The organism is Paraburkholderia sp. BCC1886 (assembly GCF_900996245.1).
GTDB lineage: Bacteria > Pseudomonadota > Gammaproteobacteria > Burkholderiales > Burkholderiaceae > Paraburkholderia.
Map to the genome: position 1 here is coordinate 111,384 of NZ_CAAJGK010000036.1, position 57,671 is coordinate 169,054.

A 57,671-nucleotide genomic window follows, 5' to 3' on the forward strand; every position below is an offset into this window, starting at 1 on the left:
TGGAAAAAATACCGTCTGCCGTTTCACTACGAGACCGATCGCGACGAGCGTTATCTGCCGCTGCTGCTCGCATTGGCGGGCGTGGCCGACGACGACACGCGCACCAGTCTGCAAAGCGGTAAGGGCGCGCTGTTCGACGAGGCGATTGCCGGCTATGCGCTGGCTGCGCGGCATCGGCCGGTGTCGGCGGCGTACTTGCAGCGCACGTTGTCGGAGTACTTCAAGGTCAAGGTGCGCGTCGAGCAGTTCGTCGGCAAATGGTACGACGTGCCGCGCGATCAACTGACGATGCTCGGCGGCGTCAACGCGACGTTGGGGGCCACCGCGCTCGCGGGCGAACGGGTATGGCAGCGCGACCTGCGCGCGCGACTCGTGATCGGACCGCTTGACAAAGCCGATTACGAGTCGTTTCTGCCGGGCGCCGATCACGCCGTGGCGCTCGAACGCATGCTCACGCTGCTGGCGGGCGTCACGCTCGAATACGAGGTCGCGCTGGTGCTGCGTCGCGAGGCAGTGGGGGCGAGCGTGCTCGGCAATGGCGCGCGCCTCGGCTGGGACGCGTTCCTGTGCACACGCGAGGCCACTGGCGATCGCGCCGATGCGCGCTATGAACTGCACGTGATTCATTAACCCAGACCACAGAACAACGAACCGGACCGCACGACATGAGTACGTCGCTCAACACCCTGATCGCGAAACTGAATCCGACCTGCCGGCAGGCGGCCTTGCTGGCGGCGAACAACTGTCTCGCCCGCGGTCACTACGAGGTCGACCTCGAACATCTGCTGCTCGCCTTGCTCGACGAGCGCGCGAGCGACGTTTCGCTGGCGCTTCGCGCGAGTCGCATCGACGTGCATGCGTTACGCGCCGATCTCGAACGCGAACTGCAACGGCTGAAAACCGGCAACACGCGCACGCCCGTGTTCTCGAAGCATCTGATCGAACTGCTCGAACAGGCGTGGCTGATTGCATCGCTCGATTCGCAGATCGGCCAGATCCGCTCCGGGCATCTGTTGCTGGCGTTGCTCACCGCGCCGGATCTCGCGCAGTTTGCCGAGCGCATGTCGCCGTTGCTGCGCGACGTGCGGGTTACCGACCTGAAACACAAGTTCGACGAACTGACCGAGGGATCGCAGGAAGTCGAGCGCAATCCGGATGCACAGAGCGGCGCGGCGGCGGCGAACCCGTCCCGCCCGGAGACGGACGCCATCGCCGGCGCGCCGTCGAAAACCCCGGCGCTCGACACGTACACCAGCAATCTCACGCAGCGCGCTCGCGACGGCAAGATCGACCCGGTGATCGGCCGCGAGAGCGAGATTCGCCAGACCATCGACATCCTGATGCGCCGCCGCCAGAACAATCCGATCATGACGGGCGAAGCGGGCGTCGGTAAAACGGCAGTGGTGGAAGGCCTCGCGCTGCGTATTGCCGCCGACGACGTGCCCGCGCCGCTCAAGGGCGTCGCGTTGCACGTGCTCGACATGGGACTGTTGCAAGCCGGCGCGAGCGTGAAGGGCGAATTCGAGAACCGCCTGAAGAACGTGATCGACGAGGTGAAGAAGAGCCCGCATCCGGTCATCCTGTTCATCGACGAAGCGCATACGATCATCGGCGCGGGCGGTCAGGCGGGGCAGAACGACGCGGCCAATCTGCTCAAGCCCGCGCTCGCGCGCGGCGAGTTGCGCACGATCGCGGCTACCACGTGGAGCGAATACAAGAAGTACTTCGAGAAAGACGCGGCGCTCGCGCGGCGCTTCCAGGTGGTGAAGATCGAGGAACCCGGCGAAACGCTGGCCGCCGCGATGCTGCGCGGCATGGCGGCGTTGATGGAAAAGCACTTCAACGTGCGCGTGCTCGACGACGCGATCACCGAGGCGGTCCGTTTGTCGCATCGCTATATTAGCGGGCGGCAACTGCCCGACAAGGCGATCAGCGTGCTGGATACGGCCTGCGCGAAAGTCGCGCTGGCGCATAGTTCGACGCCCGCGGCGATCGACGATACGAAAAAGCGCCTGGAGCGCATCGACGCGGAAATCGCCGCACTGGAGCGCGAAACCGCGAGTGGGGCATTGCACGACGAGCGGCTCGCCGCGTTGCGTGAACTGCGCAAGGAAGACCTCGAAGACCTCGCCGAAGACGAAGCGCGCTACGACAAGGAGCGCGCCCTGGTGACGGAGATCGTCGGATTGCGCGCGGACATCGACGCCGCGCGCGTGAGCAGCGCCGACGCGGCAGCCGCCGACAAGGCCGCGCAAGCACGTGAAAAACTGGCCACGCGAGTCGCCGATTTGCAGGCCCTGCAGAACGGCCAGCCAATGGTGCCGTTGCAGGTCGACGGCCACGTGGTCGCGGAGATCGTCGCGGCGTGGACTGGCATTCCGCTTGGCCGTATGGTCAAGGATGAAATCCAGACCGTGCTGAATCTGCAACCGTTGCTGGCCGCGCGGGTGATCGGCCAGGACCATGCGCTGGATGCGATCGCGCAACGCGTGCGCACCGCCAGCGCGAATCTCGAAGACCCTGACAAGCCGCGCGGCGTGTTCATGTTCGTCGGGCCGTCGGGCGTCGGCAAGACGGAAACCGCGCTGGCGCTCGCCGACGTGCTGTATGGCGGCGAACGCAAGATGGTCACCATCAACATGAGCGAGTATCAGGAAGCCCACAGCGTGTCGGGCCTGAAAGGCTCGCCGCCCGGTTATGTCGGTTACGGCGAAGGCGGCGTGCTGACCGAAGCGGTGCGCCGTAATCCGTATTCGGTGGTGCTGCTCGACGAAGTGGAGAAAGCGCACCCGGACGTGCTGGAAATGTTCTTTCAGGTGTTCGACAAGGGCACGATGGACGACGCCGAAGGTCGCGAGATCGACTTCCGCAATACGCTCATCATTCTCACGTCCAACGTCGGCTCGCAGGCCGTGATGCAGGCGTGTCTGAACAAAAGTGCCGAAGCGTTGCCGGATGCGGACGAACTCGCCGAGACGTTGCGGCCGCAACTCTACAAGGCATTCAAGCCGGCATTTCTGGGCCGCATGAAAGTCGTGCCGTACTACCCGATTAGCGACGACGTGCTCGCCGAGATCATCGAACTGAAGCTCGAACGGATTCGCCGCCGCATCGAAGCGAATCACAAGGCGGCGTTCGAATGGGACGAGTCGCTGGTCGAGGCGGTGCTCGCGCGTTGCACCGAGGTGGATTCCGGCGCGCGCAATGTCGACCACATCCTGAACGGTACGTTGCTCCCGGAAGTCGCGCAGCAGGTGCTGGAGCGCATGGCGAACGGCGCCGCGCTCGCGCGGATTAGCGTGAGCGCGAGCGAAGCGGGCGAGTTCGACTACACGGTCGTATGAGACACGCGAACATGCCCGGGTGCCTTGTCGATCCGTTCCACGTTTCCACTTGAAGAAGATTGCCAGCCGTCATGCCTATTAATCTGAACGCGCTATTGGCGCCTGTCAGCGATACGTCGCCCTGCGGCGACGACCAGCTGTTTTCCGCCGATTTCGATGCGATCCAGCACGCTCGCCGTTTCGAAGACCCGTCGCTCGATCAGGGAGAATGGGTGACGGACATCAAGGAGGCCGACTGGCCGTTTGTGGTGGAGCGTGCCACCAGCCTGCTGCAAACGCAGACCAAAGATTTGCGTCTCGCCGTCTGGCTGACGGAAGCGCTGGCCATCGAGGACGGCGTGACCGGCCTCACGCAAGGCTATGCGTTGCTGACGGCGCTGTGCGAAACCTGGTGGGATCACGTGCATCCGCTGCTCGAAGGGGACGACGCCGAGTACCGGCTCGGCAACGTCGGCTGGCTGGTGGGGCGCAGCGGCGAACTGCTGCGTGCGATGCCGCTGACTTCCGCGCAGGGTCAGAGCTACACCACCGTCGACTGGGATGTCGCCACGCACGTCGCGCAAGCCATCAGGCGCGACCCCGATCACGCGGACGATATTGCGCGCGGCAAGCCGTCCATCGAGCAGATCGAGGCATCCCGGCGCGCGACGCCCGCGCCGTTCTATACGACCTTGCTGGCCGATCTGAAAGCATTCGAAGCCGCGATGCTCGCACTCGAACGCGAACTGGACCGGCGTGCCGGCGACGTCGCGCCGAGTTTCCGGCAAGTGAAAGATGCGTACGGCAGCGTGTTCCGGCTGGCCGAGCGCTTTGCGCGCGAACAGGGCGTGAGTGCGGAGCCGGCGCCGCACGCTGCGGGTTCCGATATCGGCGACCGCGAGCCTCGCGCGCTACCCGAGCGCACCGAGCCCACCTTCAAGACCGCTTCGCGTGACGAGGATGCCGTGCCGCCGACCCTGCCCATTGCGAACAGTCCGAGCCCGATCGCCGGCATTCAAAGCCGCGCGCATGCCGTCGCGCAATTGCGTGCGGTCGCAACGTTCTTCCGCCACACCGAGCCGCACAATCCGGCCGCGTATCTCGCGGACAAGGCGGCGGAGTGTGCGGATATGCCCTTGCATGAGTGGCTTTCGTCGGTGGTGAAGGACGACGGTTCGCTCGCGCATATCCGCGAGCTGCTCGGCGTCAAACCGGAAGAAAACAGCTAGTTTCAGGACCCCGCGCGAAACTCGATACGACGGTTGCGTGCGCGGCCGTCGTTCGTATCGTTCGATGCGATCGGCTGGTCGGGACCGACGCCGGTGGTCGTCATCTGCTCGGGCGCGATGCCCTTGGCGACCAGGTAACCCTTTACGGCATCGGCGCGCGCCTGGCTCAGCGCGACATTCGACGTGCGATTGCCGGCGTTGTCGGTGTGTCCGATGATCGCGACCGTCTTCGTCTGCATCTTCGACAGCACGGCCGCCATCTGATCCAGAATCGCGCGGCCTTGCGGCGTGAGCGTCGCACTGCCGATTTCGAATTCGATCGTACGGTTGGCGAGCGTCTGGTCGAGCAGCCCCTGTTCCGACGCGCTGACGCGCAAACCGTTCTTGATCGTGTAGGTCGGGTTGAGTGCGTTGGCCATGTCGCTCGCGAGTTGCTGACGCTGCGATTCGTTGTGCACTTCGCCCTTCACGTCGATCTGCGTCCCGTCGATCGCCAGCTGGCCTTTATGAATCTGCTTCAATTGCGGGCCGATCAGCTTCTGCACGTTGGCCGACCAGTTCGGCGGCGTGGCCACGTCCGCGACCTCGATCTGGTCCACGACGCTGGCTGCACCGTACGTGTCGCGCAGACGGCCGAGCACGGCCGCCTTGGTCGCTTCATCCGGCACCTTGCCGCCGACCACGACCTGGCCCGGCGTGGCGCTGACCGGCGGTGGCGCCGCGCTAACCGCGCCGGTGCCCACGCCGGTGCCCACGCCGGTCGTGCCGCCCGGAAGTCCGGCTGTGGTGACTGCGGGACCTGCTGTTCCTGCATTGGCTGGCGAGGTCGACGGTAGCGCTGTCGTGCGGATCGAACTGCCGCTCGTGTCGACCGGCGTGACGCGCGCCGGGCCGTCGTTATCGGCGTGCGCGAATGCACTGAGCAACAGTCCCGCTAATAGCGCGGTCGTGCGGGTGTGTCGGTTCGGCATCGCGTCACGCTCCCGTAAAGGCTTCGCGGAACGTGTCGATGCTGACGCGCAGCGACAGTTGCGGTTGGTCGAGATAACTGACGAGCTTGCTGATGCCATGGTCGTTCTGTGCGTGTTCGTCGATCCACTCGGGGTCGTCGATATCGATGTTGTGCGCCGCGTACGCCTGCGGGTCCACCACGCTATGCAGGGTCTTCGCCGACGCGCCGTTGAACCCGATCACGAGCCGCTCGCGCTCGGCAATCGTGCCGATGAAAATCGCCAGTTCGAAATCCGCCTGGGAAACGAACGGCGCGATCAGTTCGAGCCAGAATGCGGCGACCAGTGTGCGGTAGAACGGATCGTTCGGCAGCGGCAGCGTGAGCCCGCGTTCGAGATGCGACGAGCCGCTCTGCATGACTGGCCGCAGCAGCGAACCGAGCGCCAGCATCGCCCCGCGCAAACGCACGGGATGACCGCTCGCGAGCAGCATCTGTTCGAGACCGGCGAGCGTCTGGTGTTCGACGAAATCGTTGAACGTGCCGTCGTGCGGATTGCCCGGGCCGCCGCCGGTTTCGATCGACACCTGGGTTTCGCCGAGCGCCTGCAACCCGGCGGCCGCGTCGCCCGGTCCGAGCAACGGCTTCATCTGCGTGGCGACGCGCGCCCATAGACGTGCGAACGCGAGCGGACTGCGCGCGAGAAACGTCAGCGGCTTTTCCACCTCGAGCGCGGTGGCCGCGAGAAACGGAAAGCGCCGCGACGACTTGTCCTCGCTCGCCACCATGTGGCCGGCAATCGCCAGCTTGCTGCGCGAGCCGAGGAACGCGAAGTGCATCGGCTTCGCATTGCCGTAGACGATTTTCCAGCGCGGATCTTCGCTGAGCAGTTCCATCGCCTCGGCGACCCAGCGGTCGAGCGTGGCGAGCAACTGCGGGTTATGGGCGCTCTTCACGAAGTCGCCACGTGACGGAATCTTGCCGAAATAGGCGATCTGCGCCTGCACGGTTTGCGTCATTGCGCACCCCCTGGATTCGAAACCGCGGCGGCGGCCGTCGTGGGCCGCGCTGCCTGGGAAGACGGCATGGCGGCCGGCGCCGGTGACGCCGATGCCGTCGCGTTGATCGAGTTGGCCGCCGCGCTCACATCCGCGACCGACGAGGGCAATTGCAGACCGCGCAGGCTCTGCTGTTGCGGCGCATCGCCACCGCTGCCGCCCGCGGCCGCGGCGCCCCCTTGCGACGTGCTGATGATGCGCATGCTCACGGCCACCGTCACGTTGCCTTGCGTCCACGTGAGGTCGAAGGTGCCGTCCGGCCGGCGCTTGCGTTGCGCCGAGTTGATCAGCTTCTCCAGACCGTAGCGGCCCGGTTCGTTGACCAGTTGCAGCGTACGGCCGTCGAAGGTCACGGCGTTCAGCGTCGCGCCCGGCGAGCCCGACGGATTCGGCCACACGAAGTTGGTCCACTGCGGCGGCGTATTGCGATAACGCATCTGCTGGCCGTCGATCGCGAGCGTGTACTCCGTGGTGCCGCTGCTCGGTTGCGGCAGGATCTGGAACACGGTCTGCGGTTCGGCCGCGCCTCCCCCCGACGCGCTTGCCGCACCGCCGGCAAGCGGCGCCACCCAGCGCGCGAAGCCGCTGGTGAAGCCAGGCGTCAGTGCGAGCCCCATGTCGCCCCACGTGCGAGCGGTGAGCGTGTCGCCACGGCGCACCGCGAGCGGCCCGAGCGTGGTGCCGACGAATTTGGCGATCGAACCATCCGGGCCGAACACCTGCGCGATTTCGCCGGCGCCGGCTTCGACCTTTGCGTCGCCCGCAAACGGATACTTGTTCGCGAGCGAGTTCGAGAAGGTCTGATAGACCTGCGCGTTCCACACCTTGTTGACTTCGACGCTCGCCGGTTGAATGACCACCGCGTAAGCCGCCATGAGCGGACGCACCAGCAGCGGACGCAAGGCCTTGCGTTGCGAATCGGTGAGGCCCGTCAGCATCTGTTCGTCGACGAACTTGAGCGAGTCGGCGAGTTCCGAACCGCTGCCGTCGAGCGTCTGCTGCATCAATTGACGCGCGCCCGGTCCTGGATCGCCCTGATTCCTGATCGTGTTGAAGCGCGTGCGAACTTTGGAGAGCGTGTCCATATAGCCCTTGAGCATCGAGCCGTTGTCGCCGCTCACGACAATGCGGCCGAGCGCCGAAAATTCCTGTCCGATCGGACCCATCGGCACTTCGACCGGATTGCCGTTGATGTCGATGTTGGCGTTCAACTGGCCGGTCGGCGCACGCGAGAACCATTGCTTGACCCAACTCGTCACGCCGGTCTGCGCGCGTTTCAGGTTCGCGTTGAAGAGCGACGGGTTGTCCCACGAGGTCTGGTCGTACGCGGTTTCGAGCACCTTGCGGATGGGCGAGTCCTGCGGGTCGCCGAGACGGTTCATCGCGTCCACGGCCTGCGCGAAGCTGCCGAAGTTCTGCACGGCGATGCCTTGCATGAACTTCTGCCAGTGCATCGCGTACTCGGTCTTGTACATCGTCACCAGCGCTTTCTGGATCTGCTCGGGGCTGCCTTCCAGCGTCAGATCGTCGTGTGCCGACGTGTTGAGCACCCAATCCTTCGCCTGCAATTCCTTGGTGGCGGCGTCGCGAATCGCGGGCTGCACGTACTGGAACCACGCTTCGCGCGTGAAGGTGCCGGGAATCGCATAGCTGCCGGCCACCAGCGCGGTATTGTTGTCGCCGACGATGCGCGCGATGGTCATCGGCGCGAAACGGGTCGACGCGCGGGCCTTGATCTCTTCGTAGACACGCTGACGGGCCGGCATGCCGCGCACCACACGACGCAGATTCTCGCGCGTCTGATCGACGAGGCCGAGGTTCTGGTCGATCATAGGCCAGTCGTCGTCGGACACCCGCGACAGGTAGAACGTGATCATGCGTTCGGCGCTGCGGATCATCTCGTCACGAGGCATGTTGCCGCGATTGGTTTCGAGCCAGCCGCGCCAGAAACGCGCGATCTGATCGGTCAGATGCGCGGTTTCGACATGACGCTTGTCGCTGAGCATCAGGTAGGTTTTCAGCGCGTTGTACGCGTCTTCCACGTTGGTGGGCGACGCGTCGCTGTACAGGCCGCCTTGATTGCCTGATGAGTTGGCCGGGGCCGTCATTGCCGAATGCGCGGAGACCGGAATCGCCGCGGCGTCCGGCGTGTGATTCAAGGGGGCGAGCTGGTCGGGATGTGCGTCGACGTCTTTCAGGAACGACGCCAGATTCTGCGAAACCGGATCGAGCAGAATCTGGCGCACGCCGTTGTAGTACTCCGTGAGCAGATGCTGTTCGAGCCGGTCGCCCTGATAGAGGCCGAGCGACACCGCGAGCGGCTTGTCGCGGCGGAACTGTTCGAGCTGGTCGATCCGGTCTTCGAGTATGTCCATGGCCTGCAAACGCGATTGCAGGTCGTTGCGGTTCTGCTGCAGGCGCACGACGTTGTCGAGGTCGGCTTTGACGTTGTCGGCAAGTTGCTGGTTGCCGATGGTCGACCAGGTCCAGCCGCCGAGCGCCAGCGCGAGTATTGCGACGAAACCGAAGAAAGTCGCATAACGCATCCGCGTTTTGGCGGGGCTCGCGAACTGGCGCACCGTTTGACGGTCGGCGAAGATCACCTTGGAAAACAGGTCGCGCAGAAAGAAGCCGTTCTTCGAGAAGGCGCTGTGCGGCTTGGGTAAGCTGTCCGCGCTCAGGTTGAAGCGGTTGGCGATACGCGTGGCGGCCGCGCTGCTGGTTTCGCCTTCCTGCAACGCGCTCGTGAAGTAGAAGCCGCGAAAGATCGGCTTGTACTGGAACGGGTTGGTCTCGAACAGCGTCGCGAGAAACGCCCGCAACGCAGGCTTGATGGTCGAGAATTCGAGCGGGAAACTGAGTTGGCCCGGCGAGAGCTTGTTGCCGCGACTAATCGACATCTGCGCGACGCTGATCTCCTTGAGGCCGTCGTAGAGTTCTTCGAAGTGCTCGTCGAACAGGCCGACCACGTCGCGCTTTTCGTCCGGTTCGTAGGGCAGGGTGGCGCCCCACACGCGGTCGTATTCGTGGCGCTCGCTGCCGCTGAAGAACTCGGTGAAGCCCGTAATCAGGTCGGCCTTCGTGAACATCACGTAGACCGGCGCGAACACTTCGAGCTTCTCGGTGAGTTCCTGCACGCGCTGGCGCAGGTTCTTCGCGAGGTTGATCGCGAACTCGGGTTTGCTGTTGGTGAGCTCCGCAATGCTCGCCGTGACGATGATGCCGTTGATCGGCGCTTTCGGGCGAAAGCGTTTGAGCAATCCGAGAAAGCCGAGCCATTCCGTGCGGTCTTCGTCGTGCACCGAGTAGCGGCCCGCGGTGTCGAGCAGAATCCCTTCGGTCGTGAAGAACCAGTCGCAATTGCGCGTGCCGCCAATGCCGTGGATGACCGCATTGTTCTTGTCGGCGAACGGGAACTGCAGGCCCGAGTTCAGCACCGCGCTGCTTTTGCCCGCGGCCGGATTGCCGATCACGATGTACCACGGCAATTCGTACAGCGCGGAGCCGCCGGACATCTGACCGATCTTCGAGGTCTTGATGGTCTTCACCGCGTCGACCAGACGCGTACGCAGCACGTCGAGTTCAGCCTGGCGCGCAGGTGTTGGCGCGGCGCCGCTTTCACCCTGTTTGTCCGCCTGTTTCTCTGCCTGCTGTTCGAGCATCTCGCCCAGCTTGTCGTTCGCGCGGCGCACGCGCAGACGGCGCACCAGCCAGACCAGCAGCGCGAGCACGACCACCGCACCCAGCACGATGGCCGGCCATATCGGGTCGATCTGCAGCGTGTCGGCGCCGATGAATAAAACAGCCGCGAGCGCGACGAGTCCGATGATCGAGAGCGTGCGTGGATGGGTCAACACGTTGAGAAAGCGTCGCATAAGCCGTTCGGATCAGGGTGAAGTGTGGGGGTGGCGCGTGGTGTTCCGGAGGGCCGGGCGAACGAATGGCGTTTGAAACGAAACGAGCCAGACCGCGCGCACAGGATCCGATGTTTTTTTAGAAAAGGACGAATTCCGGTGAATTGTTAAATAGGCAAGAAATGCTGTGTGAATTCCCCATGTTCCGAATTTCCCGATAACCGGCGTGTTTATTACCCCGTCCGCCTTAATGGCCGCGGCCCATGACGAAGCCGGGCTTGTGATATTCGACGTGCCCCAGATCCATCATTTTCCAGCGACCGCCCCACGTCAAACCGACCTGTTCCGCGGTCTGCCCATATAACTGATAGCCGCGCATGGCCCAAGGATCTTTTTCTGAAATGACGAGCTTGCCTTCGCGTAGAAAGGCATTGTCCGCGGCGAGTCCGTATTGGTGATAGCTCTGAAAAGCTGCGGCATTCGTGACGTTACCCCCCATTTGCGCCAGCCGGTTTTGCCGATCCGGACTGCGATAACCTTCGAGCAATGCCATTTCATACCCGTATTGCTCGTGCATGATTTTATAGACGAGCAATAAACGCGTTCTGAAATCGGCATCCAGCAGATTCCAGTCGCGGCTCGCGTCTTTCAGCGCAGGCCTTATCTGCTGGACTTCCTGCGTCGCAAATACCTCGGGAGGCAAGGGCGGCGGGGGCACCAGCTGTTCGCCATTCAATAACGCCGCAATTTTCTCATCGGGTACTCGGGCAGTGTCATCGAATTGGAATAACTGGCGACCGCGTAATGCCAATGCCACCAATGGCGGCGTCGCAAGAATACCTGTGGCGCTTAAAATCAGCAAGCGCCGCTTTGCCAGTAACTTTTGCATATCGACTACTGTCGATTGCGAAATTTTTGCCGAGCGTGCTAATTGAGTACGCGCACGATTTGCGCTATGCGATGCCCCTCGCATAACACGCCCGTGAATAGCGAGCGCTGCGCCGAATAGAGAATGGCGTACCGCGGGCAATAGCAGCATTGCGGCGATCATCACGGCGATGGCGAAATAGGCAAGAAGTACTACGGCAATCAAAGTCGCCCCCGAAAATTGGAAACAATTGTATTTTGTAATGCTTGCTCTTAGAATCAGGCCTGCTCGGAGAGGGGCCGCAGCGTATTATCACGGCGAAATAATCCAGGATTCAATGAGACAGTGAATGAGTGCGCCGGAAAGTTCGAATTCTAAAGCTCCGCCCAGCCTGTTATCCGATAAGGCTAAAGGCGTGGATGGCAATGGCTCGCGCATTCTCGCGAATCTCGAAGGCCGGGTCGCGCCGCCTGCCGAGCGGGGGCGCCGTTCCAGAGCGCCGTTGCTTCTAGTGGCGTTGCTGGTGATTGCAGCGGGCGGCTGGGGTGCGTGGCATATGCAGCAGCGTCAGCACGAGGTGTCGGTTGCGGCGGCGCCTGCGGTTGCGCCTGCCAATGCGCCTGCCAATGCGCCCGGTGTAGCGGCTGCGGGTTCTGGGGCGAGTGCGGCGCCGGTTGCCGTGGCGAAAGGCGAGGCGCCGGCTGCTGCGTCGTCGCAGGCTGCGACGATCATCGCCGACGATAGCGAAGGCGATAGCAGGAGCACGGCCGCGTCCGCTGCGTCCGTGAGTGCCGCGGCATCGGGCGGCGACGACAGCCGCCTGTCACGGGCGCTCGCCGCGGGTACGGAGTCGGGCACGGCGTCCGCACCGGTTGCCGCTGCGAACACTCCCGCTACGAAGCATGGCAAACATACGTCCGAGCTCGCTAGCAGCGGCAAGCACGAAGAGCCGTCGCACGGCAAGAAAGAGAGCACGACGGCGCATGCCGGCAATCACCACGCCAATGTGCAGACGGCTTCCGTGCAAACGAAGAAAGCCCACACGTCGAGTAGTTCGCCGAGTACTTCGAGAGAAGATTCGGATGCCGATCTATTGGCGGCACTCGTCGCGCGCACCAAACCCGCGGATGCCAAGGAGCCGGATGGCAAGAGTGGAAGCAGTGGTAAGGGCGGCAAGGTCAATACGTCGGCCACGTCGGGCAATGCCAGACTCGCGGAGCGTGTGAAGGAATGCGGGCAACGCGGTTTTTTCGAAGACCAGTTGTGCCGCTGGCGCGTGTGTGACGGTCACTGGGGTAAAGACCCCGCGTGCCCGGCGGCTTCGGCGCAGGCACGTCAGCCCTGAACGCTTCGACACGGCGTGATTGCGCATGAATGCGCATCGCGACTGCATTTCATCAGTCCATTACCCGAAGATTTCATTTTGTCAGCTTTGCGTCTAACATGGGCCTCCTTGTTTGCGTCACATTTCAAACAACAAGGAGACAGCATTGAAACGACTCATCGTGGCATTGACTTGCCTGGCCGGCGTCGCGGCCATCACTACGCTTGCCGCTTGCGGCGGCGGCGAAATCAACGCGCAGGAACCCCCCAAGGTCATTATCGATAGCGACTACAACACGCTGAGCGACGACGGTCAGCTCGGTGTGATGGCGGCGCAATTGCAGGCGCAGGGCTCGCTGAAAGTACTCGGCATTACGGTCGTATCCGGCAATCAATGGCTGAAGCAGGGCGTGGCGGATGCATTGAAATCGGTCGAGCGCCTGGGCGTGGAAAAACAGATAGGCGTGTATGCCGGCGCTAATTACGCGCTCTCGCACGACTTCGCGACCATTCAGGCCGAACTAAAACAATTCCCGGGCGGCGACGGTTATCTCGGCGCATGGAATACGCCCGAGCCGCAATCGACCAGCGATCTGGTTGCGCCCCCGGACGGCTTTGCCACACACACGCAAGTGCAGAGCAAAAGCGCGGTGGACTTCATCGTCGAATCAGTCAAGCAATACCCGGGTCAGGTGACGATCCTCGCAATCGGCCCGCTGACCAATATTGCGCTGGCGACGCGCCAGCATCCCGAGATCGTGCCGCTGATCAAGCAGATTATCTACATGGGCGGTGCGATCGATGTCCCGGGTAATACGACGCCGACTGCCGAATTCAACTGGTGGTTCGATCCGGAAGCCGCGAAAACGGTATTGCGCTTGCCGATCAAACAGGTCGTGGTACCGCTCGACGTGACGGATACGGTGCAGATGGACAAGGCGCTTTACGATCGCGTCGCGCACGATCCGGCGAAGCAGACCATCATCACGCAACTCTTCAAGACATTGAACGGTTATGGTTTCGATGGCAAGAACGGTTTCGAGACGAATCCGAACTACACCACGAACATCTGGGACACGTTGACGCTCGCGTACCTGATGCGCCCTTCATTGGCCACGCAGACGGTGGACGAGTGGGTGGACGTGGATACGAGCTTCGGTGCCAACGATGGCAAGGCGACCGGTTATACGAGTTCGCCGCCGGCGGGTTTGCAGAAGATGACGGTAATCAAGCGCTTCGACAATGCGAGCTTCTTCAATATGTATGTCGATCTGTTGACGCGGCCGGTGCCGGTGACATTGAGCAACTGAACGACGCGCGCCGTTGCGGCGAGGCCAATACCGCTTCATGCGGCATGCAGGCCTCGCAGCAACTGGCGTACGCGGAACATATCCTGATCGACGTGCTCGGCTTTTTCGAAGCGTTCTACGAGCCAGTCGACGAAGGCTCGCACACGCGGCGAGATGTGGCGGTTTTTCACATAGGCGACCGAGACGGGCATGGGCACGGGCTTCCATTGCGGCAGGACTTCGCGAAGCAGGCCGGCGTCCAGATACGGTTGCGCTGCGATGCGCGCGGGCTGGATGAGGCCGAGGCCTTGTAGTCCGCAGGTGAGATAGGCGTGCTCGTCGCTGACTTTAACGAAGCCGCGCACCTTGATGTTTTGCGCGTGGCCGTTCACTTCGAAATCGAAATCCACTTCACGGCCGGTGTTTGGCGACATGCAATTGACGGCGACGTGCGCGCGCAGGTCGTCGAGATTTGCCGGGGTGCCATGCCGGGCCAGGTAGGCGGGGCTGGCGCAGGTGACGTGTTCGAGCGTGCCGAGTTGTCGTGCGATCAGATTGGAGTCGGGGAGTTGGCCGAGCTGGATGCTGCAGTCGATGGCTTCGGAGATGAGGTCGACTGGGCGGTTGCCGATGCTGATGGCCAGGTCCAGGTTCGGATAACGCGCGTGGAAGTCGTCGAGGGCCGGGAGCACGAGGGCGCTGGCGACGGCGCCGGGCATGTCGATGCGCAGGCGGCCGGTCAGGTGGTCGGGTGTGTGGCGCAGGCTGGCTTCCATCTCGTCGATGTCGGCGAGGATTTGCGCGCAGCGTTCGTAGTAGGCGGCGCCTTCGGGGGTGACCGTCAGGCGGCGGGTAGTGCGGATCAGGAGGGCGGTGCCCAGGGTTGATTCAAGGTTCTGGATGGTGGTGGTGGCGGTTGCACGCGGGATGTTTAAGGACTCCGCTGCGCGGGTGAAGCTGTTGGTGTCGACTATCCGGATGAAGGTTCGCATGGCGGTTAGTTTGTCAGTCATGGTGGTTTCGGTCCTTCTGGAATTGTTAGGGTTGGGGTTTTGCGGTGGCGCTTTTGGACTTTGGCCTTTCCTTGCTTTGTTAGTGGTCTATTAGCGTTCCCCCTGTGCGGGGGGGCACCTACTTTTCTTTGCCGCCGCAAAGAAAAGTAGGCAAAAGAAAGCGGCTCACACCGCTAACTCTTAAGTGGGAACCGCGCGAGTTTCTTGGTAGTGGTGCATCTGGAATCCGTGCCCTCGCGCATTACGCGCCAGTGACAAAGCACTCATCAGCTCCCACTCCGCACTGCGTGCGTCGCGGATGGGTAAACAACGGAAGGCAAAAAACCGAGGGTTCTAAGAACGGCCTGGGGGCGCGCGGAGCGCCGCTGGAAGGATGACTGCTGTGTCACGAGGGCGGAATGCGCGGGAGCACGGATTCCAGATGAGCCACTACCGCTCGTGAGCGAGGGCGCCGCTTAATGGTTAGCGGTTTGAGCCGCTTTCTCTTGCCTACTTCTCTTTGCGGCGGCAAAGAGAAGTAGGTGCCGCCCCGCACAGGGGCAACGCTAATAGACCACTACCAATACAAGGAAAGGCCAAAGGAGCAAAAAAATCCCAAAAGCCAGTGCAACGAAAAAACCTACTTCCGCAAGGAATCCAGATCAACTACAAACCGATACTTAACATCACTCTTCAGCATCCGTTCATAAGCCTCATTAATCCCCTGCATAGGAATCACCTCGACATCCGAAGTAATCCCATGCTGCCCGCAGAAATCAAGCATCTCCTGCGTCTCGGCAATCCCGCCAATCAACGACCCCGCCAACCGCCGGCGCTTGAAAATCAGATTGAACACCTGCGGCGACGGATGATCGTGCTCCGGTGCACCCACCAGCGTCATCGTCCCATCACGCTTCAACAGATTCAAAAACGGATTCAGATCGTGCGGCGCAGCCACCGTATTCACAATCAGATCGAAGCTGTTCAAATGCGCTTCCATCTCGTCCGCATTCTTCGAAATCACCACCTCGTCCGCACCCAGCCGCTTCGCGTCTTCGATCTTCGAAGGCGACGTGGTGAACAGCACGACATGCGCACCCATCGCATGCGCCAGCTTCACACCCATATGCCCCAAGCCGCCAAGGCCGACAATCCCGACCTTCTTGCCCGGTCCCGCACCCCACGTCCGCAGCGGCGAATACAAGGTAATGCCCGCGCACAACAACGGCGCGACACCCGACAGTTCCAGATTCTCCGGCACCCGCAGCGTAAAGGCTTCGTCCACCACCAGTTGCGTGGAATAACCGCCGTACGTGATCTGCCCATCGACACGGTCCACACCGTTATACGTGCCGACAAAACCGTTTTCGCAATACTGTTCCAGACCTTCGCCGCAACTCGCACACGTACGGCACGAGTCGACCAGACAACCGACACCGACCAGATCGCCCACCTTGTACTTCGTGACGTCCGGACCCACCGCGCTCACGCGGCCGACAATCTCATGGCCCGGCACGACCGGGAAAACCGTGTTCTTCCACTCGTTGCGCGCCTGGTGCAAATCGGAATGGCACACGCCGCAAAACAGAACCTCCATCTGCACGTCGTTGGCGCGCAGTTCGCGGCGCTGTAGTTCGAATGGGGCGAGCGGCGCGGTAGCGTCGGTCGCTGCATAGGCGTAAGTCGTGCTCATGGGTAGCTCCGGAAAAAAGAAGAGGGATTGGCCAAACACACGCGATGGACGACCGTTGCCGCCGATGCGTTCCAGCGTTGACATGACCCGGATCACCGCGAAGGGCAAGAACCGCCGGTTCACCGTGACAGTGAGTGGCGGATTCACCCGACGCTGCGGAAAATGCTGATCCAGCAGGGTTCCCATGGTATGAGCCGCGCCCGGATCGGGGAATACCTGAATATCTCGAAGTTTTGCCTAAAGCTCCTGGCGAAGCGCGCAGCAGGCTGTTTGATGCTAAATTCCGAGCATTATTCTCTTGCCCGTCACCATATCGTCATGTCAAGCCAATCTGCTCAACCTGCTGTCGCCGACCTCGCCCATCAGCGTCTCGTCGAATTGTTCGACCTGCTGGCGCCGAATGTCGGCTTCACACGTTCGAGCGTCGACGGCGTCAACCTCATGCGCGCGAATCAGCCGCTGCCGCGTATGCCGGTCATGTACGAGCCGAGCATCGTGATCGTGTGCCAGGGTCGCAAGCGCGGTTTTCTCGGCGATCAGGTGTTCCAGTACGACGCGCATCAATACCTGGTGCTGTCCGTTCCGCTGCCGTTCGAATGCGAGACGGAAGCGACGGAAGACGAACCCTTTCTCGGTATCTCGGTTCGCGTGGATCTGACGATGGTCGCCGAACTGCTGATGATGCTCAACGAAGCGCAAGGCTCGACGCACAACGAGCCGGTCGGTATCTACTCGACACCGCTCGGTTCCGATCTGAGCAACGCCGTGCAGCGTCTGATGGAAGCATTGGCCTCGCCGCTCGATGCACGCATTCTCGCGCCGGGCGTGGTCCGCGAAATCTGTTATCGGGTATTGACCGGCGAGCAGGGCGACGCAATTCGCGCAGCACTCACGCATCAGAATCATTTCGGCCGTATCGCAAAGGCATTGCGGCGCATTCACGCGGACTATCACGGCACGCTCGATGTCGATACGCTCGCAGCGGAAGCCGGCATGAGCCTCGCGGTGTTCCATGCGCAGTTCAAGGCGGTCACGGCCACCTCGCCGATGCAATACGTGAAGACCACGCGTTTGCATCACGCGCGCTTGCTGATGGTGCAGGATGGATTGAATGCGGGCGCGGCCGCGGCACGGGTCGGTTATGAAAGCGCGTCGCAGTTCAGCCGCGAGTTCAAGCGCCTGTTCGGCCTGAGTCCCGTCGACGAGGTCAAGCGCATGCGCACGGTGTACGACGCGCCGGCGCCGCGTGTCGTGAAACCCGCGGCGCGCTATGTGACGGCAGTGTAAGCAGAATCGTAAGCTATAACCCGCTGAACCAGTTGTAGCCCTGGTCTTCCCAGTAACCGCCCGGATTCGTGTTGGTCACGAAAATCGCCGCAATGTGCTTGGGATTCTTGAAGCCGAGCTTGGTCGGCACGCGCAACTTCAACGGATACCCGTACTTCGCGGGCAACGGCGCATCGCCGAAATCGAGTGTCAGTTGCGTTTGCGGATGCAGCGCGGTCGCCATGTCGAGGCTCGAGTAATAGCGGTCCGCGCATTTGAAGCCGACATAGCGCGCATTCAGATCGGCGCCGATCTTCTCCAGAAACGTGCGGAACGGCACACCCTTCCATTGTCCGATCGCGCTCCATCCTTCGATGCAGATGTGGCGGGTGATCTGCGAGACTTGCGGCAACGCACGCAGTTGCTGCAGGTTCCACGTGCGTTTATCCGCGATCAGACCGGAGACTTCGAGCTGAAAGGTCGAGCCGTCGATATCCGGTGCATCGAACTCGGGATAAAACGCGTTGAACGGAAAGGGATTCGTGATCTGGCTCGCCGAATACGTCGGCGCGAGTTTCGTGCCGCTGAACAGCCAGCCCTGCACGCGATCGTTCCAGCGCGACATGGCCCAGAGTACCTTGTCGACCGAATCGCCATCCTGCATGTTGCAACCGGACAGCATCGCGAGCGCGCCGATGGAAAGCGACGAACGCAGAAACAGACGCCGCTGCAGGTGCTCGATTTGCGGTTTGTGATCGGCCAGCAGAATACGCGCTTGAGTAGAGGCGCGCGAGTCTTTGGGTTTGTCGGCACTCACGGCTGCGATCCTTCGCTTGCAGAATGGGGGGTGTGTCCGGCACGTCCCGTCAACATCGGCAGCAGTGTGCGCGGCACCAGCAAAACCAGCGCGAGATGCACGACGACGAAGCCCACCACGCCGGCCATCGCGACGAAATGAACGCGCCGCGCGAAATCGAAACCGCCGAATAGCGCGGTCAGCCACGAAAATTGCACCGGTTTCCAGATCGACAGTCCGGACGCCACGAGCAGAATGCCCAGACCCAGCACCAGCAGATAAAGGGCACGCTGCACGGCGTTGTAGCGGCCGGAATCGTGCGGCAGTTTGAAACGCATCGCGAGCGCTGCATCGTGCACGACGTCGCGTGCATGCACGGGTAGCAACTTGCGGCGAAAGTGTCCACGGCCGATGCCGTACGCCAGATACAGCAGTCCGTTCGCGCACAGCAGCCACATCGCCGCGAAGTGCCACGCGATCGAGCCGCCCAGCCAGCCGCCCAACGTCGCCCATGCGGGAAAGCGCAGCGGGAAAAACGGCGAGGCGTTATAGATCGCCCAGCCGCTCATCACCATGCAGACCATCGCAAACGCGTTGATCCAGTGCGTGATGCGTACGACGAGCGGATGGACGATAAGGCGCGCGGGCATGGGGCTATCTCACATCGGCGGCGTAACGCCGTGTTCGCCTGCGGAGATGAAGTTAGCGGCCATCGAGCCGTCCGCTTCCTTGTGAGCGAACAGCACGACCTTCGCGCCCGGCACGAGCAACGAGCGGTCGCCCGGTTCGAGGCTGACGATAGGCACGTCTTGCGGAATGACGATTTTCTTCTCACCGTCCTTGTATTTCACGGTGATGGTGCGGCCGTTGCTCACCACCAGCGAGCCGACGGTGCCGTTGGTCATCGAGCTATTCGCGCCGAGGTCCCACGGACGATGGCCTTCGCCCGATCCGCGCATGCTCGCCGGGAACACGTGCACTTCGAGTGCTTTCAACGAGCCGTCCGCTTGCGGAATCGCCGCGGTGCCGACATAGCTGTCGGGCTTGATGTCGTTGATGCTGGCGATCGCAACGCCGCGAATCGGCGTGTCGTTCGCGAGTTTGACGTCGACGTCCTTGCCGTCGCGCGTATGGACTTTCAGCAGGTCGCCCGCGAACGAGGTAACCGTGCCGCGTACGCCGGTGGGCGCGGCGGTTTGAGCCAGCGCAGCGGAACCGGCCGACAGCAGGGCAGCGGCAACCAGGGCGGGGGCGACGACGGCACGCAAGGCTTGCGTGAAAACGATCTTCATCTGAGAACTCCAGAGCGTTGAACGGGGTGAGAGGGACACAACAGTGCAGGCAGAATAAGCGTGCGACGCTGGCCGCCGGGTGACAGGCGAATGACAAAAACGTCATTAATGCGGTGCTTCGGCCACGTAGAATGACCGACAGTTTCTATTCCTCTCCAGTGCCCACGCATGAGCATCCTCGTCATCGAAGACGACCCGAAGACCGGCGACTACCTTAAAAAAGGTCTGCGCGAGAGCGGCTATGCGGTCGACCTCGCGCGCACCGGCACGGACGGGCTGCACATGGCGCTCGAAAATCCCTACGACCTGGTGGTGCTGGACGTGATGCTGCCGGGCATCGACGGTTGGGAAATCATGCGTGCACTGCGCGCGCGGCGCGATCTGCCGGTCATTTTCCTGACCGCGCGCGATCACGTGAGCGACCGCATTCGCGGTCTCGAACTCGGCGCGGACGACTATCTGGTCAAGCCGTTCTCGTTCACGGAACTGGTGCTGCGAATCCGCACGCTATTGCGCCGGGGTGTGATGCGTGAGAGCGACGTGTTCGAGATCGCCGATCTCAAACTCGACGTGCTGCGCCGCAAGGTCACTCGCGAAGGCATGGAGATTCCGCTCACCAACAAGGAATTCATGCTGTTGCATCTGCTGGTGCGCCGTCAGGGCGAAGCACTGTCGCGCACGCAGATCGCCTCCGAAGTGTGGGACATGAATTTCGACAGCGACACCAATGTGGTCGATGTCGCGATCAAACGCCTGCGCGCGAAAGTCGATCATCCGTTCGAGAAGAAGCTGATCCACACCGTGCGCAGTATCGGCTACACGTTCGGCGACGGCTCATGAAACGCTGGCGCGGTCGTTCGTTGACGGTACGCACCACGGCGTCGTTCGCCGCGATCGCCTGCGTGGTGATCGGCACGCTCGGCGCGTATTTCTATCATTCCGCCGAAAAGTCCCTGCAGCACCGCGCGGACGTGGTGTTGACCGGACGCGTCGAGCATTTCAGCCGGATTATCAGCGACCTGTATTCGGTCAGCGAATTGAAGAACCGGCCGCTGCTGTTCGAAACGATGCTCGGCGCGGAGGCGGACGTGTTGCTGTTCCGGCGTCCCGGCGAGGCGCCGTTCGTCGACGTGAACCCTGGTGGTACGAGCGTGCCTGCGCTGCAAACGGGTGGCGTCGGGCATTTGCCGACGCTGGCCGATATCCAGCAGACCCGTTTGCCCAACGGCGTGCCGGTGCACTGGGCCATCGCCACTGCCCGCGCGCGGGAAGACGGCGCCGAAGTCGAGGTGATCGCGGGACACCCGATGACGCAGGAAGTGCAGATGCTGGCCGCGTATCGCAACCGCATTTTGCTGGCCACGCTGATCGGCATGCTCGCGGCAACGCTGCTCGCTTACTACGTGTTGCGGCGCGCGTTGCGTCCGGTGCACGAGATCGCCGCACGGGCCGCGCAGATCAGCCCGGCGAGTCTGTCGGTGCGCCTCGACAGCGAAGCCGCGCCGCAGGAGTTGCAACGGCTCACGCACGCGTTCAATGCGATGCTCGACCGGCTCGCGGACGGGTATCAGCGGCTCTCGCAGTTTTCCGCCGATCTCGCGCATGAAATCCGTACGCCAGTCGGCGTGTTGATCGGCCAGACTCAGGTCACGCTCGCGCAACCGCGCGAGCCGGACGAGTATCAGCAACTGCTCGAATCGAACCTGGAAGAATTGAACCGCTTGAGCCATATCGCGGAGAACATCCTGTTTCTCGCGAACGCGGACCATGCGGCGCTTTCCATCGAACGCGAACCGGTGGAACTGCATGGCGAACTCGTGAAGATCGCCGACTATTTCGAGGGTCTCGCCGACGAGCGCGGCATGCGCTTCAGCGTCGACGCCAACGGAATCGTGTCGGCGAATTCGCTGCTATGCCGGCGTGCAATCAACAATCTGGTCGTCAATGCCGTGCGCTATGGCGCGGACGATACGGTGGTGCGATTGAGCGGGCGGCAGGACGAAGAGGGCGCGACGGTGGTGGTGGAAAACGACGGCGCACCGATTCCGCAGGAGCAGTTGCACCGTCTGTTCGATCGTTTCTATCGCGGCGACGCGTCGCGCAGCGCGTTTACCGAATCGAGCGGACTGGGGCTCGCTATCGTCACGGCCATCATGCATCTGCACGGCGGCACGGCACGGGTGCTGTGTCCGGTGCCGGGCGTGGTGCGCTTCGAGTTGCGCTTCCCTGCAAGGCCGGGCGTGCCGGTCGCGATAGGCTAGATCGGATCACCCGGCCGAGGCCTCATTTGCCCGAGGCATCCGGCGCCGGCAGATTGGCGTAGTGCGCGCGTTTCTCCTCGTACATCAGCAGATCGGCACGCTGCACGCCTGCTTCGAGCCGCTCGCCGCGCTGGCAGGTCGCCATTCCCATCGAAAAACTCAGCGGCGAGCCCGGATAGAACTGATTGTTCATTTCCACCAGCTGGCGGATCGCCTCGATCATGGCCGCGCCGCCGCGCTCGTCGGTGTCGGGCATCAGAACAGCGAACTCGTCGCCGCCGATGCGCGCGGCCTGGAACGGCGCTTCCATGGCCTTCGCGAGCACCTCGCCGGCGCGCCGCAGCAGCGCGTCGCCGGCGGCGTGACCGAGTTGGTCGTTGACCGGCTTGAGGCCGTTCAGATCGGCCATGATGATGGTGACCGGCCACGGTCCCTTGCGCTCGAGACGGTTCAGTTCGTCGACGTAGAACGAGCGGTTGCGCAGCTTGGTCAGCACGTCGTGCTTGCCGAGAAACTCCAGGTACGCTTCCGCCTTTTTGCGCGCGGTGATGTCGGTGAGCGCCACCAGCACGAGGTCCCAGTTCTTCTCGTGACCGGGCAGCACGGAGAATTGCAGGTGAACGTGCACCTCGCTGCCGTCGAGCGAATAGTTGATGACTTCGCGTTGCTGGAACAGCTTGCTTTCCCACAGATCGATCAACTGCTCGCGGAAGTGCGCGCGCATGTCGTCGCGAAACACGTCGACCAGACGCGCGAGCAAGGTCTTCTTGTCTTTTGCCGCGAACATGTCGAGCGTGTGCTGGTTCACGTCGAGCACGTGAATTTCCTGCATGCAGCGTTCGACGAACTCGGGATGCACGTCGGTGAACACGCGGAAATCGACGATGCCCGCCGCACGCGCGTCGTCGAGCAGCCGTTTGACCGCGCTAAAGTCTTCCACCCACAGCGACACCGGCGAGTGTTCGAACAAGCCGCGCACGTATTGCTCGGCCAGCGTCATGCGATGCCGCGCGGCTTCGAGTTCGGTGATGTCTTCGACGGACACCAGCACGCGGTCCCAGTCGCGCTCATGGCCCGGCAGCACCGCGCCTTTGAGCAGCACGTCGAGCCGCCGGCCGCCAAGCGTGTAGTTGACGGTCTGGCTGGTGAAATGCGCTTCGCCGGCCCATAGCTGGCAAAGCTCTTCGAGATGGGTCTTCAGCATGTCGTCGCGAAACACCGACTGAAGATTGCCGGTCAATGCCTCGAAGTCCGCGGCCTCGAACTGCGTGAGGGTTTTCCGATTGACCTTGATGACGCGAATGCTATGCGCGCATTGGGCGACGAGTTCGGGATGATCGGCGAAGTGCGCGCGCAGGTCGGTGACGCCGTCGCTGCGCCATGTTTCGAACAGGCTGCGCACGCCGCTGAAATCTTCCAGCCAGAGCGAGACGGGCGCGAGGTCGAACATCTCGGAGTCGTCGTTGGCGGGCGTGGAGCCGGGCGGGAGAATGTCCAGCATGAGGTTCTCGTGGTCGAAAGTCCGGCTATTCTAGCCGCCTTGGGGGACGGTCGAAAAATCCGTTTGAAATCGAAACGCAAGGTGGTCGTTGCGGGTGGGCCGACCATGAAGTTATCGGCCGTGGACGCCCGGACTTGAGTCGTACACTGCGCGCGGCACGGCTTACATGCCCGTCAGGCTCAGCAGGGCTGACGGCTTGCAATGACGCTTGATACACTCATCCGCTGCCATCTCTTCTGCTTACGCCGGAATAATCGACACCATGAACACAAAGCCAACCCTGCTGGTTCTGATTCCTTTGGGCGACAGCCATCTTGCGAGTATCGGAGCGGCTTTCGACGTGATCTACGCGCCCGACTCCGCGCAATGCGATGCGGCGATCGGTCAACACGGCGACAAGGTTCGCGCTGTACTCACCAACGGCACGACCGGTCTGAGCGCCGCCGACATCGACCGGTTGCCGCAACTCGAGTTCGTCAGCGCGCTCGGTGCCGGTTATGAAAACCTCGCGCTGGACCGCGCTCGCGAGCGCGGCATCGTGCTGGTCAACGGCTCGGGCACCAACGATCATTGCGTGGCCGATCATGCGTTTGCGTTGCTGCTCGCGGTCGTGCGCGACGTCGTGCAACTCGATCAGGCGACCCGCGCGGGCGTCTGGCGCGATGCGCTGCCGATGGGGCCGAACGTCTCCGGCAAACGGCTGGGCATCATCGGCCTCGGCAATATCGGCGAGAAGGTGGCGCGGCGGGGCGAAGGTTTCGATCTGGCGATTGGCTATCACAACCGCAAGCCGCGCGAGGGCTCGCCGCATCGGTATTTCGACACCGTGCTGGGACTCGCGCAATGGAGCGACTTTCTGGTGGTGGCGACACCGGGCGGCGCGGGCACGCGTCATCTGATCGATGCCGCGGTACTCGAGGCGTTGGGACCGCAGGGCTTCGTGGTGAACGTGTCGCGCGGCAGCGTCGTAGATACCGCTGCACTGGCAGAGGCGCTCACCACGGGCAAGGTGGCCGGCGCGGCGCTCGATGTCTACGAAGGCGAGCCGAAGCCGCCTCAGGCGCTGCTGGCGCTGCGCAACGTGGTGCTGACGCCGCACGTGGCCGGCCGCTCGCCGGAAGCGTTCACCGGATCGGTCGATAATTTTCTGGCGAACGCGCAGCGGCATTTCGCGGGTGAGGCGGTGTTGACGCCGATTTGAAGGGCGATGAATAGCGTCGTCTGGCGCGCCGGTCACGCGCGCCGACGACGGGTCACATGCCTTGCTTCTGAGTGCCGGGCGCTTATCCGCACGCCCCCACTTCCCCGCACGCGGTGCAAAAATCGCAACCGTCCTTGCGAATCACCGCATTCGCGCCGCACGATCCGCACTTTCTGCCGAGCATCGTGTGCAGTCCCTGCGAACCGATGGGTTGCGTCAGCGCCGCCGGTTCTTCCTCGCCCGGATGTGGACGGATACCGAAGTCCGCCGACAACGGCGTTTCCGCTTTCATCTGACCGCGCGGCAAACGACCGAGCAAGCGGGAGGGCACCTGATTGCCTTCGGCATCCAGAAAGCCACGCCGATGCAGAATCTGCTGGATCGCAAACGCGAGCGCGGCCACTTCCGAATCGTGCCAGCGCGGCGTGCGATGACCGTCCAGCCGTTGTACTTCACCGAGCCTCACCTGGCCGCGATCCCACGACACCTTGCGCATGTCCTGCAGATTGCGCGCGACGAATCCGCCGCGAGCGGCCAGCGACAGCGAACGCATGGTCGCCGTAATCCACTGCTGCGACTCGTCGCGCTGACCGGTCGGAATGAAGAACTCGATAGGACGTTCGATCGTGACTTCTTCGCCGCCCAGGCGTCCCGTTACTTCGATGAACGAAGCCGCGACGTAAAGCGATTTCTTGCCGGCCTGCGTGAGATATTCGACCTTCTCGATGATCGCCGGCAACTCGCCTTTCGGACGATGATCGATGGCGATCCGCAGCGGATCGAGATCGATCTCGGCCAGCGTATCTTCCGCGAGCGCCTGCGCGGGCGGTGGACTGACACTCAGCACCGCGCCGAGCGTTTCGTTCGGGCGATAGGTGGCGAGTCCCTTGAGGCCGCTTTTCCACGCATCGAAGTAAAGGCTTTCGAAGGCTTCGAACGGATAGTCGGCCGGCACGTTCACCGTCTTCGAGATGGATGTGTCGACGTAGGGCTGCACGGCGGCCATCATGTCCAGGTGATCGCGCGCGGACATCTGCAACGCGCTCACGAAGTAGTCCGGCAGCGCTTTTACGTCGCCGCCCAGTTCGCGATAGAGACGGTACGCGTAGTCTTCGACCTCGAACGATTCGCGGCCGCCGTCGGCCATCACCTTCATACGCGTATAGGTCCACGAGAAGGCAGGCTCGATTCCGTTCGACGCGTTGTCGGCGAACGCGAGGCTGACCGTGCCGGTCGGCGCGATGGACAGCAGATGGCTGTTGCGAATACCGTCGCGGCGGATCGCCGCCTGAATGTCGTCCGGCAGGCGCGACGCGAAGGTGCCCGCTTCCAGATAGCGTGTCGCGTCGAATAGCGGAAACGCGCCGCGCTCGCGCGCCAGTTCCACGGACGCGCGATACGCTTCGTCGCGCATCAGTTGCGCGATCCGCACCGCGAAGTCGCGGCCGGCCTGCGAGTCGTAGCGCAGACCGAGCATCACGAGCGTGTCGCCGAGACCCGTAAAGCCCACGCCGATGCGCCGCTTCGCGCGCGACTCGTCGTACTGCTGCGGCAGCGGCCACAACGTGACATCGAGTACGTCGTCGAGGAAGCGCACCTGCGTGCGGGTGCGTCGCGCGAGACCGTCCCAGTCGAACGACGGCTTGCGGCCTTTTATCTGCGCGAACGGGTCGATTACGAAACGCGTCAGGTTGAGCGGGCCGAGATTGCAGCAGCCGTACGCGGGCAACGGTTGCTCGCCGCACGGATTGGTCGCGCGGATGGTTTCGACGGCGCGCAGATTGTTGTCGGTGTTCATCCGCGAGATGAAGACGATGCCGGGTTCCGCGACGTCGTACGTGGAGCGCATGATGCGCTCCCAGATTTCGCGGGCGGGGCGTTCGCTGTACACCCACAGGCCGTCTTCGCGTTGCCGCACGTCGCCCGCTGCGCGCAGTGCGGGCGACGGTTCGGCGCGATGCACGAGCGGCCAGGGTTGATCTTCTTCCACGGCGCGCATGAAGGCGTCGGTCACGCCCACCGACACGTTGAAATTGTTCCAGCGGCCTTTCGAATGCTTGGCCTCGATGAATTCCAGCAGATCCGGATGATCGCAGTCGAGCACGGCCATTTGCGCGCCGCGTCGTGAGCCGGCGCTTTCGACGGTCCGGCAGGACGCGTCGAACACATCCATATAACTGCACGGTCCCGATGCCGACGAACTGGTGGTGTGAACGCGCGCGCCCTTGGGCCGGATCGCGGAGAAGTTGTAGCCGACGCCGCCGCCGCGGCGCATGGTTTCGGCCGCTTGCAGCAGCGCGACGTAAATGCCGGGCAGACCCTGATCGTCGACGCCCTGAATCGCGTCGCCGACCGGTTGCACGAAACAGTTGATCAACGTGGCGGCGATACCGGTGCCGGCCGCGCTCATGATCCGGCCGGCGCCTAGCGCGCCGTTGCGCAGGTTGTCGGCGAACAGCGCCTGCACGGACTCACGCAGCGCTTCCGGTTCGGCCTGGGCGACGCCGCGGGCCACGCGCTCGTAGATGTCGTCGACCGATTGTTCGTCGCCTTTCGCGTATTTCTCGAGCAGGACGTCCAGCGCGAATTGCTGGGGAGCGACTAGGGGAACGGGCGACGCCAAAGCGGCGCGGGTGTCCGGCGTATCTTCTGCCATGGTGAACCCTCGAACGGTGCCGCGAAGTGCGGCGCGGTGGCTGGGAAGCGGTGCGGCGGCCCGGTAGCCCGACAGCCTGGCGCGCGCAGTGGCTCGGGCGTGGCCTGGGCGCGCAGGTGTGGCGAGGCGCAACGGGGACCACCTTAACGCACCGGACGAAGGGCTGCAATCAGGGGGATTCGGTGATGAGCGACGTTTGATCGTCGACGGTTGTCGACTGCGTGCGGAAGGAATGAGGAGTCGGGACAAGCAGGCTGAACCGCTTCGAAGCGACGCGCCAGGCTCGGCGCGCGCATCGGTAAAACAGGGCAAAACAGGTCGAAACAGGTGATTCGGGGCAGGAAATTCAGACTTCGGCGGTCAGCGCGCCGAGAATTTCGGCGCAGATCATGGCGGAAGCATTCAGAGGGGCGGGCCGTTCGGCCGGTTTGAAGACCGCGTCGCCGCGGCGGATTTTGCGACGGGAGACTGCGCAGGTTCCGGAGGTATGTGCCGAGCGTCGTCGCCAACGCTGTTCCCCGTAATGACATCGCCCTGGCTCGACCCAGCGAATCACGAGCGTGGTGTCGGATTGCTCAAGGATCTCGATGCGGACAGGGTGGGTACCGTCAAGGGGGATGGACTCTAAGGTCATCATCATCGGCTCCGTAGTGTGGTCTGCCGAATGTATGCCCCTGCGCGCCGGATAGCCATTGTGCCACCGTTGAAACACTGTTCTCCGATTAGCAACAATTACGCTTTACTTTCACTCATTGACCAAAGAACGGGGCTTTGCGGGCTATTTTCAATAGGTACTTGCGATAGCAATGATTTTTGCAACGCAGTGTTGTTCGCAGCGAGACGACGTTGGGCAGAGTGAAACGGGGGTTTGCAAGACGCGCCGACGCTTCCTTTATGATGTGACGAGACTCGAGCACGACCATGGCGAACGGGCACAGCCAGTTTAGCGGGTTTGTTGTTTTTCGGTCGGCTCGCGCACATCGTCCAAATACCTTCCGGGTTCTCATGAATTCACGTCCACCTGCTTCATCCGCTTCACCCGCTTCACCCCTGTCGCCGGAATCGTCGGACCGGCTCAAGAAACAGAAAACGGCGTCGCTCCTGCTCTACGTCGGGCTCGTGTTGCTGGCCCTGTGGGTGGTGCGCGACTTCATTGCCGTGGTGGGCTGGGCCGGTGTGATCGCGATTGCCTTGTGGCCGCTTCTGCGCAAGGTGGAAGGGCAGCGCTGGTTCACTGGCCGCACGACGCTGATCGCGGTGGTGCTCACGCTGGCTATCGCGCTGCTGGTGGTGCTGCCGGTCGGCATCGGCATCGCTCAGGCGCTGGGTGAAGCGCACGACCTGACCGAGTGGTTCAAGACCGTGCAGGAGAACGGCATTCCCATGCCGGACTTCGTTCAGCGTCTGCCGTTCGGCGTGCAGCAGGTCACGGCCTGGTGGCAAGCCAATCTTGCGCAACCGTTGCGCGGCTCGGCCGCGATGAAGAGCCTGCATAGCACGACGGTGATGGCGCTCGGCCGGCACTTCGGCGCACGCGCCGTGCATGCAGTGATGGTGTTCGCCTTCATGCTGGTCACGCTGTTTGTGATTTTTCAGGCGGGGCCGCGCCTGTCGGCGTCGCTGGTGACCGGCGTGCGGCGCGGTTTCGGCGAGGACGGTGCGCAACTGCTCGAACGCATGGCCGCTGCCGTGCGTGGCACGGTGTCGGGTCTGGTGGTGGTGGGACTCGGCGAAGGCGCGCTGATGGGCGTTGCCTATGCGGTTACCGGATTGCCGCACGTTGCGCTGCTGGCCGTCATCACCGCGATTGCCGCAATGCTGCCGTTCTGCGCGCCGCTGACTTTCGGGCTCGCCGCTCTGTGGCTGTTCGCGCAAGGGTCGGTGGCGAGTGCCATCGGGCTGGCGGTGTTCGGCGCGATCGTGGTGTTCGTCGCCGAGCATTTCGTGCGGCCGGTGTTGATCGGCAATTCGACGCGACTGCCGTTCCTGCTCGTGCTGTTCGGCATTCTCGGCGGGGCGGAGACGTTCGGGTTGCTCGGGCTCTTTATCGGCCCAGCGCTGATGACCGTGTTGATGGTGTTGTGGACCGATCTGGTGCAATAGTTGCACGCGCAACGCCGCGAGCGCTGCCCGCGCGGCGCGACGTTGCGCGATGTTCTCAGGGCAAGGTCGAGGTCGAGGTCGAGGTCGAGGCCGAGGTTCGCAGACGCATTGCATAAACCCGCGTGGCGAGCTTTTTGAGCGGCGTCGCCACGAGCGCGACGCCCAACAGCGCACCCACGGCGACGGCATCGGCGACGAGCCCGAGCGGATAGTTCAGATAGCCGTCGGTCGCCGCATACAGCAGCGAGTCGACCACCAGCGAAATCACCGCGCCGGCGATAAAACACAGCAGCCCCTTGCGGCCGATCACGCCGACCCACGGCAGCCACTGCGCGAGTTTCTTCGCCCAGCCGAGTTCGATCAGCTTGGCGACGAGCCAGGCGATTGCCAGAAAATTGACCGCACGCAAGTAGGAGAGATTCTGCTTGAGGCTGCCGTCGAGCGGTTCCCGCTCGATAAAGAGCTTGTAGTACGCCGCCGCGGCCACCACCGCGAAGGCCGCCACGCTGACCGTCCAGCCCAGCCGGTGCGTGCTGATGCGCTCATAGACCGGCTGGCAGCGCGCCAGCACCCCGACCACGAACAGCAACTGCCACGCGAACGGATTGAAGTCCCAATGCATGTCGGGCGCGGCGGGCAGGTAGGCGTCGATCGCCGGCGCGCCAGCCCACAGTGCGACGCTGCCGGCCAGCAGCAGCCAGGGCTTGCTGCGCGCGAGCGGCAAAATCATCGGGACCAGCAGCGCGAAGAAGGCGTACATCGGCAGGACGGACGCGAGATAGGGCTGACGGCGGAACAGCAGGATGTCGCGCAGCGCGGCGACGGGCGCGCTCATCAGATCGTCGAGATCGGTGGTGGCGAGGTTCGGCCCGTCGATGCTGAAGGCGGTGAGCACGGCGCTCACGAGCAGCATGAGAGCGGCGGTGACGAGAAACGCGCGATAGATTTCGAACGAGCGGCGCACGAAGCGGCTGCGCGCAATGGCTTCGTTGCGGCGTTCGGCCAGTGCCGCATACGCGGTGGCGGTGGCAAAGCCCCCCAGGAAGACGAAGACTTCGGCGGCATCGCACAACGCGTAGGCGTGCAGCGTGACGCGGGACAGAATGCTGCCGCCGATGTGATCGACGACGATGATCAGCAGCACGAGTCCGCGGAAAAAGTCGAGTTCGACCAGACGTGAAGATGACGTTTGCATGGTTAGCGCCAGGATCAGCCAGATGTCGCGGCGCGCTGTGTTCAGCGCAGCAGGCGTGACGTCCGGCTTTTGAAAATAGGATCGAGCAAGGTCAAGCGGTTGTGGGCTACGGTACCGCAGAGGGCAAAAACCAGCCGGAAGCTCTCTGGCACAGGCAATCGCCGTACCCAAACCAGCACTGCGACCGCCCTGCATTCGCGACCTGTAAAAATGACCCGGTGGCGGGTGTCGAGTTCCACCGCCGCGCGGCGAAAAATCCGCGATTATATTTCTTTGCGTGACAATCCCGCGCGCTCCCGTGCGCCTGCGACGTCTCTCTTAATGCCACCCAAAGTCAGCGCAGCCCAAACCGGGCGCGGCCCTTATCGCCTACCTGATTGAACGCCGTCAAAAAAGGGACAGCGCCCCGAGTGGAGAATTTGCAACAAATCAGGGGCGCGGTTCGCTCGCCAATGGACGGCTGTCTAACGGCGTGTGAGGATTTCTTCGACGCGCAACGGGCAGCCCAAAGGGCTTCGAATCGTGTCACACCAAAGCGGTTGGATCGAGTCGTCCCATCACTCGAGTGCACGGAGATCTTCATGAACAGGCAAGTGTTCGCGCTGGCTGTCTCTGTCGCTCTGGGTGTCGTTCCAGGCGCGCCCGCCTGGGCACAGACGAGCGTCACGCTGTACGGCGTACTGGATGAAGGCATCAATTACACGAACAATGCCGGCCGCGGCCACGTCTACGAACTGGCGAGCGGCGACGCGCAAGGCAGCCGCTGGGGCCTCAAAGGCGCCGAGGAACTCGGCGGCGGACTAAAGGCCATCTTCCAGCTCGAAAACGGCTTCGACGTCGGCTCCGGCCGGTTGAATCAGGGCGGCAGACTATTCGGCCGCCAGGCCTTCGCCGGGCTAAGCGCCCAGAACTACGGCTCGTTGACCTTCGGCCGCCAGTACGATTCGGTGGTCGACTATCTGGCTCAGACCACCGCCAACGGCTCATGGGCCGGCACGCTGTTCTCGCACCCGTACGACAACGACAACACCGACAATTCGTTCCGCCTCGACAACACGGTCAAATACACGAGTCCGTCCCTGTCGGGATTCCAGTTCGGCGGAACTTACAGCTTCAGCAACGACACCGGCTTTGCGAACAACCGTGCCTATAGCGTCGGCGGCCAGTACACGTATAGCGGAGTACTGGTGTCCGCCGCCTACCTGCAGGCCGACAACCCCGGCATGGGCAACAACGGCGCCATCGCGGCCAACGACGCGACCTTCGTCGCGGCACGCATGCGCGTATTCGGCGGCGGCATCAACTACACCATCGGCCCCGCGTCGGCAGGGTTCGTCTACACCAACTCGAACTATCTCGACCCCACCAGCACCGGCTATCCCGGCGTGGCGCCGCTGGTGCCGCTGCTGCCGCCGGGCGTGCTGTTGAACTCGCTCAAATTTCAGAACTTCGAAGTGAACGGCAAGTACCAGATTTCGCCGATGCTGTTCGTCGGCGCGCAGTACGTGTACACGATGGAAACCTACGACGCATCGAATGGCGGGGTGAAGCCAAAAATCCACTCGTTTGGTCTGATGGCCGACTACAATCTATCGAAACGCACCGACCTGTACATTCAAGGCGAGTATCAACAGGTTAGCGGCGACTCCACCTATTCCATTCTCGACGACGCGTTCACACCCGGCACGCAGTCGCCTTCATCCACGTCGAAGCAGGTCGTGGTGCGCGCTGCGATCCGGCATAAGTTCTGACTGCGCCGCCGCGATTTCGTTGAACTGCAGTGAGCCTGAATGGCCTTCAGTTCATCACGTAGTTCTGAAAAAGAATGCCGACAATCACGCCGGCCGGAATGCCATAAGTCCGCCCGCGTAATGTCGCGCTCAGATCTTCGTCGAGAATGAAACTGCAGCGGCGCTCGCGCCAGACCGTTTTATAGGCGAGCGGTTTCGCATCCACGATAACGATGGCAATCAGCACGGTCACGATGATCTGTTCGAACGCGTGCAGCTTCGCCATGAAGGGTGAAAACTCGCCGGCATTGGACAGCAGCACCATGATGACGGCCGCGATCAGCGTGCCGAAGAAAAACCCGCTCATGAATCGGTTGGCGGAACTGAGTGAATCCACGTGAACCTCGACTTGATTCGCCTGCTGTTAAAAGCCGGCGAAATTAAAAAATGAATTGATGAATTGTCGTATCCCCGAACTTCAAGGAAGGCGTAAGAATATTTTCTTTACGCGCGTCGACCTATCGTCCATTTCCTAATGCTGTGTGAGACAAGTCTGAAAAACGAACTTGTCCGCGATTAAGTGCCATACCCGATCCGTTATTTACGTAATAGCGGACAAAATTTGACGCATCTCCGAGCGAATCAACGCGATAATCCCGCCCCTTGCGCTTGTCACCCGGTGGCTCAGCGAGGACATTCCGCGATTCATCCCCCTCGTCGTTTCAGCCCGCCGGTCGCCGTGTTATCGAAGAGGAGAAGTCCATGGGGAAACTCGACCTTTCGCGTCGCAGTTTTCTGAAGGCCAGCGTGCTGGCGGGTGTGTCGGTGACGATTGCGCCGATCGGCAGCCGCGCCTTCGCTGCGTTGTTCGAAGAAAAGATTCTGACGCCGGTACAGTGGGACGCGAGGCATGGCGAGGCGAAATTCCGCATCGACGGTATCGCCAAAGTGACCGGCTCGAAAGTGTTTGCGCGCGATATTCGTAGCAGCGACATGCCGCACTGGCCGCCACAGCAGTCGCACGCGTTCATCCTGCGCACGACCCAGGCCGACCGTCCCTATGAAGGTTTCGATCTCGGGTTGCTAGGCGAGGACCTGAAGCCCGACCGCATCGTCACCGCCGAAGATTTGCAACGCGACGCGCTCGCGTTTCCCGCGTTCTACGGCGAGGACATGTTGCTGCCGGTCGGCAAGACGCCGGCCTATCTGGGCCATGCCGTGGCGATTCTCATCTATCACGATTTCGCGCGTTTCCGTTTCGCCAAAGACGCGCTGCAATTCCAGCCGCAGGTGATTCGCTACGGCGCGCCGACCGGTCCGCTCGAACGCGATCCGTGGGGCACGTTCCGCTTCGTTCGCGTCGGCGGCAAAACGCCGTACGACGACGACACGTTTTCCAGTCTGAAAGACGCGCCGGTGTTTCCCAGCATGATGCGCAAGCATCAGCCGGTGTGGCCGGACGGCGTCGAGCACGGCAAGCTCGACGAGCAGGGCATGTTCCATGCCGCGCAGATCCAGCAGGAACTGGATCGGCCTTCGCCGGACTGGCTGGTCATGGCGCGCGAGTACAACACACAGTCCATCGACACCGCCGCGCTCGAACCCGACAACGTCAATAGCTGGTACGACGCCGCGACGCAATCGCTGCACATGGTCGTGCCGACGCAGGCGCCGTCCGAAGTCGGCGACAGCGCCGCCGAAATGGTCGCGAAATGCGCGTTCCCGGTGAAGCATCTGTTCATTCACCCGTGCTACACGGTGGGCTACGGGTCGAAGGATCACTTCAACGTGCCGTTTTACGGCCTCGTCTGCGCGATGTACGCGGACGGCCGTCCGGTGCGTCTCGCCAACGACCGCTACGAGCAGTTCCAGACCTCGTTGAAGCGCCACGCGTTCAGGATGAACTACCGCATCGCGGTGGACAGAAAGACCGGTCTGCTGCAATCGTTCAAGGCCGAGATGGAAGCGAACGGCGGCGGGCGTTGCAATTTCTCGCCGTCCGTCGCGATGGTGGGCGCCACCGCCGCGCAATCCATCTATTACTTCCCGAAGAACGACCTCTCGGCGGTCGCGCTGGCGTCGCGCGCGATCGACGCGGGTTCGGCGCGCGGCTACGGCACGCTGCAGAGCATGGCCGCGACCGAGATGATGATCGACGAGATCGCGGCCGAACTGAAGCTCGAACCCATCGACTTCCGGCTGAAAAACGCGCTGCGCTCGGGCATGAAAAACACCCAGGGCGCGGTGCCTGCCGGTGCTATCCGCGTCGACGAGGTGTTGCAGAAAGCCAGGCTGCATCCACTGTGGACGAACCGCGCGAAGCGCAAAGCCGAGTTCGAAGCCGCGCATCCGGGCAAGCGCTATGGCGTCGGCTTCGCGTGCGTGCAGAAGGATTTCGGCACCGGCGCGGAAACCTCGTTTGCGAAAGTCGAGTTCAGCGCCGAGGGCAAGATCAGCCTGCAGCATACGGCAGCCGAAATCGGCACCGGCGTGTCGACGTCGCAAGCCGTCGCGGTGGCGAAGTGGCTCGGCATGCCGGCCACCGACGTGCACGTGGCCATCACCGACTGGCCCGATCTGCCGGTCGTCACGAGCGGCGATCCGTACATGATGTCGCAGGCGGAGCAGGACAAGCTCGCGGCGAATCCGCGCTGGTCGCCGGGCTATGCGTCGCCGTCGAGCGCGACGAATTCGGCTTACTACTTCACGCACAGCACGCGTGAAGCGGCGCGTGTGCTGTTCACGCACGGCTTGTGGCCGGCCGCGCTCGCGTTGTGGAGTCAGGGCACGGGCGGCGGTCAGTCCGCGCCGCTGGTCGTGCGGATCGAGGACGCGCGCTGGGTCGACGGCAAGCTCTCCGCAGCGGGCCTCGAAGCGCTGCCGTTCGAACGTCTCGCGAAACACGCTCACGAACTGGGGCTGGTCACCGGCGCGACGGTGCACGTGTTCAACCGCTGGCAGTGGACGGAAGCGGACTACGAGATCGCCGGCAACGTGCAGCGCTTGCCGCTCGACGGTCTCGCGGTGCGCTACGGCAACAACGCGTCCGCTGCCCAGAAGGCGCTGCAGCGCACGCCTAACGGCTACCACGTGCTCGACCGTCAGCGCGTGGCGATTCCGCCCGTGCAGCGTAACAACGCGGCCGTGACGTACTACAGCGCGGTGGGCACGCTGGTCGAACTGTCGGTGCATGAAGCGAGCGGTGAAATCGCGTTGCTCGCGCATCACTCGATCATGGAATGCGGTAATCAGATATCTCCGCAACTGGTGTCGGGGCAATTGCAGGGCGGGCTCGCGATGGGCATCGGTCACGCGTTGCACGAATATCTGCCGCTTTACGAGGACGGTCCGGGCGACGGTACGTGGAACTTCAACCGCTACCACCTGCCGCGCGCGACGGATGTCGCCGTCTGGACCCAGACCGGGGAAGTGCTGCCGCCGCTCACCGAAACCGATCCGCCGAAGGGAATCGCCGAAGTGGTGATGATTCCGGTGGTCGGCGCCATCGTGAATGGCATCGCACACGCAATCGGGCATCGCTTCACCGATCTGCCGGTGACCCCGCAACGTATTCAGGAGGTGCTCGCATGACGGCCCCCAATCAAACCGCCGGCGGCGTGGAAGCCAACGCCAACGCCAACGCCAACGCCAACGCCAACGCCAACGCCAACGCCAACGCCGCCGCTCCCGCCGTCAGCGAGCGGCCGCTCACGCATTTCCGCACACTGCCTTTGTCGATCGAAGTGAACGGCAAGATCGTCGGCCCGACCGAGGTGCCCGTGGGTCTGATGATGATCGACTACCTGCACGAGTACCTGCATCTGACCGGCTCGCGTCTGGGCTGCGGGCAGGGCATCTGCCACGCGTGCGTGGTCATCGTCGACAAGCCGGACGGCACCAGCGAGGAAGTACGCACCTGCATCACCGGGGCAAATTTCTTTCACGGCAAAAGCATCCGCACGATCGAAGGCCACGCGAAGCGCAACGAAGCGGGCGAGGTCGTCGAAACGTCGCCGATCCAGCAGAAGTTTCTCGAGCACTTCAGTTTCCAGTGCGGCTACTGCACGCCGGGTTTCGTGAACGCGGCCACCGTGCTGATCGAACGGCTGAAGCGGCAACCCATTGCCCGCGGCGAGGTGGAGAGCACCATCACCGAGGCGTTGAACGCGCATATCTGCCGCTGCACGGGCTACGTGCGCTATTACGAAGCCGTGAAAGAGGTCGTATTGACGACGCCTGGCCTCGTCAGGGAAGCGGCATGATGCGCCGACCGGTCAACTTGCGACGCGCTCGCCTGGCAGTCGGTGCGCTCGCCACTGCGAGTGCGTTGAGCCTGCTCGGCGCGTGCAGCCGGCATGACGCCCCTGCCGCCGCGCTGATTGCGCCCGCCGCTCAGGGCCCGCAATCCAGCGCCGCCGATCCGCTCGCACGCGGGCGATATCTGGTGAAGGCGGCGGATTGCGCCGCCTGCCACACGGCGCCCGACGGTGCGCCGCTCGCCGGTGGCGTGAAACTGGCATCGCCGTTCGGCACGTTCTACGGCACCAACATCACGCCGGACAAGCAGCACGGCATTGGCGACTGGAGCGCGGACGATCTGTACGACGCGCTGCACGACGGCGTCGCCCGGGGCAAAACCCTGTACCCGGCGATGCCGTACACGTCGTACCGGCAACTGACCCGCGCCGACAGCGATGAGATCTATCGGTACCTGATGGCGCAAAAGCCGGCCGCGGTGCCCAATCGTGAGCCGGAGCTGTCGTTCCCGTACAACCTGCGTTTCGGCGTGCGCTTCTGGAACTGGATGTTCCTGAAAGACGCGTTGCCGGACGCGTCGAACCAGCAGACCTCGAGCACACCCTCGGCCGACTGGCAGCGCGGCCGCTATCTCGCGAACGCGCTCGGCCATTGCGCGGAATGCCATACGCCACGCGGCAAGTTCGGCCAGCTCGACAGCGCGAAGCCGCTGACCGGCTCGGCGTTGAGCCGTATCGCCGCGCCGGATATCACGCCGGAAGGTCTCGCGGCGCGCGGCTGGAATGCGGCCGATCTGCAGACCTTCTTCGCAACCGGCATCGCGCCACAAGGCTCGGCTTTCGGCGAAATGTACCCGGTGGTGCATCTGAGCAGCCAGTATCTGACGCACGACGATTTGCGCGCGATGTCGACCTATCTGCTCGGCGACGCGCCGCCCGCGCCGCAGCGTTTGCCTACGCAGCAGCCGTTGCAGGCAAACGCCGCCGACGCGGCGCAGCTCGAAGCCGGCCGTAATCTGTACGTGGCGGTGTGCGCGGGGTGTCACGGTGCGAGCGGCGAGGGCAAACCGCACGTCGCGGTGCCGATGATGGGCAACTCGACGCTGCGCCAGAGCGATCCGCATAACCTGATCGTGGCGATGCTCGACGGTCTCGCCGCACAGGATTTCCCCGGTCTCGAACGGATGCAGGCGATGCCGGGGTTCGCTACGCAACTGAACGACGCGGAGCTCGCGCAACTGGCCAACTATCTGCGCGCGAGTTATGGCGGGCAGCCGTCCGACGTGACGGCCGACGCGGTGAAAGCCTTGCGTTGAAGCGTGGCGTGTGAATGTGGCGTGTGAAGCGTGTCGTGTGAAGCGCGCCGGTGTCGGGGGAAGCATCCACGCAGACATCGGCGCGCTCTCCCGCAAAAGCTCACCCTTGTTTTAGTCAGCAAACCCAGGCAAGTCGCGTGTTGGTTCGCCGGCATCGCGAATACGATTGAAAGCCTCGCGCTCCACTCTTACCCAATCCGAACGAATCCGCTTGAAATAAGCGGTTTTCGTGTCCGCTGCAGTTCAGAAGCCTGGTAATCGACAGACGTTCGCTGTGTACTTCGCCGACTCGTCATCGGCTAGTCACGCAATACACGTCGAATTCAAAGGTGAGGCAATTCGGGAGCCAAGGCGGTTCTCGACCTCTACCTGCTCACTTCGCCTGAATGCTCCGCAGCAACTGCGACACCTGCCCATGCTGATGCAGGATCGCAGGGTCCGCCTGCAACAACGGCAGATAGCGCGGCAAAAATGCGTTGTTCGGTTGATCCGCCGAAAAGAGTCCGCTGACGGCTTCGACCGCGGCGACCCGGTCGGTGGTCTCGGCTTCCTTGTCGTCGAGCGTCTCATCGACATTCGCGATCACCGTGGAGAGCGGCGTGAGCCAGCGAAATCCCGAGCCGTTGATCAACACCTGAAGAAAAGCCGCCGGGGTCACCGGACCGAATTCCTTTTCATACGCCGCGCGTTCGTGGTCGAGTATCGCCTTGTGCAGCGCGAGCAGCGGCCGGCGAATGTCGTTCAGGAATTGAATGCTTTGAGCGTCGTTCATGGTGTGTCTCCTCGAGAGATGAGCATCGGGCGGATTTCGGGCCGCAACCATGCTAACAAAATCGCGCCCGGGGCAAGCGGCGAAGTTCTTTTTACGCGGCTACAATCTGCCGGTCTGGCACGCTCAGACCCACAATAAAATCCCCACCCGGAGCCGCTCATGACCACTTTCACCATCAACGGCGAGACCCATTCCGTCGACGCGCCGCCCGACATGCCGTTGCTTTGGGTCCTGCGCGACCTCGTCGGCCTGACCGGTACCAAGTTCGGCTGCGGCATTGCACAATGCGGCGCCTGCACCGTGCATCTGGACGGCGTCGCAGTGCGCTCGTGCGTGCTGCCGGCTGCCGCCGTCGGCGACAAAAAGATCACCACGATCGAAGCCGTCGGCGCGACACCCGCCGGGCAGAAGGTGCAGCAGGCATGGCGGCAACTCGACGTGGTGCAGTGCGGCTACTGTCAGTCCGGCCAGGTGATGTCGGCCGCGTCCCTGCTCGCAAGCAATCCAAACCCTACCGATCTCGACATCGACGCCGCCATGGCGGGCAACATCTGTCGCTGCGGCACGTACAACCGCGTACGTGCCGCGATCAAGCAAGCCGCGAAGGGGGCCTGACATGTCCCAGGGATTGCTTGATGCACAAAATGGCGGTCAGGGTAGAGGTAAAGGTGGCGTGAGCCGCCGTACGTTCCTCAAATTCGGCGTAACGGTGGGCGCGGCAACCGGTGGTGGACTGCTGCTCGGTTTCAGCGTGCCGGCGGCAAGCCAGGGTCAGAAGCCAGGCGCGTCGGTCATCGGCGGCGACGGCAACGAAGCGCCGCAAGACGGCGTGTTCGCCCCGAACGCGTTCATTCAGATCGACACGGCCGGCAAGGTCACGCTGGTCATTCCGAAAGTCGAGATGGGCCAGGGCGTCTATACGTCCATTCCAATGTTGATCGCCGAAGAACTCGAAGTGCCGCTCGACTCGGTCACGGTCGATCACGCGCCGCCCAACCAGAAGCTCTTCATGGACCCGCTGCTCGGCGGGCAACTCACCGGCGGTTCGACGTCGATCCGCTATGCGTGGGAACCGATGCGCAAAGCCGGCGCCGCGGCCCGCATGGTGCTGATCGGCGCGGCGGCCCAGCAGTGGCAGGTCGATCCGGCCAGTTGTCACGCGCAGGCGGGCCAGGTCGTTCACGCGGCGAGCAATCGCAGCATCGGCTACGGTCAACTGGTGAGCGCGGCGGCGAAGCTGCCCGCGCCGCAAGACGTCAAACTGAAAGACCCGAAAGATTTCAAGCTGATCGGCACCGCCGCGCGCCGGCTCGATTCGCCGGAGAAGGTGGACGGCACCGCCATGTTCGGTCTGGACGTGCGCGTGCCGGACATGGTGTATGCGGCAATCGCCAACTGTCCGGTGTTCGGTGGCACGCTCGCGAGCGTCGACGACAGCAACGCGAAGAAGATTCCGGGCGTGCGTCAGATCGTGAAGATCGACAACGCGGTCGCGGTCATCGGCGACCACACGTGGGCCGCGAAACGCGGTCTGCAGGCGCTCGTTATCACATGGAACGAAGGCGCGGGCGCGAAGATCGGCATGAAGCAGATCGTCGACGACCTCGCCGCCGCTTCGCAGCGCAACGGCGCGGTCGCACGTAAAGACGGCGACGTGAACCAGGCGTTCTCGAATGCGAAGACGCGCGTCGACGCGGTGTACCAGCAACCGTTTCTCGCCCACGCGACGATGGAGCCGATCAACTGCACGGTGCACGTGCGCGCGGACGGCTGCGATATCTGGCTCGGCTCGCAGGTGCCCACGCGGGTGGTGGATGCCGCGGTGAAGGAAACCGGCTTGCCGCCCGAGAAGATCGTCGTGCATAACCATCTGATCGGCGGCGGCTTCGGGCGGCGGCTCGAGTTCGACATGGTCACGCAGGCGGTGAAGATCGGCAAACAGGTGTCGACGCCGGTCAAGGTGCTGTGGACCCGCGAAGAAGACATTCAGCACGACATGTACCGGCCGTATTACTACGACAGGATTTCCGCGGGTCTCGACGGCAACGGCAAGCCGATCGCCTGGCAGCATCGCATCGTCGGTTCGTCGGTGATGGCGCGCTTCGCGCCGCCCGCCTTCAAGAACGGGCTCGACCCGGACGCGGTGGAAGTCGCGTCGGACCTGCCGTACGACCTGCCGAACCAGTTGATCGATTACGTGCGCCAGGAACCGCACGCGGTGCCCACCGCGTTCTGGCGCGGCGTGGGTCCGACGCGCGGCACCTTCGTGGTGGAAAGTTTCATCGACGAACTCGCGGCGCAGGCCAAGGTCGATCCGGTCAAATACCGTCAGGATCTGCTGGGCAAGACGCCGCGCGCGCTGAACGTGCTCAACACCGCCACGCAGGCGGCGAACTGGGGCAGCACGGTGCCGAAGGGACAAGGGCGCGGCGTGTCGGTCATGCACGCGTTCGGCAGCTTCTTCGCGATCGTCGTGGACGTCGCGGTCGATAAGGGCGAGGTGGCGGTCAAGCGGGTGGTGTGCGCGGTCGATTGCGGGATGGTGGTGAATCCGAACACCATCGAAGCGCAGGTGCAAGGCGGCATCATCTTCGGCATCACGGCGGCGTTGTACAGCGAGATCACGATCAAGGACGGCCGCGTCGAGCAGAACAACTTCACCGACTACCGGATGCTGCGGATCGACCAGACGCCCCCCATCGACGTGCATATCGTGAAGAGCAGCGAGGCGCCCGGCGGTATCGGCGAACCCGGCACGGCGGCGCTCGCGCCGGCGCTCACCAACGCGATTTTCGCGGCCACCGGCAAGCGGCTGCGGCAATTGCCGGTCGGCAGCCAGTTGCAGACTGCTTCCCAGACCGCCTGACCGGAGCCCGATCATGAAAAAAACACTGAAGGGTTTGGGTGCCGCGCTTTCCGTGGCCTTGCCGTTTCTGGCTCAAACGCCCGTGCACGCCGCCGACCAGGCGCTGGTGCAACGCGGCGCGTATCTGGCGAAACTCGGCGATTGCGTCGCCTGCCATACCGCGCCGAAGGGCAAACCGTTCGCCGGCGGCCTGCCGATGAACACGCCGATGGGCCAGATCTACACCACCAACATTACGCCCGACCAGCAGACCGGCATCGGCGCGTATTCGGAAACGGACTTCGCGCGCGCGATGCGCGAAGGCATCGCGAAAGACGGGCACAACCTGTATCCCGCGATGCCGTATCCGTCGTACGCGAAGGTCAACGACGACGACATGAAGGCGCTGTACGCGTACTTCATGAGCGGCGTGGCGCCGGTTCAGCAGGCCAATCGCGAGCCGGACATCAAATGGCCGATGAACATGCGCTGGCCGTTGAAGTTCTGGAACATGGTGTTCCTCGAGAAGGGCGTCTACCAGGACAAGTCGGGCAAGGACGTGGCGTGGAATCGTGGCGCTTATATCATCCAGGGCCTCGGGCATTGCGGCTCGTGTCATACCCCGCGCGGCATCGCGTTCCAGGAGAAGGCGCTCGACGAGAGCGGCAGCGCGTTCCTGGCCGGTGGTCTGCTCGACGGCTGGTTCGCGTCGAACCTGACCGGCGAACATAACGTCGGGCTCGGACGCTGGAACGATCAGGATCTGCAGGCGTTCCTGAAGACCGGCGCGAACCGCCACGCGTCCGCTTTCGGCGCGATGACCAGCGTGATCAACAACAGCACGCAGGGCATGAACGACAGCGACATCGCCGCGATGACGACTTACCTGAAATCGCTCCCGCCGGTGGGCGGCAACGGCGGACCGTCCTACTCGTACGATCCGCAGGCGACCAAAGTGTCGTTGGGCCGTCCGGCGGACAATGCCGGGGCGCGCGTCTACACGGCGTATTGCATGCACTGTCACGGCGTCGACGGACGCGGCTTCGCGCCGCTGCTAGCGCCGCTCGCCGGTAATCCGAATGTGCTGGAGAAGGATCCGTCGTCGTTGATCAACGTGACGTTGAACGGGACCGCGGATCTGGTGATCGGCGGAATTCCGGCGGCGTATCCGATGCCGAAGTACGCGCCGGTGCTCAACGACCAGCAGATCGCCGACGTGCTGACCTTCGTGCGGGCCGGGTGGAACAACGGCGCGCCGACGGTGAGCGTGGAGGAAGTGGCGAAGCTCAGGAAGTCCACGCAGGCGGCGCGCTGAGTTTTCAGTCGGGGCCTGGCGGCAAAAGCAGAAACGGCAACCGTGTTCAGCGGTTGCCGTTTTTTTTACGCCAGCAGGTCGATCCTCAACGATGCTGCCCGACCTTCTGCCGTTTTTCCAGCACACGCGCGTACCAGGTCAGCGGAAAACACATTGCGAAGTAGATGACCGCGACCATGCCGTAAATCGGGAACGGCCGGAACGCGGCGTTGGTGATCATCGTGCCGGTCTTCGTCAATTCCGTGAAGCCGATAATCGACGCGAGCGCCGTGCTCTTCACCACCTGCACGAGAAAACCCACGGTTGGCGCGACGGCGATTTTCAGCGCCTGCGGCCAGACGATATAGCGCAATTGCTGGCTGAAATTCATGCCGAGACTCGCGCCCGCCGCCCACTGGCCGCGCGGCACCGCTTCGACACAACCGCGCCAGATGTCGACCAGATAAGCGCTGGTGTACAGCGTCAGCGTGACGGTGGCCGCGACCCAGGGCGACACGTCCACGCCCAGCAAAGGCAAGCCGAAGAACGCGAGGAACAGTTGCATCAGCAACGGCGTGCCCTGAAACACTTCGACATACAGCACGACGATACGGCGCAGCCACGCATTCGGCGACACGCGCATGGCGAGCAGAATCAGTCCGACGATGCCGCCGCCGACGAACGCAATGAGCGAAAGCAGCACGGTCCAGCGCGCGGCGAGCAGCAGATTGCGGGCAATGTCCCACAGGGTGAATTCGACCATGATCAACGCTCCGTGGGCAGAGTGCGGGCGCCGCGCCACATCAGGCGGGCGCGCCAGCTACGCGGCGCGCTATCGTTGCCGCGCGCGCGGCGCCCGGCGAACAGACCGCGGCCGAAGCGGTTCAATAATTGCCGCAACAGAATGGACAGCACCAGATAGGTCGCGGTGATGATCAGGTAGCTCTCGAACGAACGGAAGTTGCGCGACTGGATGAAGTTGGCGGCATACGTGAGATCGGGCACCGAGATTTGCGACACCACCGCCGAGCCGAGCATCACGATCAGCACCTGGCTGAGCAGCGCGGGGAACACGTTGGCGATGGCCTGCGGCAGCACGACGTGGCGGAAAATCTGCCGGCCATGCAGACCGAGCGCCTGGGCCGCCTGTACCTGGCCGCGCGGAATCGAGTCGATACCGGCGCGGACGATTTCGATGGCGTATGCGCCGAGATTGACGGTCATCGCCAGAATCGCGGCCTGGACTTCGTCGATGTGAATATCGAGGCTAGGCAGCCCGAAGAAGATGAAGAACAACTGCACGATGAACGGCGTGTTGCGGATCAGTTCGACGTAACTCGCGACCAGCCAGCGCGCCCATTTGGGGCCGGCCGTCGCGATGCTGGCCCCGGCGATACCGACCAGGCCGCCCAGCACCGTCGAGACGGCGGTGAGCCCCAGCGTAACGGCGGCGCCGCGCGCGAGCATGCCCGCATACAGGCCGAAGCCGCTGAAATCGAACGCATAGGTCATGACGTGGCGCTCATCGTTGGGTCGAACTCCGGCACGGACCCGCGTGCCGGTCCGTGCAAAAAAGGTTACAGGTCGGCCGGCAGCGGGGCGCGCAGCCACTTCTTCGAAATCGCGTTCATGCTGCCGTCCTTGCGGGATTGGGCAATCGTCTCGTCGATTTTCTGCTTCAGACGCGGCTCGTTCTTGTTCAGACCGACGTGATCCGGCGAGCTGAACAGCGAAAATTTCTGCTCCGGATTATTCGCGGGATGACGCGCGAGAATCGTGGCGCCGACGTCGTTGCCGACCACCATCAACTGTACCTGACCAGAAAGGAACGCCGAAATAGCGCCGTTAGGATCGTCGAAACGTTTGATGGTCGCCGAGGGCGGTGCGATCTTGGTGACGCTCAGGTCTTCCAGCGTGCCGCGCGCCACCGAAATGGTCTTACCGGCGAGATCGGCGGCGTTTTTCACGGGCAGCGTTTTCGGGCCGAACACCGCGAGGTAGTAGGGCGCGTAGGGTTGCGAAAAGTCGATCACCTTCTCGCGTTCGGGTGTCTGGCCGACCGAGAGCAGCATGTCGGCCTTGTGATCGGTGAGGAACGCCATGCGGTTGTCGCCGGTCACCTGCACCAGTTCGACCTTGGCGTGCAGCGCCTTGCCGATCAGGTTGGCGACGTCGATGTCGTAGCCCATCGGCTTCATATCCGGACCGATCGAACCGAACGGCGGGTAGTCCTCGAACACGCCGATGCGAACCGTGCCGGATTTGGCGATGTCGTCGAGCGCGTCGGCATGCGCCGCTTGCGGGAACGCGCACAGCGCGCCGAACGTGGTGAAGACGAGTGCGGCGGCCAGCGTTGCGAACACGCGGCGCGGGTTGGGTTTCGCGGAGACGATGGGCGTCATGATCTTTCCTTGGGTCGAAAACGTGAGGTATGGGAGGTGACTTTTGTGCCCGGCTTCAAGGCGCGGCGGCTGCAGTCGTGCGCGCCGCAATCAGACGGCAGGCGTGCGGCGGCAATTCCGCCATGACCGGCATGCCGAGGGTGAGGCCTGGCGTTTCGCGTGGCGTCGTTGCGGCGGTCAGCGTGAAGCCGCTGCAATCGATGGTGGCTTCGAGCGAGGCGCCCACGTCGCGGATGAAGGTGACGGTGCCGGGGAGCTGGTTCGGCGTGGTCTGTGCGGTCGTGTCGATGCCCGTGCCCATGCCCGGGCTCATGGCCGTTTTCACGCACACGTCTTCGGGGCGGATCAGCAAGCGTAGCTCCCCTTCGGCGCCGCTCGCGCGCGTCGGCGGCGTCACCGCGATGCGCCGGCCGCCCGGCAAGCTCGCGCTGCCGGCGCCGTCGTAAGAGACCGGCAGGATATTGCCGAGCCCGATGAAGTCGGCGACGAATTCGCTGACCGGCTCGCGGTAAATATCCAGCGGGCGTCCCACCTGCGCGATGCGGCCTTTTTCCATCACGACGATTTCGTCGGCCATGGTCATCGCCTCGCGCTGGTCGTGCGTGACCATGATCGTCGTGATGCCGAGGCGCTGTTGCAGCAGGCGGATTTCGACCTGCATGGCTTCGCGCAGTTTGGCGTCGAGCGCGGAAAGCGGTTCGTCGAGCAGCAGCAGTTTCGGCTGCGACGCGATGGCGCGCGCAATCGCGACTCGCTGCCGTTGTCCGCCGGAAAGCTGCGTGACGGGCCGGTTCGCCATGTGCGGCAACTGGATCAGCTCCAGCAGTTCGGTGACGCGGCGCGTCTGCCCGGACTTCGCGGTGTTGCGCAGCTTCAGCGGATAGGCGACGTTCTGCGCGACCGTCATATGCGGAAACAGCGCGAGCGACTGGAACACCATCCCGAAGTCGCGCCGGTTGGCCGGCACATGCGTGATGTCGCGGCCGTCGAAGTGCAGGCTGCCGGAACTCGGGGTCTCGAGACCGGCGATCATCCGCAGCAGGGTGGTCTTGCCGCAACCGGACGGTCCGAGAAAACACACCAGCTTGCCGTCGGGCACGCTCAGGTCGACGCGGTCGACGGCCACCGCCGCGTTGAAGCGCTTGGTCACGGCCTGCAAGGTCAGATGGGTCATCGAAGGCTCCAGCGGAAACGTGATTCGGTGAGCGACGTCGTGAAGGGCGGCATCACAGCGCCACGCCTTCGTCGCCGACCAGTTTTTCGAGCAGCCAGATCAGCGCGAGGTCGATCGCGACGATCACCACGGCGAAACAGAACACGGTCGGATCGAGCGAGGACACCGTGCGGCTATACAGCCACACCGGCAGCGTCATCGTGTCGATGCCGTAGAGAAAGAAGGTCACCGTGAACTCGTTGAACGAGACGATGAACGCGAACAGCATGCCGGCCAGAATGCCGGGGCGCATCAACGGCAGGATCACGTCGATCAGCGCGCGCGTGGGGCTCGCGCCCATCACGCAGGCCGCTTCCTCGAACTCGGGACCGATCGATGCCACCGACGCCGCGCAATTCTTGACCGTGAACGGCAGCGCGAGAATCACGTGCGCGATGATCAGCCGGAACACGCCGAGTTCGACGGGCAGCGCGTTGAACACCAGCAGCAGCGACAGGCCGAGCATCACGAGCGGGTAGACGAGCGGCAACGCGACCAGTTGCTCGACCGCCGGCTTGCCGCGGAACCGGTAGCGGCTCAATGCATAAGCGGCCGGCACCGAGACGAGCGTCGCGATCAGCATGGTCGACACGGCGACGATCAGGCTCGTGCTCAAGGCGGCGCCCATCGACAGCGAATCGCTCGCGTCCGGCGACACGAAGCTTTGCCATGCCGCGCGATACCAGTGCAAGCCGTACGCGTGCGGCGGAAATTCGAGGGTGTCGGCGGCGCTGAACGACATCGTGATCATCGTCAGGATCGGCAGCGCGGCAAGAAACAGGACGATGCCGGCGAGCCAGGCCGTGGTGCGGCGCAACTGACCGGGCATCGAAAACGGCAGGCGCAACGAAGTGGGCGTGCTCATGCGTGGGGCTCTCCGGCAAGACGTTGCGTACGGCGCACGAGACGCTGCGAGATCGCCATCACCGTCAGGGTGGCGATCATCAGCACGACGCCCGACGCGGACGCGGCCGGCCAGTTCAGCAGCGGCGCGACCTGATCGTGAACCAGCACGGCGAGCATCGGCACGCGGCGGCCGCCGAGCAGCAGCGGCACGGCGAACGCGCTGGCGTTGTACGCGAACACCAGCAACGCGCCCGACACGAGGCCGGGCATCGCGAGCGGCAACAGGATATGCCGCAGCGTTTGCCAGCGGCTCGCGCCGAGCGTCGCGGCGGCTTCTTCGTAGGAAGTGGAGACGGCGCGCATCGCACTCGCGAGCGGCAGCACGGCGAGCGGAAACGCGGTTTGGATCAGACCGAGCAGCACGCCTTGCTCGCGATACAGCCACAACAGCGGCCGGTGCACCAGTCCGCTGGCGAGCAGCGCGTGATTGAGCAGACCGGCCGGCCCGAGGATGATCAGCCAGCCATAGCCTTGCAACAGCAGATTGACGAGCAGCGGCAGCAGCACGCCCGCCAGCAACAGCCGCCGCGCGAGCCGCGAGCGCGTGCGCGCCATCGCGAGGGCGACCGGAATGGCCAGCAGCAGCGCGCAAAGCATGCTTTGGAACGCGAGCTTCAAGGTCAGCCACAAGGACTTCAGGAAGTAGCTGTCGAGCAGATCCGCGTAGTTCTGCAGTGTGAAGCCGCGCCATTCGTGGCCGGCCGTGCCGAAGCTCATACGCAGCACGACCAGCGCGGCCGCGCCGAGTACGCCGAGAAACAGCAGGATCGGCGTGAGTAGCAGCCACGGCCGGGCGCGCGCGAGCGTCGTACCGGCGGCCGTTGCGCCCGGCGCCGCGTCGGGTGCGGGCGCCGAAGCCGGCGATGAAGCCGGCGCCTGCCGGAAGGGACGCGTCATGCGTTCCAGCCGCGACGTCATGCCGAGAAGATTTCCGTATAACGCTTGATCCACGCCGGCTGCACGGCGGCGAGCGCCTTGTCGTCGTGCAGCACGGCTTTCTCGGCGATCTGTTTGGGACTCGGCACGAAGGCGCGGCTTGCGGCGGGAATCACCGCTTTCGAATTGACCGGACCGTTCAGCACGTCGGCGGCCATGCGGCCTTGCACGCCGGCATCCAGCGAATGGTTGATGAACGCGTGAATCAGATCGCTGTCGCCGGGATGCGCTTTCGGAATCACCGTGAACATGAGTTGCGTGGCGAAGCCTTCCTTCATGCCATAGGTCACGCCCATGTTGTATTCGGGCTTGCGGATCTGATCGGGGAAGAAGGCCGGCGAGTAGATGCCGCCCAGGTCGAGCGAACCGGTGCGGAACAGATCGGCCACCTGATTCGGATTTTCGCCGAGCGTCATCACGTGGTCTTTCAGTTGCATCAACTTGTTGAAGCCGGGGTCGATGTTCTGCTGCGAGCCGCCGTTCATTTTCGCGGCGATGATCGCGAGGTCCACCGCTTCAGCCCATTCCGGCGGCGGCAGGAAAATGCGGCCGGCGTATTTCGGGTCCCACAGCGCTTCGTACGAGGTCGGTGCGCTCTTGACGGTGGACGTGTTGTAGATCAGCCCGTCGGACCACAGCAGGTAGCCCACGCCGAAACCATTTGCGCCCGTGCGGTACTGCGGCGCGACGTCTTTCAGGTTCGGCAGCTTGTCGAGGTCCGGCTTCATCAGCAGACCGGCGTCGCCGAGACCCGCTGCGCCCACGCCGGCCAGCGTGATCACGTCGTAAGTGGGGCGCTCGCCCGCGGCTTTGACTTTGGCGACCATGCCGGAGGTGCCGTCGGCGCGATCGGCGATGACTTTCGCGCCGGTCTTCGCGGTGAAGGTCGCCGCGATGTTACGCAGTGCGGCGGCGCCGGTGTCGTCCGACCAGGTCAGCACGCGCAGCGTTTTGCCGGCGAAGCTCTTCTGCTCCTGAGCGCGAAGATTGACGAAGGGCATGGGCAATGTCGACGCCGCGAGCGCCGCGCCGATCGTCTTGATGGCCTGCCTTCTACCCCGTTTGATGTCCTGCATGGCGGTCTCCCGTGTTGAACGCCTGTTGCCTGATGATGTTCGCGATGAAGCGGCGGTGCGGCCAGTTGCCGCGTGTGATGCACTCTAGGTTTGTCAAAAACCCCCAACAAACGAAATATGCGCATGGGCGGCATGACGGAATCTCATGACGTGCGTTTGCGTTGAGGCTTGCCTGATGACAGGCGGTGTCTCGCAGCGGCCGTCGTGGTGGCGCATTCGGGTTAACGTTTGGGTTTTCGGGTTGCCGGGGCCCGGCGGTGAGGTATGAGCAAAGCTTGGTTCTGGTGCGATGTTGGGCGATGACGCACTGTGGCGGTGCAAAAACCGCTCGAATCGCGAGCCTTGGCGGATGCGGCATGAGTTCGGCGCATGCATGACGGCCGCGCGGAAGCTGCGCCGGAGATTCTGATCGCTTAAGCTGTGGGCTTTGCGCGCCGGTCGGCTGGACAGGCTAGGCGCCCCCTTGATGACTTTTACTGATCCGCCACGAGAACCTGCCATGCGACGTCTGCCGCCGCTCAACGCGCTGCAAATCTTCGAAACCGTCGCGCGACATCGCAGTTTCACGCGTGCCGCCGATCACCTTTGCCTGACGCAGGGCGCGGTGAGCCGGCAGATCATCGCGCTCGAGGATTACTACAAGTTCCCACTGTTCAAACGTCACGCCAAAGGTCTGACGCTCACCGCCGAAGGCGAACTGCTACTGCCGGCCGTGAAGGAAAGCTTTGCGCGCATCGAGGAGATTTCGCTGCGTCTGACGCGGCAGCGGACCGATCTCGCGCTGAAGGTGCCTACCTGCGTGATGCTGTGGATGCTGCCGAAAATCATGCGCTTTCAGGCCGAATATCCCGATCTGCATGTGCAGATCTCCACGACGTGGCAGCACGACGTCGATTTTCAGCTGGAGCCGTTCGACGCGGCCATCATCTACGCGTCGTCACCGGGCGTGGACGTGCAGTCGGTGCCGCTCTTCGAGGAACGCCTGACGCCGGTCTGCTCGCCCGATCTGCTGAAGGACAAGCCGTTGGCTCACATCGCGGATCTGACGCGGCATACGCTGCTGCATCCCACACGCGATCATCGCGACTGGAAAATGTGGCTGGCGAAGGTGGGCGAGAGCGCCGCCGGTGAAGAAGCCGCCGGCGTGCGTGCGGTCGATGCCGAGCACGGCCCGAGCTTCGACACGCTCGACATGGCGACCAACGCGGCCTTGCAGGGCTTTGGCGTCGCGATCAGCGATCTCGCGCTGATCGAACAGGACGTGGCGGCGCGCCGTCTCGTGCGGCCGTTCGACACCGTGCTGAAGACCGGCTGGCGCTACTACTTCGTTTATCCGGACTCGGTCGCGCATCAGCAGAAGCTGAATCTGTTTCGCGACTGGATTGCCGAGCATTGGGAAGAGTAGGCGCGCGGATCACATGTGCCGGTTTTAGACGTGCGCGTCTTAAGGCGCGAACGAGAGAAACAGATACGCCGCGAACAGCGACAGATGCACGGCGCCTTGCAGAATCGTCGTGCGTCCCGTGCTGAGCGTGAGCGTGCCGACCACCAGCGTCAGCAGCAACAACACCGTTTCCTTGCCGTCGATGCCGAGCACGAGCGGCTGGCCGGTCCACAGAAACACCGCGGCGACGGTCGGAATGGTCAGCCCGATACTGGCGAGCGCCGAGCCGAGCGCCAGGTTCAGGCTGTTCTGCAGACGGTCGGCGCGCGCCGCGCGCACGGCGGCGAGCCCTTCGGGCAACAACACCAGCGCGGCGATGATGATCCCCACGACCGCGGCCGGCGCACCCGCGTTCTGCACGGCGGTTTCCACCACCGGCGACAGCAATTTGGCCAGCAGCACGACCGCGACGAGACACACGACCAGCAAACCGGCGGCGGCCAGCGCGACGCCGGAACTGGGAGGCGCGGCATGCGCGTCTTCATCGATGCTGTTGGCGGCGTCCGCGAGAAAGTAGTCGCGATGGCGCACGGTTTGCACGAAAACGAACACGCCGTACAGCACCAGCGACGACACCCCCGCAAACGCCAGCTGCGACGACGACAGCATGGGGCCGGCATGCGTGGTGGTGTAGTTCGGCATGACGAGCGTCAATACCGACAGCGACGCGAGCACTGCGAGTGCAGCCGCCGCGCCGCGAATCTGGAAGTCCTGCTCGCGATGGCGGATACCGCCCACCAGCAGACACAAGCCGACGATGCCGTTGCACACGATCATTACCGCGGCAAATACCGTGTCGCGGGCGAGTCCGGCCTTTTCCGGCCCGGAGGTGAGCATGACCGAGACGATCAGCGCAACCTCGATCACGGTGACTGCGATGGCCAGCACCAGCGTGCCGAAGGGCTCGCCGACGCGATGCGCGACGACTTCCGCGTGATGCACCGCGGTGAACACTGCCGCGCAGAGCGCCACGCCGATCAGCGCGAGCAATATGCCGTTGCCCGGCAGCGCATAGGCTGCGCCGAGCACGATCCAGGCGACGAACGGCGCCGCGATGGTCCAGCGCGGCAGTACGGTCGCGTGTGATGTCATTCGAATTCCTTGGTCGTGTCGGCCGGGCGGCCATGCGTTCCAAGAACGATGGGCGCCCGGAGGATGCTTCGCCTGGTGTTCGGCCGAGTGAACCGGCCAGCTAAACCGGCCAGATATTCGGCCAGATTCAGGCCTGCTGTTACTGGCCGACCGGGCGAATCGTCAAGGCGTTTTTCACCGACGTCACGCCTGCCACACCTTGCGCGGCCTGCGTGGCCAGATCCACCTGGGGCTGCTCGGGAACCGAGCCGGCCAGCGTCACAGCACCGCCGCGCGCCCGCACGGTGATGTTATTGACGCTCAAACCCTTGGTCTTCGAGAGTGCGCTGCGCACTTTACGGCCCAAGGCACGGTTGGCAGACTTGGTCTGCTTGGCCGTCGGCGCGGATGCGGTGGTGTCAGCGGCGGCGTCGCTGCTCTGCGCGTAGGCATTCAGCGATGCCATGACGATCAATGCGGCGCCGACCATCTTGATAGCGGGGAAGACTTTCATCGACTATTTCTCCTGGTGTCATGAATACGACGATCCCCAGAGGGGGACGGTGTACTGCGAAAGCGGATACATCGGGATTGGATCTGACTGAAAACGAACTTCGAGTGCTGCGCCAGCGGTACTGCGATTGCAGGTTCGGCGTGTACGGCGAATGCGGACGCAAAGGCTTGGCGTGCCGCGTGCACACGATACCGCAATTAGTGCCATGGTGAAGTGTTCGATGTGAGGATTGATGCACCGCAACTACGGCCCGGCCGAGGATGACAGGCCCATGGCCTGGAGCAGCTTGCGTGGTTCAGATCGCTATGCGGACGGCGAAGGGTTGGCTGCAACAACACCTGCTGCAAGTTTGACGCTTTGCCGCGGGTTGATCAGGCAAAAGCGACCTCGCACTTCGCGTATTTAGATACACCGGATACAGATGGTTACGACCTTGACAATTATTACGGAAAACTCGTACCTATCCCGTCGAATGACGGTAAATAGCTCACTATCTTTTCACTTTCAGCAATTATGTATCTCGCGAATAAGGGTTTTCCCGTTGAGATCCGGTGACTACACTCAAATCACTCGCTTCCCACACAGTGTGTCAAGCGGAACAAAAAACTCATTGGAGGTAGTTATCATGAATTCGCTCATCAAGGCAGTCGCCATTGCAGCCGTTCTCGCCGCTCCGGTCGCATCGTTCGCTCAATCGAGCCAACAACCGGTTACCCGCGCCGAAGTCAAGAATCAACTGATCCAGGTCGAACAAGCCGGTTACAACCCGGCCATGTCGAACGACCCGAACTATCCCTCGGACATCCAGGCTGCTGAACGTCGCGTTCAGGCTCAAGACCCGACGACCGCTGCCCAGACGCAAGAACCCGTCGCCGATACGAGCGGTTACGGTGGTGCCGTGAACGGCTCGTCGCAATCGGGTTATGCGGTTCGCCCGGCATCGCAAGCGCCGCAACAGTCGGTGTACTTCGGTCATTAATTCTGGTCACCAAGCTAGTGCTGGCCGCTTCGCCCTGAGTCCCGAGGCGAGGCGGCAATAGCCGGTCCGACGGTCATTTCAGTCACTCGTACGAAGCGCGCCATCTGGCGATTGAGCCTATGTGGCTCACGCTTAGCGCCAGCATCATCGAATTTCAGAACGCAGCCATGCGAGCCGGCACGCAAATGCGGCCTACGTATCGGAAGACCGCATCGACACGGTCCATTAGCTAAGGAACCTCCGCTGCCGAAAGGTAGCTTCGCCCAACCTCTTACGGATTGGGCGTTTTTTGCGTGCTACCCGCGAAGCACGACGCGCACAGCCGCGCCGTCAGGGATGTTCGCCGTGGATATAAGACTCGAGTTGCGCGATGGTGAACTGCTGCTCGGCGATGATGTTTTTCACCAGATCGCCGATCGACACCATGCCGACAAGTCGTTCGCCTTCCATCACGGGCAGATGGCGCATGCGCCGCTCGGTCATCAGCGCCATGCAGTCGTCGGTGCTCTGGTCGGGGCGCACGAACCGCACGGCCCGGCTCATGATGTCGCGCACGGGCGTGGCCTTCGAGGCCCGGTCCATCAGTACGACCTTGCGCGCGTAGTCGCGCTCGGTCACGATTCCCGCGATACGCTCGCCCTCGGTCACCACCAGCGCGCCGATTCCCTTCTCGGCCATCAGTTTGATCGCATCGTAGACGGAGTCGTCGATGCCGATCGTATAAACGGTGGTGTCGTTCGGTTTGGTTTTTAGAAGCTGGGCAACGCTGGTCATGGAGCGGCTCCGTTTGCAGTGCTTGCGCAATGCAGCACGCCGAGTGGCGCGCTGTCGTCAGGGACAGGCCGTTTCAGTATAGGCGGGCGATGCTTCGGCGAAACCTCGGGAATACCTTCGGAACGCCGCGTCCGCTCGTCGGCGACGCCGGCTGCCGGGTTTGCCACAGGGACATCCGGGTGCGCGGCGCCGATTAGCGGTAAACTCCGAGTCCGCACCTAATCCCCGGTTCCCTGGGTTCATGTCAGCACCACAGCCTAACGCCATGCTCACGTCTCACGATCCGTCGCCCGCAACAGACAGCGCCATCGCCGGCGAATGCGTCGTTCTCGACGCCACCGCCACGCTTCCCACGCGCTACGGCACGTTCACCTCTTATGTGTTTCGCGTGGTCGAAAGCGGCGCCGAACATCTTGCCCTGGTCATGGGCGATGTCGCCAATCAAGCGTCGGTTCTGACGCGTCTGCATTCGGAATGTCTCACCGGCGACGTGCTCGGCTCGTATCGCTGCGATTGCGGCGAACAACTCGATCTGGCTTTGCGGTACATCGCCGCCGAAGGCTGCGGCGTGCTGCTGTATCTGCGTGGTCACGAAGGGCGCGGTATCGGCCTGTCGAACAAGATTCGCGCGTATGCGTTGCAGGAACAGGGCCGCGACACCGTTGAGGCCAATCTCGACCTCGGCCTGCCCGACGACTCGCGCGAATACGATTCGGCGGCGGGCATTCTGCGCACGTTGAAGGTCACCTCGGTGCGGCTGATGAGCAACAACCCGGAGAAGTTCGACACCTTGTCGAAGCACGGCATTCCGGTCTGCGAGCGCGTCGCGCTGGCCATTCCGATGCGCGAGGAAAACGAGCGTTATATCCGCACCAAGCAGGCGAAGTTCGGGCATTACTTCGACGAAAACGAGTAACCGGGTTTTATCGTTGACCCGTAGACGCTCGTAGATTGCGGGAAGCGCCGCGCCAGCGGCGTGACTGTCGGTGACGCGCAGTTTCCGCGCATGACTAGCGAACCCCAATCCGGTTGTCGTTGTAGGGCATGCCAGCCGGCAAACGGCCTGCGTCGCGGCCATCGAGCTTGGCGCGCAGGCGCCGGATGAAATCCTCGGCCGTCGCAGTCAGCAGTTCCTCGCTGGAATAGGCGAGGTACATCCCGATCTTCGGTGTCGGCTCGGTCAACCTCAGCAATTTGAGCAAGCCCTCGTTCGCACGCTGCGATAGCAGCGGTGTTGCCAGCGACGTAAATACCGCGACCGCCTGCATCTGTGTCGCGAGTTCAAGATACAGGTTCATCGCGGAACACCGTGTGATTCGCTCCGGCAGCGGCATGCCGCGCTCGCCGAACAGCGTTGCGACAAAGCTCGATTCATCGGTCGGGGAATCCAGCAAAAGCCACGGCAGTGCGTGAATCTGTTCGATAGTTAAAGTCTCGCTGCCTTGGTACGACGCCGCAATCGTCAACTGCACATCGAGTTCGTATAGTCGGGTCCATTCGAACGCTGCATTTTTGGGCTCGCCATATTGCGTGAAAATTGCTACATCGACCGTGCCATTTCGAAGTCCGTCCGAGATGTTCTCGCCGCGCCATTCGATCACTTCCAGTTTGACGTCTGGGCGCGCGGCCGTCAGTGCGATCAGCGAGTCGGCGAGCGCGCGGGTCGATGCAGGCGGTGTGATGGCGAGCGTCAGCCGGCCGCCGAGTTCTCCGCGCGCTGTCTGCGCGTCTTCTAAGATTCGCCCGATTTCGCGCTGAACGACCAGCGCGCGCTTCAACACCTGGTGGGCGAACGGTGTCAACGTCGCGCCATTCGCCGATCGGGTCAGCAACTGCATGCCCAGTTCGACTTCCAGCTCGCGAATGGAGCGGCTGATTGCCGGTTGCGTCAGGAACAGGCGCCGGGCGGCTTCATGAAGACTGCCGGCCTCGGCGACTGCACGCAGCGAATCGAGTTGTCTCAACTTCACAGCACCCTCGAATCCATGGTCAAGGGCATAGCTTAGCGGGACAAAATACGACCGGTGCAAGACACGACGGTTAGTTCGCCTTCACGGCCTTCCGTCCGAACAGAATGGGAGCAGGCATGCCATCTTCCGCCCATGGATTCTGGGATCGGGGATAGTAATTCGTATCGCGTCTGGTGTACGGAAGGGAAGAGAAATCGGAAGGCAGCGCGCCCGGCGAATTCACATGCCAGAGCGCATCCGAGCCGGGCCGGAACCCTGTCTGGTAGTGATTACTGGACTTCACGACGATAATGCGCTTGCTATCGAGATCGATTCCCAACCCTGTCAGCGAATCGCGTTCGAATAACTGTGTACGGATCGAACACACCGCAATGTCGATTCCACCGGTGCGCAACCACACGGACAAGCCCATCGGAATCCGGCCGCCCCACGCGGCGCCGGTGTGATCGTCCACCACGCCCATGACCTCTACTTCGAGATCGAGCGGGTCCGCCGAAGTCGGGCCGCATTTGCCGCCCAGCCGGATATTCAATGTCGCGCCGACTCCCGCCGATGCACAAACCTTCGCAACCAACGGGTCCCAGAACGCGCCGATCACAGCGTCGGTCACGTTACGTTCGAGCATCGCCTTCAGGAAGAACGTACTGTCGCCCGATGCACCGCAACCCGGGTTGTCGGCGAAATCACCCAGCACGATTTGCCCACTCATCGCGCTCGCGCGATCCAGCGAATCGTCGATCGACGGATAGTCCGGACGCAAGTCGACCCTCGCCTCGTAGAGCCGCTCCGCGATCTTTGCGGCCACTCTGGCGGCTTCCCGTGCGTCGTCGTTTGCATAGACGAGCACGCGGGTCCCCACGTCCTCCACATCGGCCCACGGAAAACCGTGTCCGATGCTGGCGGACAGAATGGACGGGCTCTTTTCTGCCTCCGTCAACTCATCGACGATATTTCGCATCGGAGGATCGAAAGTCGGGTAGAAGCCGACGATCCGCGTATCCGTCAATGCGCCTGTCAACGCGATTTCGCCTTTCGAGACTTTCTGGCAGAGGTCGTAGACTTCGTGCGCCCGATCCGCGAAGTCGATATGCGGATACTCCTTGGCAATGATCATGAGATCGGACTTCTCGACCATCGTTTTAGTCAGATGGCAGTGCGGATCGATCACGACGCCGATAACCGCATCGCCGGCTTTCTCCCGAAGCTTCGTGAGAATGTCGCCTTCGCAATCGTCATATCCTTGCGCGACCATCGCGCCGTGCAACATCAGCAATAGCATGTCGACCGGGCCGGCCGCTTCCAGGTCGCCGACAATCCTGTCCCG

47 protein-coding genes (2 of these 47 cut by a window edge) are annotated in these 57,671 nt (G+C 63.1%); 20 read left to right on the forward strand and 27 right to left on the reverse strand.

The genetic code is table 11. From position 1 onward, the window contains the following. The 3 genes from tssG to tssA all read left to right on the forward strand — a co-directional run. Window positions 1-630, forward strand: partial view of a type VI secretion system baseplate subunit TssG gene (gene tssG / locus FQ746_RS06130; RefSeq protein WP_144108037.1) — the 3' portion only. 474 nt of this gene lie to the left of the window's left edge; the window shows 630 of its 1,104 coding nt (coding positions 475-1,104); its start codon lies off the left edge, out of view; it ends in the stop codon at window positions 628-630. Between the two features lie 35 nt (window positions 631-665). Continuing rightward, on the forward strand, window positions 666-3,344 hold the full coding sequence (gene tssH / locus FQ746_RS06135) for a type VI secretion system ATPase TssH (protein ID WP_144108038.1): 2,679 nt from the start codon (window positions 666-668) through the stop codon (window positions 3,342-3,344). Window positions 3,345-3,415: 71 nt separating this feature from the next. Then, a complete protein-coding gene (tssA, locus tag FQ746_RS06140) occupies window positions 3,416-4,552 on the forward strand; it encodes a type VI secretion system protein TssA (protein ID WP_144108039.1) in 1,137 nt (378 codons plus the stop codon). Window positions 4,553-4,554: 2 nt separating this feature from the next. On the opposite strand, the gene FQ746_RS06145 is transcribed toward tssA, so the two are convergent. From FQ746_RS06145 to FQ746_RS06160, 4 genes are all read right to left on the reverse strand, one after another. Beyond that, window positions 4,555-5,523, reverse strand: a complete 969-nt coding sequence (locus FQ746_RS06145) for an OmpA family protein (protein WP_144108040.1) — start codon at window positions 5,521-5,523, stop codon at window positions 4,555-4,557. A 4-nt stretch (window positions 5,524-5,527) separates the two neighbouring features. Next, a complete protein-coding gene (gene tagF / locus FQ746_RS06150; protein ID WP_144108041.1) occupies window positions 5,528-6,520 on the reverse strand; it encodes a type VI secretion system-associated protein TagF in 993 nt (330 codons plus the stop codon). Next, complete coding sequence (gene tssM / locus FQ746_RS06155) at window positions 6,517-10,434, reverse strand: type VI secretion system membrane subunit TssM (protein WP_144108042.1); 3,918 nt, start codon at window positions 10,432-10,434, stop codon at window positions 6,517-6,519. The genes tagF and tssM overlap by 4 nt, the downstream gene beginning before the upstream one ends. A 226-nt stretch (window positions 10,435-10,660) precedes the next feature. Continuing rightward, window positions 10,661-11,506, reverse strand: a complete 846-nt coding sequence (locus FQ746_RS06160) for a M15 family metallopeptidase (protein WP_144108043.1) — start codon at window positions 11,504-11,506, stop codon at window positions 10,661-10,663. Between the two features lie 124 nt (window positions 11,507-11,630). Here FQ746_RS06160 and FQ746_RS06165 point away from each other — a divergent pair, with 124 nt between their 5' ends. Both FQ746_RS06165 and FQ746_RS06170 read left to right on the forward strand, forming a co-directional pair. Beyond that, window positions 11,631-12,626: a hypothetical protein gene (locus tag FQ746_RS06165; protein WP_144108044.1), complete on the forward strand. Its 996-nt coding sequence runs from the start codon at window positions 11,631-11,633 to the stop codon at window positions 12,624-12,626. Between the two features lie 145 nt (window positions 12,627-12,771). Then, a complete protein-coding gene (locus FQ746_RS06170; protein ID WP_144108045.1) occupies window positions 12,772-13,914 on the forward strand; it encodes a nucleoside hydrolase in 1,143 nt (380 codons plus the stop codon). 35 nt (window positions 13,915-13,949) lie between these two features. Here the strand turns inward: FQ746_RS06170 and FQ746_RS06175 are convergent, their stop codons facing one another. Further along, the gene (locus FQ746_RS06175; RefSeq protein ID WP_144108046.1) at window positions 13,950-14,906 is read right to left on the reverse strand and encodes a LysR family transcriptional regulator; all 957 of its coding nucleotides are present in this window, start codon (window positions 14,904-14,906) and stop codon (window positions 13,950-13,952) included. A 619-nt stretch (window positions 14,907-15,525) separates the two neighbouring features. Beyond that, window positions 15,526-16,578 carry an NAD(P)-dependent alcohol dehydrogenase gene (locus FQ746_RS06180; RefSeq protein ID WP_144108047.1) on the reverse strand — a complete coding sequence of 351 codons (1,053 nt, stop codon included), beginning with the start codon at window positions 16,576-16,578 and terminating at the stop codon, window positions 15,526-15,528. A 318-nt stretch (window positions 16,579-16,896) separates the two neighbouring features. Here FQ746_RS06180 and FQ746_RS06185 point away from each other — a divergent pair, with 318 nt between their 5' ends. After that, window positions 16,897-17,865: an AraC family transcriptional regulator gene (locus tag FQ746_RS06185; protein ID WP_144108048.1), complete on the forward strand. Its 969-nt coding sequence runs from the start codon at window positions 16,897-16,899 to the stop codon at window positions 17,863-17,865. Window positions 17,866-17,878: 13 nt separating this feature from the next. Here the strand turns inward: FQ746_RS06185 and FQ746_RS06190 are convergent, their stop codons facing one another. Genes FQ746_RS06190 through FQ746_RS06200 form a run of 3 tightly spaced genes read right to left on the reverse strand, consistent with a single transcriptional unit; the run spans window position 17,879 to window position 19,932 of the window. Further along, window positions 17,879-18,661: a molybdopterin-dependent oxidoreductase gene (locus tag FQ746_RS06190; protein ID WP_144108049.1), complete on the reverse strand. Its 783-nt coding sequence runs from the start codon at window positions 18,659-18,661 to the stop codon at window positions 17,879-17,881. Next, window positions 18,658-19,290, reverse strand: coding sequence for a cytochrome b/b6 domain-containing protein (locus FQ746_RS06195; RefSeq protein ID WP_144108050.1), 633 nt, complete (start codon window positions 19,288-19,290; stop codon window positions 18,658-18,660). Before FQ746_RS06195 ends, FQ746_RS06190 begins: the two co-directional genes overlap by 4 nt. 9 nt (window positions 19,291-19,299) lie before the next feature. Then, complete coding sequence (locus tag FQ746_RS06200; protein WP_144108051.1) at window positions 19,300-19,932, reverse strand: hypothetical protein; 633 nt, start codon at window positions 19,930-19,932, stop codon at window positions 19,300-19,302. A gap of 168 nt (window positions 19,933-20,100) precedes the next feature. Between FQ746_RS06200 and FQ746_RS06205 the strand changes: the two genes are divergently transcribed. Continuing rightward, window positions 20,101-20,772, forward strand: a complete 672-nt coding sequence (locus tag FQ746_RS06205; RefSeq protein WP_144108052.1) for a heavy metal response regulator transcription factor — start codon at window positions 20,101-20,103, stop codon at window positions 20,770-20,772. Continuing rightward, complete coding sequence (locus FQ746_RS06210; protein WP_144108053.1) at window positions 20,769-22,193, forward strand: heavy metal sensor histidine kinase; 1,425 nt, start codon at window positions 20,769-20,771, stop codon at window positions 22,191-22,193. Before FQ746_RS06205 ends, FQ746_RS06210 begins: the two co-directional genes overlap by 4 nt. 22 nt (window positions 22,194-22,215) lie before the next feature. Here the strand turns inward: FQ746_RS06210 and FQ746_RS06215 are convergent, their stop codons facing one another. Then, window positions 22,216-23,694, reverse strand: a complete 1,479-nt coding sequence (locus FQ746_RS06215; protein ID WP_144108054.1) for a diguanylate cyclase domain-containing protein — start codon at window positions 23,692-23,694, stop codon at window positions 22,216-22,218. 262 nt (window positions 23,695-23,956) lie between these two features. On the opposite strand from FQ746_RS06215, the gene FQ746_RS06220 reads away from it, so the two are divergent. Further along, the gene (locus FQ746_RS06220) at window positions 23,957-24,895 is read left to right on the forward strand and encodes a 2-hydroxyacid dehydrogenase (RefSeq protein ID WP_144108055.1); all 939 of its coding nucleotides are present in this window, start codon (window positions 23,957-23,959) and stop codon (window positions 24,893-24,895) included. 82 nt (window positions 24,896-24,977) lie between these two features. On the opposite strand, the gene FQ746_RS06225 is transcribed toward FQ746_RS06220, so the two are convergent. Beyond that, entirely contained in the window at window positions 24,978-27,551 is a 2,574-nt protein-coding gene (locus FQ746_RS06225) for an adenosylcobalamin-dependent ribonucleoside-diphosphate reductase (RefSeq protein WP_144108056.1), read from the reverse strand. 346 nt (window positions 27,552-27,897) lie between these two features. Further along, complete coding sequence (locus FQ746_RS06230; RefSeq protein ID WP_144108106.1) at window positions 27,898-28,185, reverse strand: DUF3331 domain-containing protein; 288 nt, start codon at window positions 28,183-28,185, stop codon at window positions 27,898-27,900. Between the two features lie 371 nt (window positions 28,186-28,556). On the opposite strand from FQ746_RS06230, the gene FQ746_RS06235 reads away from it, so the two are divergent. Further along, complete coding sequence (locus FQ746_RS06235; protein ID WP_144108057.1) at window positions 28,557-29,654, forward strand: AI-2E family transporter; 1,098 nt, start codon at window positions 28,557-28,559, stop codon at window positions 29,652-29,654. 55 nt (window positions 29,655-29,709) lie between these two features. Here FQ746_RS06235 and FQ746_RS06240 read toward each other — a convergent pair whose 3' ends face one another. Beyond that, window positions 29,710-30,849, reverse strand: coding sequence for an OpgC domain-containing protein (locus FQ746_RS06240; protein ID WP_144108058.1), 1,140 nt, complete (start codon window positions 30,847-30,849; stop codon window positions 29,710-29,712). Between the two features lie 581 nt (window positions 30,850-31,430). Between FQ746_RS06240 and FQ746_RS06245 the strand changes: the two genes are divergently transcribed. Beyond that, window positions 31,431-32,600 (forward strand): porin, encoded by a 1,170-nt coding sequence (locus tag FQ746_RS06245; protein WP_144108059.1) that lies wholly within the window; start codon window positions 31,431-31,433, stop codon window positions 32,598-32,600. A gap of 46 nt (window positions 32,601-32,646) precedes the next feature. Here FQ746_RS06245 and FQ746_RS06250 read toward each other — a convergent pair whose 3' ends face one another. After that, window positions 32,647-32,976: a hypothetical protein gene (locus tag FQ746_RS06250; RefSeq protein WP_144108060.1), complete on the reverse strand. Its 330-nt coding sequence runs from the start codon at window positions 32,974-32,976 to the stop codon at window positions 32,647-32,649. A 365-nt stretch (window positions 32,977-33,341) separates the two neighbouring features. Between FQ746_RS06250 and FQ746_RS06255 the strand changes: the two genes are divergently transcribed. From FQ746_RS06255 to FQ746_RS06265, 3 genes are read left to right on the forward strand one after another with little or no spacing between them, the layout of a single operon-like run. Further along, window positions 33,342-36,170, forward strand: a complete 2,829-nt coding sequence (locus FQ746_RS06255; protein ID WP_144108061.1) for a xanthine dehydrogenase family protein molybdopterin-binding subunit — start codon at window positions 33,342-33,344, stop codon at window positions 36,168-36,170. Next, window positions 36,167-36,841: a (2Fe-2S)-binding protein gene (locus tag FQ746_RS06260; RefSeq protein WP_144108062.1), complete on the forward strand. Its 675-nt coding sequence runs from the start codon at window positions 36,167-36,169 to the stop codon at window positions 36,839-36,841. Before FQ746_RS06255 ends, FQ746_RS06260 begins: the two co-directional genes overlap by 4 nt. Continuing rightward, window positions 36,841-38,151: a cytochrome c gene (locus FQ746_RS06265; protein WP_144108107.1), complete on the forward strand. Its 1,311-nt coding sequence runs from the start codon at window positions 36,841-36,843 to the stop codon at window positions 38,149-38,151. The genes FQ746_RS06260 and FQ746_RS06265 overlap by 1 nt, the downstream gene beginning before the upstream one ends. Window positions 38,152-38,524: 373 nt before the next feature. Here the strand turns inward: FQ746_RS06265 and FQ746_RS06270 are convergent, their stop codons facing one another. Beyond that, complete coding sequence (locus FQ746_RS06270; RefSeq protein ID WP_144108063.1) at window positions 38,525-38,923, reverse strand: hypothetical protein; 399 nt, start codon at window positions 38,921-38,923, stop codon at window positions 38,525-38,527. Between the two features lie 159 nt (window positions 38,924-39,082). Here FQ746_RS06270 and FQ746_RS06275 point away from each other — a divergent pair, with 159 nt between their 5' ends. Genes FQ746_RS06275 through FQ746_RS06285 form a run of 3 tightly spaced genes read left to right on the forward strand, consistent with a single transcriptional unit; the run spans window position 39,083 to window position 43,083 of the window. After that, window positions 39,083-39,538: a (2Fe-2S)-binding protein gene (locus FQ746_RS06275; RefSeq protein ID WP_144108064.1), complete on the forward strand. Its 456-nt coding sequence runs from the start codon at window positions 39,083-39,085 to the stop codon at window positions 39,536-39,538. Window position 39,539: 1 nt separating this feature from the next. Next, entirely contained in the window at window positions 39,540-41,789 is a 2,250-nt protein-coding gene (locus tag FQ746_RS06280) for a xanthine dehydrogenase family protein molybdopterin-binding subunit (RefSeq protein ID WP_144108065.1), read from the forward strand. 13 nt (window positions 41,790-41,802) lie between these two features. Further along, window positions 41,803-43,083 (forward strand): cytochrome c, encoded by a 1,281-nt coding sequence (locus tag FQ746_RS06285; RefSeq protein ID WP_144108066.1) that lies wholly within the window; start codon window positions 41,803-41,805, stop codon window positions 43,081-43,083. Window positions 43,084-43,168: 85 nt separating this feature from the next. Here FQ746_RS06285 and FQ746_RS06290 read toward each other — a convergent pair whose 3' ends face one another. The 7 genes from FQ746_RS06290 to FQ746_RS06320 all read right to left on the reverse strand — a co-directional run bounded on the left by FQ746_RS06290 (window position 43,169) and on the right by FQ746_RS06320 (window position 49,595). Then, a complete protein-coding gene (locus FQ746_RS06290) occupies window positions 43,169-43,825 on the reverse strand; it encodes an amino acid ABC transporter permease (RefSeq protein ID WP_144108067.1) in 657 nt (218 codons plus the stop codon). A 2-nt stretch (window positions 43,826-43,827) separates the two neighbouring features. Beyond that, window positions 43,828-44,574 (reverse strand): amino acid ABC transporter permease, encoded by a 747-nt coding sequence (locus FQ746_RS06295; RefSeq protein WP_144108068.1) that lies wholly within the window; start codon window positions 44,572-44,574, stop codon window positions 43,828-43,830. A 65-nt stretch (window positions 44,575-44,639) separates the two neighbouring features. Next, window positions 44,640-45,464 (reverse strand): transporter substrate-binding domain-containing protein, encoded by an 825-nt coding sequence (locus FQ746_RS06300; protein WP_144108069.1) that lies wholly within the window; start codon window positions 45,462-45,464, stop codon window positions 44,640-44,642. 55 nt (window positions 45,465-45,519) lie between these two features. Then, entirely contained in the window at window positions 45,520-46,638 is a 1,119-nt protein-coding gene (locus FQ746_RS06305; RefSeq protein ID WP_144108070.1) for an ABC transporter ATP-binding protein, read from the reverse strand. Window positions 46,639-46,690: 52 nt separating this feature from the next. Then, window positions 46,691-47,542, reverse strand: a complete 852-nt coding sequence (locus FQ746_RS06310; protein ID WP_144108071.1) for an ABC transporter permease — start codon at window positions 47,540-47,542, stop codon at window positions 46,691-46,693. Continuing rightward, on the reverse strand, window positions 47,539-48,501 hold the full coding sequence (locus FQ746_RS06315; protein ID WP_144108072.1) for an ABC transporter permease: 963 nt from the start codon (window positions 48,499-48,501) through the stop codon (window positions 47,539-47,541). The genes FQ746_RS06310 and FQ746_RS06315 overlap by 4 nt, the downstream gene beginning before the upstream one ends. Beyond that, window positions 48,498-49,595, reverse strand: a complete 1,098-nt coding sequence (locus FQ746_RS06320; protein WP_144108073.1) for a PotD/PotF family extracellular solute-binding protein — start codon at window positions 49,593-49,595, stop codon at window positions 48,498-48,500. Before FQ746_RS06320 ends, FQ746_RS06315 begins: the two co-directional genes overlap by 4 nt. Window positions 49,596-50,094: 499 nt before the next feature. Between FQ746_RS06320 and FQ746_RS06325 the strand changes: the two genes are divergently transcribed. Beyond that, entirely contained in the window at window positions 50,095-51,000 is a 906-nt protein-coding gene (locus FQ746_RS06325; RefSeq protein ID WP_144108074.1) for a LysR substrate-binding domain-containing protein, read from the forward strand. A 39-nt stretch (window positions 51,001-51,039) separates the two neighbouring features. Here FQ746_RS06325 and FQ746_RS06330 read toward each other — a convergent pair whose 3' ends face one another. Together FQ746_RS06330 and FQ746_RS06335 are read right to left on the reverse strand one after the other, a co-directional pair. After that, a complete protein-coding gene (locus FQ746_RS06330; RefSeq protein WP_144108075.1) occupies window positions 51,040-52,131 on the reverse strand; it encodes a calcium:proton antiporter in 1,092 nt (363 codons plus the stop codon). Window positions 52,132-52,270: 139 nt separating this feature from the next. Beyond that, window positions 52,271-52,624: a BON domain-containing protein gene (locus FQ746_RS06335; protein ID WP_144108076.1), complete on the reverse strand. Its 354-nt coding sequence runs from the start codon at window positions 52,622-52,624 to the stop codon at window positions 52,271-52,273. 625 nt (window positions 52,625-53,249) lie between these two features. Here FQ746_RS06335 and FQ746_RS06340 point away from each other — a divergent pair. After that, window positions 53,250-53,603, forward strand: a complete 354-nt coding sequence (locus tag FQ746_RS06340) for a DUF4148 domain-containing protein (RefSeq protein ID WP_144108077.1) — start codon at window positions 53,250-53,252, stop codon at window positions 53,601-53,603. 330 nt (window positions 53,604-53,933) lie between these two features. On the opposite strand, the gene FQ746_RS06345 is transcribed toward FQ746_RS06340, so the two are convergent. Next, window positions 53,934-54,377: a CBS domain-containing protein gene (locus FQ746_RS06345; protein WP_144108078.1), complete on the reverse strand. Its 444-nt coding sequence runs from the start codon at window positions 54,375-54,377 to the stop codon at window positions 53,934-53,936. Between the two features lie 265 nt (window positions 54,378-54,642). Between FQ746_RS06345 and ribA the strand changes: the two genes are divergently transcribed. Next, window positions 54,643-55,293, forward strand: coding sequence for a GTP cyclohydrolase II (ribA, locus tag FQ746_RS06350; protein ID WP_144108108.1), 651 nt, complete (start codon window positions 54,643-54,645; stop codon window positions 55,291-55,293). 94 nt (window positions 55,294-55,387) lie between these two features. Here the strand turns inward: ribA and FQ746_RS06355 are convergent, their stop codons facing one another. Together FQ746_RS06355 and FQ746_RS06360 are read right to left on the reverse strand one after the other, a co-directional pair. Then, the gene (locus FQ746_RS06355) at window positions 55,388-56,347 is read right to left on the reverse strand and encodes a LysR family transcriptional regulator (protein WP_186310655.1); all 960 of its coding nucleotides are present in this window, start codon (window positions 56,345-56,347) and stop codon (window positions 55,388-55,390) included. A gap of 70 nt (window positions 56,348-56,417) precedes the next feature. Further along, window positions 56,418-57,671, reverse strand: the 3' portion of a protein-coding gene (locus FQ746_RS06360) for a M81 family metallopeptidase (protein ID WP_144108080.1). It continues 234 nt past the right edge of the window; only the last 1,254 of its 1,488 coding nucleotides appear in the window; the start codon falls outside the window, past its right edge; the stop codon is at window positions 56,418-56,420.

Excerpts from the sequence above, each read along its gene's own strand:
- FQ746_RS06175 (WP_144108046.1), bottom strand. The coding sequence starts at position 14,906 with ATGACTGACAAACTAACCGCCATGCGAACCTTCATCCGGATAGTCGAC.
- FQ746_RS06260 (WP_144108062.1), top strand. The coding sequence starts at position 36,167 with ATGACGGCCCCCAATCAAACCGCCGGCGGCGTGGAAGCCAACGCCAAC.
- FQ746_RS06280 (WP_144108065.1), top strand. The coding sequence starts at position 39,540 with ATGTCCCAGGGATTGCTTGATGCACAAAATGGCGGTCAGGGTAGAGGT.
- FQ746_RS06295 (WP_144108068.1), bottom strand. The coding sequence starts at position 44,574 with ATGACCTATGCGTTCGATTTCAGCGGCTTCGGCCTGTATGCGGGCATG.
- FQ746_RS06165 (WP_144108044.1), top strand. The coding sequence starts at position 11,631 with ATGAGTGCGCCGGAAAGTTCGAATTCTAAAGCTCCGCCCAGCCTGTTA.
- FQ746_RS06305 (WP_144108070.1), bottom strand. The coding sequence starts at position 46,638 with ATGACCCATCTGACCTTGCAGGCCGTGACCAAGCGCTTCAACGCGGCG.
- FQ746_RS06300 (WP_144108069.1), bottom strand. The coding sequence starts at position 45,464 with ATGACGCCCATCGTCTCCGCGAAACCCAACCCGCGCCGCGTGTTCGCA.
- FQ746_RS06335 (WP_144108076.1), bottom strand. The coding sequence starts at position 52,624 with ATGAAAGTCTTCCCCGCTATCAAGATGGTCGGCGCCGCATTGATCGTC.
- FQ746_RS06215 (WP_144108054.1), bottom strand. The coding sequence starts at position 23,694 with ATGCTGGACATTCTCCCGCCCGGCTCCACGCCCGCCAACGACGACTCC.
- FQ746_RS06195 (WP_144108050.1), bottom strand. The coding sequence starts at position 19,290 with ATGCCCGCGCGCCTTATCGTCCATCCGCTCGTCGTACGCATCACGCAC.
- FQ746_RS06210 (WP_144108053.1), top strand. The coding sequence starts at position 20,769 with ATGAAACGCTGGCGCGGTCGTTCGTTGACGGTACGCACCACGGCGTCG.
- FQ746_RS06205 (WP_144108052.1), top strand. The coding sequence starts at position 20,101 with ATGAGCATCCTCGTCATCGAAGACGACCCGAAGACCGGCGACTACCTT.
- FQ746_RS06290 (WP_144108067.1), bottom strand. The coding sequence starts at position 43,825 with ATGGTCGAATTCACCCTGTGGGACATTGCCCGCAATCTGCTGCTCGCC.
- FQ746_RS06330 (WP_144108075.1), bottom strand. The coding sequence starts at position 52,131 with ATGACATCACACGCGACCGTACTGCCGCGCTGGACCATCGCGGCGCCG.
- tagF (WP_144108041.1), bottom strand. The coding sequence starts at position 6,520 with ATGACGCAAACCGTGCAGGCGCAGATCGCCTATTTCGGCAAGATTCCG.
- FQ746_RS06230 (WP_144108106.1), bottom strand. The coding sequence starts at position 28,185 with ATGACCTTAGAGTCCATCCCCCTTGACGGTACCCACCCTGTCCGCATC.
- FQ746_RS06320 (WP_144108073.1), bottom strand. The coding sequence starts at position 49,595 with ATGCAGGACATCAAACGGGGTAGAAGGCAGGCCATCAAGACGATCGGC.
- FQ746_RS06235 (WP_144108057.1), top strand. The coding sequence starts at position 28,557 with ATGAATTCACGTCCACCTGCTTCATCCGCTTCACCCGCTTCACCCCTG.
- FQ746_RS06200 (WP_144108051.1), bottom strand. The coding sequence starts at position 19,932 with ATGAAGATCGTTTTCACGCAAGCCTTGCGTGCCGTCGTCGCCCCCGCC.
- tssA (WP_144108039.1), top strand. The coding sequence starts at position 3,416 with ATGCCTATTAATCTGAACGCGCTATTGGCGCCTGTCAGCGATACGTCG.
- tssH (WP_144108038.1), top strand. The coding sequence starts at position 666 with ATGAGTACGTCGCTCAACACCCTGATCGCGAAACTGAATCCGACCTGC.
- tssM (WP_144108042.1), bottom strand. The coding sequence starts at position 10,434 with ATGCGACGCTTTCTCAACGTGTTGACCCATCCACGCACGCTCTCGATC.
- FQ746_RS06245 (WP_144108059.1), top strand. The coding sequence starts at position 31,431 with ATGAACAGGCAAGTGTTCGCGCTGGCTGTCTCTGTCGCTCTGGGTGTC.
- FQ746_RS06325 (WP_144108074.1), top strand. The coding sequence starts at position 50,095 with ATGCGACGTCTGCCGCCGCTCAACGCGCTGCAAATCTTCGAAACCGTC.
- FQ746_RS06240 (WP_144108058.1), bottom strand. The coding sequence starts at position 30,849 with ATGCAAACGTCATCTTCACGTCTGGTCGAACTCGACTTTTTCCGCGGA.
- FQ746_RS06340 (WP_144108077.1), top strand. The coding sequence starts at position 53,250 with ATGAATTCGCTCATCAAGGCAGTCGCCATTGCAGCCGTTCTCGCCGCT.
- FQ746_RS06310 (WP_144108071.1), bottom strand. The coding sequence starts at position 47,542 with ATGAGCACGCCCACTTCGTTGCGCCTGCCGTTTTCGATGCCCGGTCAG.
- FQ746_RS06345 (WP_144108078.1), bottom strand. The coding sequence starts at position 54,377 with ATGACCAGCGTTGCCCAGCTTCTAAAAACCAAACCGAACGACACCACC.
- ribA (WP_144108108.1), top strand. The coding sequence starts at position 54,643 with ATGCTCACGTCTCACGATCCGTCGCCCGCAACAGACAGCGCCATCGCC.
- FQ746_RS06265 (WP_144108107.1), top strand. The coding sequence starts at position 36,841 with ATGCGCCGACCGGTCAACTTGCGACGCGCTCGCCTGGCAGTCGGTGCG.
- FQ746_RS06285 (WP_144108066.1), top strand. The coding sequence starts at position 41,803 with ATGAAAAAAACACTGAAGGGTTTGGGTGCCGCGCTTTCCGTGGCCTTG.
- FQ746_RS06275 (WP_144108064.1), top strand. The coding sequence starts at position 39,083 with ATGACCACTTTCACCATCAACGGCGAGACCCATTCCGTCGACGCGCCG.
- FQ746_RS06270 (WP_144108063.1), bottom strand. The coding sequence starts at position 38,923 with ATGAACGACGCTCAAAGCATTCAATTCCTGAACGACATTCGCCGGCCG.
- FQ746_RS06220 (WP_144108055.1), top strand. The coding sequence starts at position 23,957 with ATGAACACAAAGCCAACCCTGCTGGTTCTGATTCCTTTGGGCGACAGC.
- FQ746_RS06315 (WP_144108072.1), bottom strand. The coding sequence starts at position 48,501 with ATGACGTCGCGGCTGGAACGCATGACGCGTCCCTTCCGGCAGGCGCCG.
- FQ746_RS06180 (WP_144108047.1), bottom strand. The coding sequence starts at position 16,578 with ATGAGCACGACTTACGCCTATGCAGCGACCGACGCTACCGCGCCGCTC.
- FQ746_RS06145 (WP_144108040.1), bottom strand. The coding sequence starts at position 5,523 with ATGCCGAACCGACACACCCGCACGACCGCGCTATTAGCGGGACTGTTG.
- FQ746_RS06255 (WP_144108061.1), top strand. The coding sequence starts at position 33,342 with ATGGGGAAACTCGACCTTTCGCGTCGCAGTTTTCTGAAGGCCAGCGTG.
- FQ746_RS06225 (WP_144108056.1), bottom strand. The coding sequence starts at position 27,551 with ATGGCAGAAGATACGCCGGACACCCGCGCCGCTTTGGCGTCGCCCGTT.
- FQ746_RS06185 (WP_144108048.1), top strand. The coding sequence starts at position 16,897 with ATGTCAAGCCAATCTGCTCAACCTGCTGTCGCCGACCTCGCCCATCAG.